Raw genomic sequence first — 56,070 nt, 5'->3', positions numbered from 1 at the left:
CGACGACGGCAGCTGCGCCGCCAACGCGGCCGGATGCTGCGGCGAGCTCGGCACCAGGTTGCCACCAGGAACGGCGGCGGTGAGCGGCTGCACGTTCGGTGTGGCCGGGCCGCTGCTGCCCGGCGGCGGCGTGAAGCCGGCCGGGTGCGCATTCGCCGGCACCGAGGGAGCGAATGACGGAGCCGCCGGTGCAGCCCCGGGCCAGTTCGCGAAGAGTTCCCCCGCCAGCTTCGCGATCGCTGCGGGGTCGAACGCGTCGATCGTGCTCATCACTTGTACGTGTCGGGATACTCGTGGAACTTGCCGATCTCGACATCCTCGAGCACGGCCAGCGCATCAGGCACCTGCACCGCGAGCGAGCAGTACAGCGAGATCAGGTACGACGAGATCGCGTTGCGGTTGATGCCCATGAAGCGCACCGACAGCCCCGGGCTCTGCTCGCCGGCGAGGCCCGGCTGGTACAGCCCGACGACGCCCTGGCGCTTCTCGCCGACGCGCAGCAGCAGGATCTTGCTCTTGCCGTCCGCCACCGGCACCTTGTCGGACGGGATCAGCGGGATGCCGCGCCAGGTGATGAACTGCGAGCCGAACAGGCTGACGGTCGGCGGCGGCACGCCGCGGCGGGTGCATTCGCGGCCGAACGCGGCGATGGCCAGCGGGTGCGTCAGGAAGAACGCCGGCTCCTTCCACACCTTGCTCAGCAACTCGTCCAGGTCGTCGGGCGTCGGCGCGCCGGTCAGCGGGAACACGCGCTGTTCGTCGGCGACGCTGGCGAGCAGCCCGTAGTCCGGGTTGTTGATCAGCTCGCTCTCCTGGCGCTCCTTGATGGTCTCGATCGTCAGGCGCAGCTGCTCCTTGATCTGGTCGTGCGGGCTGCTGTAGAGGTCGGAGATGCGGGTGTGCACGTCCAGCACGGTGCTGACCGCGTTCAGGAAGTACTCGCGCGGCTGCTCGTCGTAGTCGACGTAGGTGCTGGGCAGCTCGCCCTCGTCGCGCTGCGACGAGCAGGCCACCAGCACGTCCTGCGGGTTCTTGACCGTGTTCAGGCGGTAGATGCCGGCCTCGACCGGCACCCACTGCAACAGGTGCGTCAGCCAGCGCGGCGTCAGCGTCGCGAGGGTCGGTGCCGTCTTGGTCGCGTTGGCAAGTTGCCGGGCGGCGTTGTCGCCAAGGGCCAGCTGTTGCTGGGTGTCAGCCATGGAGGAACTCCTGAAACGAAAAACGAATGAAGTTATGCGGGGATCAGATAAGCGGGCGCAGTGTCGCCAGCGCCCGTGCGCCGATCAACCGGCTATCGCCATCAAAGGGTGACTCGCGTGTCATGTCATCAGGCGGGCGTCCCCAGTTCGAAGCGCGCGATCAGCGACGACAGGCTGATGCCCAGCGCCGCGGCGAGCTTGGCGGCGGTCTCGATCGACGGCATCACGGTGCCGCGCTCGATCTCGCCGAGGTAGGAGCGGTTCAGGTCGGCGCGGCCGGCGAGCTGCTCCTGCGACCAGCCGCGGTCCTCGCGGGTCACGCGCACGACCTGGCCGAAGCGTTGGCGCAAGGTATGGGTCATGGCCGGCGGTCCTGTCTTGTAGTCGCCTGTGTCACCTGGCTGCCCGGCGGCACGTCGTCGGTGACCCACACATTGCCGCCGATCGTCGAGCCGCGGCCGATCACGATGCGGCCCAGCAGCGTCGCGCCGGCGTAGATCACCACGTCGTCCTCCACCTGCGGGTGGCGTGCGAGACCCTTGCGGATCTTGCCGTCGTCGTCGGTCGGGAAGCGCTTCGCGCCCAGCGTCACCGCCTGGTAGACGCGCACCCGCTCGCCGATCACCGCGGTCTCGCCGATCACGACGCCGGTGCCGTGGTCGATGAAGAAGCCGGCGCCGATGGTCGCGCCCGGGTGGATGTCGATGCCGGTGCGGCCGTGCGCCAGCTCGGCGACGATGCGCGCCAGCAGCGGCACGCCCAGCTCGTACAGCCGGTGCGCGACGCGGTGGTGCACCATCGCGTCGATGCCGGGGTAGCACAGCAGCACCTCGTCGACGCTGCGTGCGGCCGGGTCGCCGTGGAAGGCGGCCAGCACGTCGCTGTCGAGCAGGCCGCGGATCGCGGGCAGCGACGCGGCGAAGCGGCGCACCAGGTCTTCGGCGTCGACCTCGTGCCGGCCGGCATGGCGCAGCTCGAGCTTCACCTGCGCGCACAGCGCATGCAGCAGCGTGTCGAGCGTGTGGCCGATGTACCAGTCCTCACTGTCCTGGCGCAGGTCGGGCGGGCCGAGCCGCATCGGGAACAGCACGCCGCGCAGCGATTCGACGATGCCTTGCAGCGCCTCGCGTGACGGCAGTTCGCGGCCGCCGGGTTCGCGCTGGCGCTGCTGCGACTCGCGCCAGCGGGTGCGGGCAGCGCGCAGGCCGGCGACGACCTCGGCCACGTCGAAGGCAGATGCCGACATGGTCAATCCTGGATCCACGGCAGGCCGTGGAAGCGCCAGCCGTCGGCGTGGCCGCGCTGGCCTTGCGCGTTCAGCTCGCCCTCGAAGCCTTCGCTGACGTTGAAGGCCTGCGCGAAGCCGGCCTTGGTCGCGGCCTCGGCCGCCGCCGCCGAGCGCTTGCCACTGCGGCACAGCAGCAGCACGACCGCCGGCTTGGCGACCTTGGCCTCCAGCTCGCGCACGAAGCGCGGGTTGCGCGTCAGGCTGGTGCCGGTGGCCCAGGGCACGTGCACGCTCTCGGYGACGTGGCCGACGAACTTGCGCTCTTCGGCGGTGCGCACGTCGACCAGCACGGCCTGGCCGCTGCGGGTCAGCGCCCAGGCATCGACCGGCGACAGGCTGCCGGCGAACGGCAGCTGGCCGTCACGGGCGCGCTGGCGGGCCTCTTCGAGCACGGTGGGACGGGGGAATTCTGCGAGCACGGCGGACATGGCGGTCTCCTTCAGCGATCAATGTCGAATGAAGGCTATCGCCACCAATTGCCGCGGCGAACGAAGAAAAGCGTGCTTCGATATTCGCCCGCCGCACAGCCGGCATGAGCACATCCGAAAAGCTTCGTTCGGATCGGCGGCGGCGCGCCGTACCGTGCAGGCCTTGCAGTCGCATCGACACCCGAGGAGGAGAACCATGACACACACCCGTCGCGCAGCCCGTCGTGCTTCCATCGTCCAGGCCCTGGCCATCGCGCTCGGCCTGTTCGCCACCGCGGGCTCGGCCGTTGCGCAAGCCCAGCCGGTGCGGATCGCGTACCAGACGGTCGTCGAGCCGGCCAAGGTCGCGCAGGCCGACGGCCTCTATGAGAAAGCCACCGGCCAGGCCATCGAATGGCGCAAGTTCGAGAGCGGTGCCGAAGTCATCACCGCCGTCGCGTCGGGTGACATCCAGATCGGCTACGTCGGCTCCAGCCCGCTGGCCGCTGCCGCGAGCCGGGAGCTGCCGATCGAGACCATCCTGGTCGCCGCCGAGATCGGCAGCGCCGAGGCGCTGGTCGTGCGCAACGGTTCGGGCATCGCGAAGCCGGCCGACCTGGTCGGCAAGAAGGTGGCGGTGCCGTTCGTGTCGACCACGCACTACAGCCTGCTGGCCGCGCTGAAGCACTGGGGCATCGATGCGAAGAAGGTCAACGTCATCAACCTGCGCCCGACCGAGATCACCGCGGCCTGGCAGCGCGGCGACATCGACGCCGCCTATGTGTGGGATCCGGCGCTCGGCAAGATCAAGGAGAGCGGCAAGCTGCTGACCAGCTCGGCCGACGTGGCGACCTGGGGTGCGCCGACCTTCGATGCGTGGATCGTGCGCCGTGACTTCGCGCAGAAGAACCCGGCGTTCGTCGCGCAGTTCGTGCGCATCACCGGCGAGGCGTATGCCGCCTACCGCAAGGATACGAAGGCCTTCGTCGCGAACCAGGCCAACGTCGACAAGATCGTCAAGCTGACCGGCGCCACCGCCGCCGACGTGCCCGAGCTGCTGGCCGGCTCGAAGTTCCCGACGCTCGCGGAGCAGGCCTCGCCGGCCTTGCTGGGCGGGGGCACCGTCAAGGCGCTGACCGACACCGCGAAGTTCCTGAAGGAGCAAGGCAAGGTCGACCAGGTGCTGGCCGACTACGGCAGCTATGTGAGCGTGAAGCACGTGCAGGCCGCGGCCAAGGCCTCGGGCCAGGCCGTCGCGACCGCACGCTGAACACGCACCAACGAGACACGAAGGAGTTCACGCCGTGGTCGAACTGCAGGCGGTCACTGTAGGGTACCGGGGTGCTGCAGGGTCGACCACGGCTGTGAACACCCCCGTGCTGGATGCCATCGACTGGCAGGTGCCGCAAGGCGCGCTGGCGGTGCTGCTGGGGCCCTCGGGCTGCGGCAAGTCCAGCTTGTTGAATGTCATCGCCGGGTTCGTGACACCCAGCGGCGGGCGGGTGTCGGTGTCGGGCCGCCCGATCACCGGGCCCGGCGCGGACCGCGGCGTCGTGTTCCAGGACGACGCGCTGTTGCCCTGGCTCGACGTGCTGAACAATGTCGCCCTGCCCTTGCGCCTGCGCGGTGGGGGCCGCGCGGCGCGCGAGGACAGGGCGCGCGGGTTCCTCGCGCTGGTCGGGCTGGAGGGCTTCGAGACGCGGCCGGTGTGGGAGCTGTCGGGCGGCATGCGCCAGCGCGTCGGTATCGCCCGCGCGCTGGCCGCCGACCCCGAGGTGCTGCTGATGGACGAGCCGTTCGGCGCCCTCGATGCGCTGACGCGCGAGCGCATGCAGGAGCTGCTGCTGAAGGTCTGGCAGGCCACCGGCAAGACCATCGTGCTGGTGACGCACGGCGTCGAGGAGGCGGTGTTCCTCGCGACCGACCTGGTGGTGCTGTCGCGCCGGCCGGCGCGCATCGTGCAGCAACGTGCGCTGGACTTCGGCCGCCGCCATGCGCAGGGCGAGGCGGCGCGGGCGATCAAGTCGCTGCCCGAGTTCGTCGCGGTGCGTGAGCAGGTGCTGGGCGCGGTGTTCGCGCAGGACGAAGCGGTGCACTGAGCCGAAGCGATGGATGCGATCTCTCCGATGACCGTGCGTGTGCTCACGCAGCCTGCCGCGCTCGACGAATCCGTCAGGCCGAAGGCTGGGCCCGAGGCTGCCGCGCCGCTGTGGTCGCGCCCCGTCGTGATCAGCCTGCTGAGCGTGCTGGTGCTGCTGGCCGTGTGGCAGGCGGTGACGGCGGCGCGCTGGATCGAGCCGCTGTTCCTGCCGCCGCCCGCCGCGGTGTGGGAGAAGTTCCTGCGCGTGGCAGGCGAGGGCTACATGGACGCCACGCTGTGGCAGCACGCCGGCGCGAGCCTGGCGCGCGTGGCGCTCGCGCTCGGCATCGCGGTGCTGACCGCCATCCCGCTCGGGCTGTGGATGGGCCTGTCGCCCACCGCGCGCGGCGTGTTCGATCCGCTGATCGAGTTCTACCGGCCGGTGCCGCCGCTTGCCTACCTGCCGCTGATCGTGATCTGGTTCGGCATCGGCGAGCTGTCGAAGGTGCTGCTGATCACGCTCGCGATCTTCGCGCCGCTGGTGATCGCGACCGCCACCGGTGTGCGCCAGGTCGACGAGACGCGCCGCCGCGCCGCGCAGGCCTTCGGCGCGACGCGCTGGCAGCTGCTGCGCCACGTGGTGCTGCCGAGCGCGCTGCCGGAGATCCTGACCGGGCTGCGCGTCGGGCTGGGGGTCGGCTGGTCGACGCTGGTCGCCGCCGAGCTGGTCGCCGCGACGCGCGGCCTCGGCTTCATGGTGCAGTCGGCCGCGCAGTTCCTGAACACCGACATCGTGCTGCTTGGCATCTTCACGATCGCGCTGATCGCGTTCGGGCTGGAGCTGGGGCTGCGTGCGCTGCAGCGGCGGCTGGTGCCGTGGCAGGGGCGGGGCTGATGGCGGCGCGGCTGCTGCCGCCGTCGGGCGGCGACACACTGTGGGCGAGCGGCATCGCGGCCTTCGAGAGCTTGTCGGCACCACTGAAGCGTATGCTCGACGGCCTGACGGCCGAGCATGACATGGTGAAGTCCTTTCCCGCGCACCGCTTCGCCCGCACGCCCGACGAGCGCGTGCGCTGGGACGAGGCGCGTGCGAAGAACCCGCCGGTGATCCACCCGGTGATCCGCACGCACCCGGTCAGCGGGCTGCGCGGCCTGTTCGTCAACGAGGGCTTCACGACCCGCATCGTCGAGCTGGCCGCGAAGGAGAGCGACGCGCTGCTGCGGCTGCTGTTCGAGCATGTCGCGAAGCCGGAGCACACGGTGCGCTGGCGCTGGAAGCTGCACGACCTGGCCTTCTGGGACAACCGCCTGACGCAGCACTGCGCCACCGCCGACTACCTGCCGCACCGCCGCGTGATGCACCGCGCGACGGTGCTGGGCGACAAACCCTTCTGATGCGCTGATGGTGCTCTCGCTGCAGCAGCATGTGCCGGTGATCGACCTCGCGTCGCCGGAGCCGGAGGTCGCGCGGCGGATCGGCGAGGCGTGCCGCGCGCATGGCTTCTTCTACGTCGTCGGCCATGGTGTCGACGAGGCGTTGATGGACCGGCTGGAAGACCTGAGCCGCCGCTTCTTCGCGCTCGACGAGCCGACCAAGCTGCAGTGGCGCATGGCGCTGGGTGGGCGGGCGTGGCGTGGCTACTTTCCGCTGGGCGGCGAGCTGACCTCGGGTCGGCCCGACTGGAAGGAAGGGCTGTACCTCGGCGCGGAGCTCGGCGACGACGATCCGCGCGTGCGGGCGCGCACGCCGGTGCATGGGCGCAACCTGTTTCCGGAGCACGCCACGCTGGCCGGCTTCCGCGAGACACTGCTCGCGACGATGGCGGCGCTGACCGGCCTCGGCCACCGCGTGATGCGTGCCATCGCGCAGAGCCTGGCGCTGCCGCCTGGCTACTTCGCCGAACGCTGCACGGCCGACCCGCTGATCCTGTTCCGCCTGTTCAACTACCCGACGCGCCCGGTGCCGGCCGGCACCGATGCGCAGTGGGGCGTCGGCGAGCACACCGACTACGGCCTGCTGACGCTGCTGCGCCAGGACGATGTCGGCGGCCTGCAGGTCAGGACGCGTGAAGGCTGGATCGAGGCGCCGCCGCTGCCGCACAGCTTCGTCTGCAACATCGGCGACATGCTGGACCGGATGACCGGCGGGCTGTACCGCTCGACGCCGCACCGCGTGCGCCTGAACACGTCGGGCCGCGACCGGCTGTCGTTCCCGTTCTTCTTCGATCCGGCCTTCGATGCGCGCGTGCAGCCCATCGAAGGCTTGCCGCAGGCCGACGACGACAGCGCGACGCGCTGGGACCGGGCCAACCCGCATGCGTTCGACGGGACGTATGGGGACTACCTGCTGGGGAAGGTGGGGAAGGTGTTTCCGCAGCTGAGGGATCAGGTGTTGTGACGCGGCGTGCGCGCCGTGTTCTTGCGCACGGCTGATTTTTTGGCGTCCTGCGCCGTCGTCGGTGCACTCAAGGCGTAGAGCTCGTGCAGTTTCATCGCCAGCATCTGCTTGTCCGGCAACTGCGTCTGGTATTGCGCCACCAGCGCCGGGGAGAGCGTGCGGCTCAGCGCGTACTCCACCACCTCGTGGTCCTTGCTGGTGCACAGCAACAGCCCGATGGCCGGATTCTCGTGAGGCTTTCTCACATCACGGTCCAGCGCCTCCAGATAGAAGTTCAGCTTGCCCAGGTGCTCAGGCTCGAAAGCGGTGACCTTCAGTTCGATGGCCACCAGGCAGTTCAGGCCGCGGTGGAAGAAGAGCAGGTCCAGCATGAAGTCCTGCCCGCCGACCTGCATCGGGTATTCGCTGCCGATGTAGCAGAAGTCCCGACCCAGCTCCGTCAGGAAACGGCCCAGGTTCATCAGCAGGCTGCGATGCAGTTCTGATTCGGAGTGCGGATCTGGCAGGGCCAGGAAGTCGAGCAGGTAGGTGTCCTTGAAGTGCTGTTCAGCTTGAGGCTGCAGCTGTCTCAACGCAGTTGAGGCTTTTGGCGGATGGAGCACGGTCCGCTCGAACAGACCGCTGTCGATTTGCCGCGCCACTTCGCGCACCTGCCACCCTTGCTGGGCGGCCATGCGCATGTAGAACTCACGTTCTTCCTCGCGCTTGGTGCGGCTGAGGATGTGCAGATGCGAGGACCACGAAATCTCTCTCAGCAATGTTGAGAGTTTCGAGTCTTGAGGGTAGGCCCGGAAGAACTGCCGCATGCGCTAGAGGTTCTGGGCCGAAAAACCATTTCGGCCCGGCTCACGTTGGGCGATGTAGGCGGCGAGTTTTTCGACAGTTCCCTTGGACCAGCCATCGGCTTCGATGCGTTGATGCAAGTACTGACCGATGCGCCAGTACAGCTCAATGACTTCGGCATTGACTGCCCGGGTGGCACGTCCACGTGCGCCTCGAATCAGCGTGACCACTTCACCGAAGGCTGCCTCGGAGGTCGTTGCCGGAGGACTGGAGACCGGCTCGATGGTTTCGCTCATCGGACTGCTCTACTCAACTTGAATTTCATCCCCTTCTCCCAGCTGGATCATGTTGCGACCGCGCAGTCTCGCGAAGCGCCCCAGAGCGCGTCAGGTGAAAGATGTCCGGGTCACATCCCCGAGATAGCGGGTTCTCGAAAAGCGATGGCCGCCGGGCAGGCCTATGCGCCCAGCCAATAAGCAAAACCACTTTCATTCGTTGGCGTTAGACCGACCGGTCCCTATCGTGGCGGCTCGTCGTCACCACCGGGCACCACCCCGCCCGATCCGCCATGAAGATCGTCAGCATTTCCGGCAGTCCCTCGCTCCGATCGCGTTCGGGTTGGCTGCTCCAGCTCGCGCAGACGCGCCTGGAAGGCACGGGTGACACCAGCAGCCTGATCGCGGTGCGCGAGCTGCCCGCCGCGCCGCTGCTGCACGCCGATTCACACAACGCATCGATCCGCGCGGCGCTCGACGAAGTGCGCGATGCCGACCTGCTGCTGGTCGCCACCCCCATCTACAAGGCCGCGTACAGCGGCCTGCTGAAGCTGTTCCTCGACCTGCTGCCCACCGACGGCCTGCGCGGCAAGACCGTGCTGCCGCTGGCCACCGGCGGCAGCCTCGCGCACCTGCTCGCGCTCGACTACGCGTTGAAGCCGGTGCTGTCCGCACTCGGCGCACGCGACATCCTCGACGGCGTGTTCGCCACCGATGCGCAGCTGGTGCCGCACGAATCCGGCGGCTACGTCCCCGATGACGCCCTGGTCGAACGCCTCGACCGCGCGCTGCAACCCTTGTCTCCTCGCCCGCTTGCCATGAACGCCGGGTGATTCGGCACCCCGGCGCCGCAAGGGGCCGGGGTGTCTTTTTCCTTCTGTCCGTCCACCCCTGGAAGTACCACCGTGAACCTGCGGATCGACTCGCTGTTCTCGACGCACCGCCGCCTCGGCCTTGCACTGACGCTGGCCCTGGGCCTCGTTGCCGGTCCGGCCCTCGCGCAGACCCGCACCGAGCTGCGCATCGGCTACCAGAAGTACGGCACGCTGACGATCCTGAAGGCGCGCGGCGACCTCGAGAAGCGCCTCGCGCCGCAGGGCGTCGACGTCAAGTGGACCGAGTTCCCGGCCGGCCCGCAGCTGCTCGAAGGCCTGAACGTCGGCTCGATCGATTTCGGCACCGTCGGCGAAGCGCCGCCGATCTTCGCGCAGGCGGCCGGTGCCGACCTGGTCTACGTCGCGAACCAGCCGCCCGCACCCGCCGGCGAGGCGATCGTCGTCGCGAAGGATTCGCCGATCCGCTCGGTCGCTGAACTGAAGGGCAGGAAGGTCGCGCTGAACAAGGGCTCCAACGTCCATTACCTGCTGGTCAAGGCGCTGGAAAAAGCCGGCGTCAAGTACAGCGAGATCCAGACCGTGTTCCTCGCGCCGGCCGATGCGCGCGCCGCCTTTGAGCGCGGCAGCGTCGACGCCTGGGTCATCTGGGATCCGTTCCTCGCCGCGGCCGAAAAGCAGCTCGGCGCGCGCGTGCTCGCCGACGGCAAGGGGCTGGTCTCGAACCACCAGTTCTACCTCGCGTCGCGGCCCTATGCCGACAAGCAGCCGCAGGTGATCCGCGCGATCGTCGAAGAACTCGCCAGGCTCGACCGCTGGGCCGAGGGCAACAGCCGCGAGGTGGCTGCCTTCCTCGCGCCGCAGATCGGGCTCGATGTCGGCGTTGCCGAGGTCGCCGCCGGCCGCTTCGCGTACGGCATCGTGCCGATCACGCCGAACGTGGCCGCGCAGCAGCAGAAGATCGCCGACGCGTTCTTCGAGCTGAAGCTGATCCCGAAGGCGATCCGCATCTCCGATGCGCTGCCGACGGCGCTGAAGACCGCGAGCGCGCCATGAGAGGCACGCGACGCGAGCTGCTGCAGGTGACGCTCGGCGCGGCCGCGGCGTCGCTGGCCGGGTTCGCGCGCGCCGCAGAATCGGCGCCCGCCCAGTTGCGCATCGGCTTCCAGAAGGCCGCCGTCAACCTCGTCGTGCTGAAGCAGCAGGCCGCGCTGGAAAAGCGTTTCCCGGCCAGCACCGTCAAGTGGATCGAGTTCCCGGCCGGGCCGCAGCTGCTGGAGGCGCTGGCCGTCGGCAGCCTCGAGTTCGGCCTCACCGGCGACACGCCGCCGGTGTTCGCGCAGGCCGCCGGCAAGGACCTGCGCTACGTCGGCGCCGAGCCGCCGAAGCCGCTGTCGTCGGCCCTCCTCGTGAAGCCCGATGCGCCGCTTGCGACGCTGGCCGACCTGAAGGGCCGCAAGGTCGCGCTGCAGAAGGGGTCGAGCGCCCACTACCTGCTGGTGCGCGCGGTCGACCGCGCCGGGCTGCAGTGGTCCGACATCCAGCCGGTGTACCTCGCACCGTCCGACGCGCGCGCCGCGTTCGAGCGCGGCAGCGTCGACGCCTGGGCGATCTGGGACCCCTACTACGCGGCCGTCGAGCTCGACCTGAAACCGCGCGTGCTGGCCAACGGCCGCGACCTGTCGAGCAACAACTCGTTCTACCTCGCGTCGCGCGCGCTCACCGAGCAGCACCCGCAGGCCGTGCTCACGCTGCTCGCCGAGCTGAGCCGCGCCGATGCGTGGGTGCAGGCCAACCGCAAGGAGGCGGCGCAGCTGATTTCCGACTTCAGCGGATTGAGCCTCGCGACCACCCATTTGTTCATCTCGCGCCGCCCGGTCTCGCCGGCGGCACCGCTGACGCCGGCGATCGTCGCCGACCAGCAGCGCGTGGCCGATGCGTTCGCGCGGCTCGGCCTTCTCCCGCAGGCGGTGCGCGTCGCCGACATCGTCTGGTCTCCCACTTCGAAGTCCCTATGAAGATCCTCTGGTTCATCCCCACGCACGGCGATTCGCGCTACCTCGGCACCAGCAAGGGCGCGCGCGCCGCGACCTTCGACTATTTCAAGCAGGTCGCGATCGCGGCCGACAGCCTGGGCTACGAAGGCGTGCTGCTGCCGACCGGCCGCTCCTGCGAAGACTCGTGGGTGCTGGCCGCGAGCTTGATCGACGCGACGCGGCGCCTGAAATTCCTGGTCGCGCTGCGGCCGGGGCTGGTGCAGCCGGTGCAGTCGGCGCGCATGGCCGCGACCTTCGACCGCCTGTCGGGCGGCCGCCTGCTGGTGAACCTGGTGACCGGCGGCGATGCCGAAGAGCTGGAGGGCGACGGCCTGTTCCTGCCGCATGCGCAGCGCTATGAACTCTCGCGCGAGTTCCTGACGATCTGGCGCGACGTGCTCGCGAAGAGCCACGACAACGAAGCCGTCAGCCACGACGGCGAGCACCTGCGCGTGAAGGGCGGCAAGGTGCTGTACCCGCCGATCAACAAGCCCTACCCGCCGATCTTCTTCGGCGGTTCGTCGGAAGAAGCGCACGAGCTCGCCGCGCAGCAGCTGGACACCTACCTCACCTGGGGCGAGCCGCCGGCGGCCGTCGCGACCAAGGTGGCCGACATCCGCCAGCGCGCCGCCAAGTACGGCCGCACGCTGGAGTTCGGCATCCGCCTGCACGTGATCGTGCGCGAGACCGAGGATGAAGCCTGGCGCGCCGCGGCCGAACTGGTCTCGCACCTCGACGAAGAGACCGTCGCGCGTGCGCAGCAGAAGTTCGCGCAGATGGATTCRGTCGGCCAGCGCCGCATGGCCGAACTGAACAAGGGCAGATTCAACCCGAAGAACGTGCGCGAAGGGCTGGAGGTGTCGCCGAACCTGTGGGCCGGCGTCGGCCTGGTGCGCGGCGGGGCCGGCACCGCGCTGGTGGGCGATCCGCAGCAGGTGGCCGACCGCATCCAGGAGTACGCCGCCCTCGGGCTGGAGTACTTCATCCTCAGCGGCTACCCGCACCTGGAAGAGGCGCACCGCTTCGCCGAGCTGGTGTTCCCGCTGCTGCCGGTGAACCTGCGCGAACGGCTGGCCGGCCAGGTGCTCACCGGCCCGTTCGGCGAGATTGTCGCCAACACCTACGTGCCCAAGGTTTCGCAGAGCTGATCACCATGCCCGACTTCCGCAGCGTCGACCACGTGCAGTTGCCCATTCCCCTCGGCGGCGCCGTGCGGGCCCGCGCGTTCTACGAGGACGCGCTCGGCCTGCGCGAGGTGCGCGACCCGGAGCTCGACCGCCCCGGCACGCTGCGCTTCTCGCTCGGCTGGCAGCGGCTGGACCTGACCGAGGGCCACTACACCGGCGTCGCGCCGCAGGCCCACCTGGCGCTGCGCGTCGGCGACCTCGACACGATCGTGTTCCGCCTGCAGCGCGCCGGCGTCCGCGTCGACGAGGCGCCGCTGTTCGATGCCAGCCGTGCCTATGTCGAAGACCCGTTCGGCAACCGCCTCGAGTTGATCGAGCCCCACCACCCCGATGCGGAGACGCAGCACCATGTCACGGACATCCGGATCGCGGTTTGAAGCGGCGCGCCGGCGCCTGCTGCCCTGGCTGCTGCCGGTCGCGGTGCTGCTCGCGTGGGAGCTGTCGTCGCGCAGCGGCTGGCTGTCCACGCGCGTGCTGCCGGAGCCGCTGGCCGTCGTGAAGGCGTTCTGGTCGCTGCTGCTGTCCGGCGAGATGGCGCAGCACGTGGCCACCAGCACCGGGCGTGCGCTGGCGGGTTTCGCGATCGGCGGCGGGCTGGGCCTGCTGCTGGGGCTCGCGACCGGCTCGTGGCGCGCGGCCGAGACGCTGCTCGACTCGACGCTGCAGATGGTGCGCAACATCCCGACGCTGGCGCTGATCCCGCTCGTGATCCTGTGGTTCGGCATCGAGGAGTCGGCCAAGCTGTTCCTGGTGTCGCTGGGCGTGTTCTTCCCGGTCTACATCAACACCTTCCACGGCATCCGCTCGGTCGACAAGGGCCTGATCGAGATGGCGCGCAGCTACGGCCTGTCGGGCTGGGCGCTGTACCGGCACGTGATCCTGCCGGGCGCGCTGCCGTCGATCCTGGTCGGCGTGCGTTTCTCGCTCGGCTTCATGTGGGTGATCCTGATCGTCGCCGAGACGATCTCGGCGCAGGCCGGCATCGGCTACATGACGATGAACGCGCGCGAGTTCCTGCAGACCGACGTGGTGCTGGTCGGCATCCTGTTGTATGCGCTGCTCGGCAAGCTGGCCGATGTGCTGGCCAAGGGGTTGGAGCGCTGGTGGCTGCGCTGGAACCCCGCCTACCAGGTGGCGAAATGATGTTCAAGAGGATGGCGATGTTGCCTTCGCAGATCGAGTTCCAGGGACTGGCGTTTTTGGGTGAGTCGGCGGGTGAGTCGGCCGGCGATGCCGTCCTGCGCGAGGCGGATGTCGCCGTGCCGCGCCGCAGCGCGCCGGCCGGCATCGGCATGGGGCTGCAGCTGGACGGCTTGTCGAAGCGCTTCGGCGAACGCGAGGTGCTGTCGGGCATCGACCTGCGCGTCGACCCGGGCGAGTTCGTCGCGATCGTCGGGCGCAGCGGCTGCGGCAAGAGCACGCTGCTGCGGCTGGTGGCCGGGCTGGAAGAGGCGAGCGCCGGCGCGCTGGCGCTCGACGGGGCACCGCTTGCGCAGCACAGGAGCGACCTGCGCTTCATGTTCCAGGACGCGCGGTTGCTGCCGTGGAAGCGGGTGATCGACAACATCGCGCTCGGGTTGGATGCGGCCGACGGACGCGAGCGCGCGCTGGAGGCGCTGGCGCAGGTCGGCCTGGCCGATCGCGCGAACGACTGGCCGGCGGTGCTGTCGGGCGGGCAGCGGCAGCGCGTCGCATTGGCCCGCGCGCTGGTGCACGCACCGCGGCTGCTGCTGCTTGACGAGCCGCTCGGCGCGCTCGACGCGCTGACGCGCATCGAGATGCAGTCGCTGATCGAATCGCTGTGGAAGCGGCACGGCTTCACCGCGCTGCTGGTGACGCACGATGTGTCCGAGGCGGTCGCGCTGGCCGACCGGGTGCTGCTGATCGAGGACCACCGCGTGACGCTGGACGAGCGCATCGCGCTGCCGCGGCCGCGCTCGCGCGGCAATGCGGCGTTCGCGGCGCTGGAGGAGCGGGTGCTGCAGCGGGTGTTGCAGGTTCCGGGACGCGATGAGCCCGAACGCGTGAACTTGTCCCCGGCATCTGAATGGCGCTGGGCTGTGTAGATTGGCCCACCCCGGCGGTGGCAGGCAACTCGCGGCACACTTGGCGCCCATGTCCGCCTCCGAACCCCTGCTGATCGCCTGCCTCTGCGCCGCCTGGTGCGGCACCTGCCGCGACTACGAACCGCTGTTCGACAGCGTGCGCGCCGAGCACCCCGACGCGCAGTTCGCCTGGGTCGACATCGAGGACAACGACGAGGTGCTGGGCCCGATCGACGTCGAGAACTTCCCGACGCTGCTGATCGCCCGCGGCGACCGGCCGCTGTTCTTCGGCACCGTGCTGCCGCATGTGCAGACGTTGTCGCGCCTGGTGCAGAGCGCCGCGGAAGGCAACCTGCCCGGCGTCCGCGAGATGGGCCTCGAAGGCATGCCGGCGCGGATCCGCGCCCTCCAGTCTCATGACGTTTGAATCAGAAAGCGCATAAGAACGGAAGTTTTGATTCGTTTCCCGCGCAAGGCCGGCTGCCTACCATTCGCATCCTCCCCGCGGCTTCGTGCCGCCCACCAGGACGATTTCATGACGACGGCCCGCTTCATTCACCACTCGCTGCTCTCCCTCGCGCTCGCCGCCACGGCGGGCGTCGCTCTCGCCAAGGACATCACGCTGCTCAACGTGTCCTACGACCCGACGCGCGAGCTCTACCAGGAATACAACACCGCCTTCAGCAAGTACTGGAAGGCCAAGACCGGCGACAACGTGACGATCAAGGCCTCGCACGGCGGCTCGGGCAAGCAGGCCCGCTCGGTGATCGACGGCATCGACGCCGACGTGGTCACGCTGGCCCTCGCCTACGACATCGACGAGATCGCCGAACGCGCCAAGCTGCTGCCCACCGGCTGGCAGAAGCGCCTGCAGCACAACAGCACGCCGTACAGCTCCACCTACATCTTCCTGGTGCGCAAGGGCAACCCGAAGGGCATCAAGAACTGGGATGACCTGATCAAGCCGGGCGTCTCGGTGATCACCGCGAACCCGAAGACCTCGGGCGGCGCGCGCTGGGGCTACCTGGCCGCCTACGGCTTCGAGCTGAAGCGCAACGGCGGCAACGACGCGAAGGCCCGCGAGTTCATCTCGAAGGTCTACAAGAACGTGCCGGTGCTCGATTCGGGCGCGCGCGGTGCCACCGTGACCTTCGCCGAGCGCGGCATCGGCGACGTGCTGCTGGCCTGGGAGAACGAGGCCTACCTGTCGCTGAAGGAGTTCGGCGCCGACAAGTTCGACGTCGTCTACCCGCCGATCAGCATCCTGGCCGAGCCGCCGGTGTCGGTGGTCGACAAGGTGGTCGACAAGCGCGGCACCCGCGAGGTCGCCCAGGCTTACCTCGAGTACCTCTACACGCCGGAAGGCCAGGAGATCGCGGCGCACAACTTCTACCGCCCGATCGACCCGAAGGTCGCCGCCAAGTACGAGAAGCAGTTCCCGAAGCTGAACCTGTTCACCATCGACGACGTGTTCGGCGGCTGGACCAAGGCCCAGAAGAYGCATTTCGCCGACGGCGGTGTCTTCGACCAGATCTATTCGAAGTGATTTGAAGGAATAGAGCGCAAGTAAGCGCAGGCTTCAAGTGATCGCGGCGGGCGCTTCGGCGTCCCGCCGCGAACTCGCTTGTGCAAAAAACTCATAAGGATTCGCCGATTGAGTCGTTCGCTGTTGCGGTGTCCGTCCGTAACATCGCCGGTCCGATCTGCATGGGCTGCGTCGTTGGCGGCCGAAACACCATGTCCTCACGCCTGTCCCTCCTCCTGTCCTCGGTCGGTGCCGCCGCGCTGTTCGCCTTCGCGCCCGCCCACGCAGCCGGCCCGACGCTGCTGAACGTCAGCTACGACRTCGCCCGCGAGTTCTTCAAGGACATCAACCCGGCGTTCCAGAAGTCCTGGAAGGCCGCGACCGGCGAAGACGTGGCGATCAACCAGTCGCACGGCGGATCGAGCAAGCAGGCGCGTGCCGTGCTCGACGGGCTCGAGGCCGATGTGGTGACGATGAACCAGTCGAGCGACATCGACGTGCTGGCCACCCGCGGCAAGCTGCTGCCGGAAGACTGGGCCAGGCGCCTGCCGAACAATGCGGCGCCGACCACCTCGCTCACCGTGATCCTGGTGCGCAAGGGCAACCCGAAGGGCATCAAGGACTGGGGCGACTTGGCGAAGCCGGGCACCAGCGTCGTGATCCCGAACCCGAAGATCACCGGCAACGGCCGCTACAGCTACGTGGCCGCGTGGGGCTCGGTGATCAAGGCCGGCGGCACACCGGCCCAGGCCCGCGAGCTGGTGCAGAAGATCTTCGCCAACGTGCCGGTGTTCGACGGCGGCGGTCGCGCCGCGACGACGACCTTCGCGCAACGCAACATCGGCGATGCGCTCGCGACCTTCGAATCCGAAGTGAACCTGATCAAGTCGGAGTTCGGCGACAACTTCGAGGTGGTCTACCCGAAGTCGACGATCCTGGCCGAGAACCCGGTCGCGGTGGTCGAGAAGGTGGCCGACAAGAAGGGCACGCGCAAGCAGGCCGAGGCCTACCTCAAGTTCCTGTGGACCGACGAGGCGCAGGAGATCGCCGCCAAGCACCAGCTGCGCCCGCGCAGCGCGGCCATCCTCGCGAAGTACGCGACCGATTTCCCGAAGGTCAACACCTTCACGATCGATGAGGTCTTCGGCGGCTGGACCAAGGCGCAGAAGGAGCATTTCGACGACGGCGCGATCTACGACCAGATCCTCGCCGCCGCGAAGAAGTAAGCGCCTTCCGTGCTGTTCACCCGCACCCTGCTGAAGCGGCACAGCGTGCTGCCGGGCTTCGACCTGGCGCTCGGCTTCACGCTGCTGTACCTGAGCTTCATCGTGCTGCTGCCGCTGTCGGCGGCCTTCCTGAAGACGGCCACGATGACCTGGCCGGCGTTCTGGGACGCCGTCACCGCGCCGCGCGTGCTCGCGTCGTACCGGCTCACCTTCGGCGCATCGTTCGCCGCCGCGCTGATGAACTCGGTGTTCGGGCTCGTCGTCGCGTGGGTGCTGGTGCGCTACGAGTTCCCGTTCAAGCGGCTGATCGATGCGCTGGTCGACCTGCCGTTCGCGCTGCCGACCGCGGTGGCCGGCATCGCGCTGACGGCGCTGTACGCGCAGAACGGCTGGATCGGCCGCTACCTGCCGTTCAAGGTGAGCTTCACGCCGCTCGGCGTGTTCGTGGCCCTCACCTTCATCGGCCTGCCCTTCGTCGTGCGCACGCTGCAGCCGGTGCTCGAAGACCTGCACAAGGAGATCGAGGAGGCCGCGGCCACGCTCGGCGCCTCGCGGCTGCAGACCTTCACGAAGGTGATCTTCCCGATCATCTCGCCGGCGCTGCTCACCGGCTTCGCGCTCGCGTTCGCGCGGGCGCTCGGTGAATACGGCTCGGTGATCTTCATCGCCGGCAACATGCCGCTGATCAGCGAGATCACGCCGCTCTTGATCATCACGAAGCTGGAGCAGTACGACTACACCGGTGCCACCGCGATCGCGGTCGTGATGCTGGTCAGCGCGTTCGCGCTGCTGCTGGCGATCAACGCATTGCAGGCCTGGACGAGAGCGAGGCAGGGACGATGAGCACGGCCGCGATTCCCCGCGACGCCGCGAGCGCGGCCGAGGCCCCGCGCCATCTGCAATCCGCCACCACCGAGCCGGCGTGGGTCAAGTGGACGCTGATCGGCATCGCGCTCGCGTTCCTGACGCTGTTCCTGTTCGTGCCGCTCGCGATCGTGTTCGCCGAGGCGTTCAAGAAGGGCGTCGGCGTCTACTTCGCCGCCATCACCGACCCCGATGCGCTGTCGGCGATCAAGCTGACGCTGATTGCCGCCGGCATCTCGGTGCCGATGAACCTGGTGTTCGGCATCGCCGCCGCCTGGTGCATCGCGAAGTTCGAGTTCCGCGGCAAGAACGTGCTGCTCACGCTGATCGACCTGCCGTTCTCGGTCAGCCCGGTCATCTCGGGCCTGATCTACGTGTTGCTGTTCGGCCTGCAGGGCTGGTGGGGCGAGTGGCTGCGCGACCACGACCTGAAGGTCATCTTCGCGGTGCCGGGCATCGTGCTCGCGACCGTGTTCGTGACCTTCCCGTTCGTCGCGCGCGAACTGATCCCGCTGATGCAGGCGCAGGGCACCGAGCAGGAAGAGGCAGCGCGCGTGCTGGGGGCCAACGGCTGGCAGATCTTCCGGCGCATCACGCTGCCGAACGTCAAGTGGGCGCTGCTGTACGGCGTGATCCTGTGCAATGCGCGCGCGATGGGCGAGTTCGGCGCGGTCAGCGTCGTGTCGGGCCACATCCGCGGGCAGACCAACACGATGCCGCTGCACATCGAGATCCTCTACAACGAGTACCAGTTCGCCGCGGCGTTCGCGGTCGCGTCGCTGCTGGCCGGCCTGGCGCTGGTGACGCTGGTGTTGAAGTACCTGGTCGAGCGCCGTGTGCGCGAGCAGAAGAAGGCGGCCGAGGGCCGCTCGGAATGAGGTTTCCAGAATGAGCATCGAAGTCCGCAACCTGAAGAAGAGCTTCGGCAAGACCGTCGTCTGCGACAACCTGAACCTGGACATCCCGGCCGGCGAACTGGTGGCGCTGCTCGGGCCCTCGGGCTCGGGCAAGACCTCGCTGCTGCGCATCATCGCGGGGCTCGAGGTGCCCGACAGCGGCACCGTGCTGTTCCACGGCGAGGACGCGACGAACACCGACGTGCGCGAGCGCCAGGTCGGCTTCGTGTTCCAGCACTACGCCCTCTTCGGCCACATGACGATCTTCGAGAACGTCGCGTTCGGGCTGCGCGTGCGGCCGAAGGCGACGCGACCGAGCGATGCCGCGATCAAGGCCAAGGTGACCGACCTGCTGAAGCTGGTGCAGCTCGACTGGATCGCCGATCGCTACCCGCACCAGCTGTCGGGCGGCCAGCGCCAGCGCATCGCGCTCGCGCGCGCGCTGGCGGTGGAGCCGAAGGTGCTGCTGCTCGACGAGCCGTTCGGTGCGCTCGATGCCAAGGTGCGCAAGGAACTGCGCCGCTGGCTGCGCCGGCTGCACGACGAGATGCACGTGACGAGCGTGTTCGTCACGCACGACCAGGAAGAGGCGATGGAGGTGGCCGACCGCATCGTCGTGATGAACCAGGGCCGCATCGAGCAGGACGGCCCGCCGGACGAGGTGTACGACCACCCGGCCAGCCCGTTCGTGCTGCAGTTCCTCGGCGACGTGAACCTGTTCCACGGCCGCTTCGGGCGCAGCGGCGCGGGCACGGCGGCCGAGGACGTGAGCTACGTGCGGCCGCACGAGCTGCAGATCCTCGGCTCGGCAGAGGACGGCACGCTGGCGGTGACGCTGTCGCAGGCGCTGACGGTCGGGCCGAACACGCGGCTGGAGTTCAAGCGCGAGGACGACGGCAGCTATGTCGACGTGGAACTGCCGCGCTCGGAGTACCAGGGGCTGCGCGAGAAGCTGCAGCTGGCGACCGGCTCACGCGTGCATCTGAAGCCGCGGCGAGTGCAGCGGTTCGCGAATGACGAACTGCCCGACCCCGCGGCGATGATCTGAGCTCCCCGTTCGGACTGAGCCTGTCGAAGGCCAGCGCAGTCAACGAGCCCGACTATTCCTCGACCGCTTCCCCGTTCAACGACCGTTCCACCGTCTCCCGCGTCAGCGTCGGCGCGAACGCCTCGATGAACGAGTAGACATACCCGCGCAGCCACGTTCCGCGCCGCACCGCGAGCCGCGTCAGGTTCACCGCGAACAGATCCCGCGCGTCGATCGCACGCAGCTGGCGGTCGCGTTCCGGGTCGAACGCGATCGACGCGACGATGCCCACGCCCATGCCGAGCTCGGCATAGGTCTTGATCACGTCGGCATCCATCGCGGTCAGCACCACGCTCGGCTTCAAGCCCTCGGCGGCGAAGGCCTCGTCGATGTGGGTGCGGCCGGTGTAGCCGACGTCGTAGGTGATGATCGGGTAGCGCGCCAGGCGCTGCAGCGTCAGCGGCCCCTCCTGCTTCAGCAGGTCATGGCCGATCGGCACCACCACGCTGTGCGTCCAGCGGTAGCACGGCAGCGCCACCAGCTGCTCGTAGCCGGCCAGCGCCTCGGTCGCGATGCCGATGTCGGCCTCGCCGGACAGCAGCATCTCGGCCACCTGCTTCGGCGACCCCTGGTGCAGGTTCAGCGTGACCTGCGGATACAGCTGGCGGAAGTCGCGCACGACGGCCGGCAGTGCGTAGCGGGCCTGCGAATGGGTCGCGGCGATCGACAGCCGGCCGCTGGTCTGCGCGCTGAACTCGTCGCCGGCGCGGCGCAGGTTCTCGGCATCCAGCAGCAGCCGCTCGACGATCGGCAGCACCGCCTCGCCGGGCGGCGTGAGGCCGGTGAGCCGCTTGCCGGCGCGCACGAAGATCTCGATGCCGAGCTCGTCCTCGAGCTCGCGGATCTGCCGGCTGATGCCGGGCTGGGATGTGTGGAGCACCGCGGCAACCTCGGTCAGGTTGAAGCCGCAGCGCACGGTCTCGCGGACAGACCGCAGTTGCTGGAAATTCATTCGCGTGGGCGCGGCCGCGGGGGTGGCGCGGCGTGCGCATGAGTAGGTGCGTGATTCTGCTGAGCAGTCCTGCGGCCTACAACGAATGTTTGCTTATGACCATATTCGTGTGGGATCAGGACAGCAGCTGCTTGCGCGCCCGGTGCAGCCGCACGAACAGGTTGTCCTCGGTGATCGCCAGTGCCGCACACACCTGCTCGGTCGGCTGGTCGTGCAGCACGCGCAACCGCATCACGTCGCGCAGCCCGGTCGGCAGGGCCTCGATGCGCGCCAGCATCCGGTCGAGCTGCTGGCGCTGCTCGGCGACCTCGTCGGGGCGCGGCTGCGGGCATTCCACCGCGGCGGCGCCGACCGCCTCGCCGTCGTCGTCCAGCCACTGGGCGTCCAGGCTGTCGTGGCCGGCGCGCTGGCGCACCAGGTCGACGATCTTGTTCTTCAGCACCGCCGTCAGCCACGAGCGCAGCGCGGCCCGCCCGCCGAAGCTCGCACGGCCGGTGAGCACGGCCTCGAACACGTCGTGCACCACGTCCTCGGCCAGCATCGGGTCGTGCAGCTTGCGCTGCGCGAAGCGCACCAGGTAGCCGCGGTGCGCCACCACCTCGGGCCAGGACAGGGCTGCCGGCATGAAGGCGGTCGATGCGGAAGCGGCGGCGGTGGCTTGCATGGTGGGCTCCTGGGATCGGTGGTTGTCGATGGAGTGACTGTCGCCACCGCACCTCGCGCGCCCATCGCCGAACATCACAGGAAGATCACATTTGCCTCAGGACGCGGTGGTCCCGCCCTGTAAGAAGCTTCCCGGCCCGCACGACAATCCCCCCATGCCAGCCACCATCCTCGTCGCCGAAGACCAGACCGACATCCGCGATCTGATCGTGCTGAACCTCAGCAATTCGGGTTATGCGGTGACCGCGGTGGCCGACGGCGTCGCGGCGCTGGCCAGCCAGAACGAGCAGGCGAGCGACCTGCTGATCCTCGACCTGATGATGCCGGGCCTGGACGGCCTGGAGGTCTGCAAGGCGCTGCGTGCGCGCGGCCGCAGCACGCCGATCCTGATGCTCACCGCCAAGGCGACCGAGCTCGACCGGGTGCTCGGGCTGGAGCTGGGCGCCGACGACTACCTGACGAAGCCGTTCTCGCTGGCCGAGCTGCTGGCGCGCGTGAAGGCGCTGCTGCGCCGTGCCGACCTGCTGCGCGCCGCGCAGGCCGGCGCGCAGGCGCAGGCCAGCACGCTGCGCAACGGCGACCTGGAGATCCTGCCGACCAAGCGCCAGGTGCGCTACCGCGGCGACGAGATCGACTTCACCGCGCTCGAGTTCGACCTGCTGCTGCACTTCGCGAGCCACCCGGGGCATGTGTTCTCGCGCGGGCAGCTGCTGAATGCCGTGTGGGGCTACACGCACGACGGCTACGAGCACACCGTCACCACGCACATCAACCGGCTGCGCGCCAAACTCGAGGCCGATCCGATGCGCCCGCAGCTGATCCTCACGGTGCGCGGCGCCGGCTACAAGATGCGCGAGGCGCCGCGGTAAATGAGCGTTCGCCTCAAGATCGCGCTGACCATCCTCGCGACCGGCCTGGTCACCGCGCTCGCGGTGATCGCCACCGTCGCCTTCGCGTTCCAGCGCTTCGAGCACGAGACCACCTACCAGCGCGCGACGCTGTTCCTCGGCCGGGTCGTCGCGATGTACGACAACCTGTTCGAGATGCGCGAACTGCATCCACAGGACTTCGACGGCTTCCTGAAGAACCTGGTGCTGTTCGAGCCCGACACCCAGCTCTACCTGCTCGACGTGCAGGGCACCGTGCTCGCGAGCACCGGCTCGGCGAAGCTCGCGCCGGGCTTTCGCGTCGCGATCGATCCGGTGCGACAGGCGGTGTCGTCGCAGGCCTCGTCGTACGTGATGGGCGACGACCCCGAGCGCATGGACGCCGATGCGGTGATCGCCGCGCGGCCGATCCGCCGCCCGCTGATCCGCAGCGGCGACAACCTCGCCGGCTACCTGTACCTGGTGGCGCACAAGGCCGACCTGCCGGCCGACCGCTGGCAGGTGCTGAGCGCGAGCCTCGCGCGGCCGGCGCTCGGGCTGATCGCCGGCATCGTGATGGTGACGACGCTGCTCGCGGCGATGGTCATCGCCTCGGTGACGCGCCCGCTGCGGCGGCTGACCGATGCGGTCGCGATGCTGTCCGAGAAAGGCCTGCAGCACGGCGCGGCCGATGCGCAGCCGCTGCTGCCGCCGGCCACCGCCGACGAGTTCGGGCAGCTGACGCGTGCGTTCGGCGCGATGCTCGCGACACTGCAGCGGCAGTGGAACGCGTTGAGCCGGCTCGATCATTTCCGGCGCGAGGCGGTCAGCAACCTGTCGCACGACCTGCGCTCGCCGCTGACCGCGACCGATGCCTGCCTGGAGACGCTGGAGGCGCGCTGGGCCGGCGATGCGGCACGCACCGAAGACCGCCGGCTGGTGGAGGTGGCGCTGCGCAACACGCGCAATGCGTCGCGCCTGGTGAAGGCGCTCGGCGACCTCGCGACGCTCGACGAGCCGAGCTTCCAGCTGCGCGCCGAGCAGGTCGACCTGCGCGAGCTGCTCAACGACATCGAGATGCGCTTCGCCGAGCGCGCGGCGCAGTCGGGCGTCGAGCTGCGGGCCGAACTGGGCGAGGCGCCGGTGCCGGCCCAGGTCGACGTCGAGCTGTTCGAGCGCGCGATCGCGAACCTGGTCGACAACGCGCTGAAGTTCTGCGGCCGCGGCTGCCGCGTGACGCTCGCGGCCGCCCGCGCCGGCACGCAGGCCGAGGTCAGCATCAGCGACACCGGCCCGGGCATCCCGGCCACCGACCTGCCGCATCTGTTCGATCGCTTCTACCAGGCGCGCACCAATGTGGCACCCGCCACCGGCGAAGGCGGCAGGGGCCTCGGGCTCGCGATCGTGAAGCGCATCACGGAGCTGCATGGCGGCGACGTGGCCGTGGAGAGCCCTTCCGGGCAGGGCACGCGCGTGATCCTGCGCATCCCGTTGCTGCGGGACAGCGCTGCCCTGTAACGGTGCAGGAAAACACCTAGTGCGTGCGTGGGGGCCTGCTCCCAAAATCCGCCCACTCGCGGCCGACATCCCCGGATGACCGGCTGGGCGGGGGACTGAGGAGACAGACACAACGCATCCGAGGGTCGCGTCAAGAACGCGTTCAAGGCTGCGACACACCGACAGGCCGGCGCTCCAGAGAGCGACCGGACCGATGACAAAATGCGAAGGGCGCCAGGTGATCCTGGCGCCCTTTCCCATTCTGGATTCCCTGTCTTCCCCGTCCCTGCATGCTCGATCTCGTCACGGTCACCCTCGCCTCCCTGTTCGCGGGCTTCATCGATGCCATCGTCGGCGGCGGCGGGTTGATCCTGGTGCCGGCGCTGTTCAGCGTCTACCCGAGCGCCGCGCCGGCCACGCTGCTGGGCACCAACAAGGGTGCGGGCGTCTGGGGCACCGGCTGGGCGACCGCGCAGTTCGCGAAGCGCGTGCAGCTGCAGTGGAGCGCGCTGCTGCCGGCGGCGGGGGCGGCACTGATCGGCGGGCTGGGCGGTGCGTGGACCGTCACGCTGGTCAGCGCCGACGGCCTGCGCAAGGCGCTGCCGCTGATCCTGATCGGCGTGCTGGCGTACACGCTGGCGCGCAAGGACATGGGCCGCACGCACGCACCGCTGCACAGCGGGCGCACGCAGGCGCTGGTGGCCAGCGGCATCGGCCTGGTGATCGGCTTCTACGACGGCTTCTTCGGCCCCGGCACCGGCAGCTTCTTCGTGTTCCTGTTCGTGCGCTTGCTCGGCTACGACTTCCTGAACGCGAGCGCGAGCGCGAAGCTGCTGAACACCGCGACCAACCTGGCCGCGCTCGCGCTGTTCGCGATCAAGGGCCATGTGTGGTGGCACATCGCGCTGACGATGGCGGTGGCCAACGTGATCGGCAGCCTGCTCGGCACGCGGCTCGCGCTGAAGCACGGTGCGGGCTTCGTGCGCGGGGTGTTCATCGCGGTGGTGTCGGCGCTGATCCTCAAGACGGGGTGGGATGCGTTCCTGAAATAGGGACTGAAATCGAAAAGCGGGCGGATTTCCCACCCTGTTCGACGGATCGCCGCCGGGTCGGCTGCGTAGCATCGACCGTGAAGAACTGCTTTGACCCGGATTTCGCCATGCCCCCCATCGATCCCAAGCTGCGTTCGCTGAACATCGACGTGCCCGCCCAGCCGGAAGCGCTGGTGAAGTTGTCCCTGCTGCTCGCCGAGGACGACGTGAACCTGCAGGCGCTCGCCCGCCTGATCGAGAGCGACATGGCGCTCGCATCGGCCGTGCTGAAGGCGGTGAACTCGTCGCTGTACGGGCTGAAGGGGCGCGTGCAAAGCGTGCAGCAGGCCGTCACCTACCTCGGCACGCGCGAAGTCGCGGCCGTCACCTTCGAGATGGGCCTGCGCGCGGTGTTCCCGCCGGCGCCCGAACTGGAGCCGCTGTGGCAGCGCGCCAGCGTGCGCGGCCTGCTGATGGGTCGCATCGGCCAGGTGCTGAGCGTCGATCCGTGGGGCGCGCATTCGGCCGGGCTGTTCGAGGAATGCGGCAAGGCGGTGCTGTTCAAGCATTCGCAAGCCATCTACCAGCCGATGCTCGCGTCGGCCGCCGACGACACCGAGCTGATGTACCTGGAGCACCAGGCCTTCGGGGTCAGCCACGACCTGCTCGGCGCGGCGCTGTGCGAGAGCTGGGGCCTGGCTGCCGCGGCCGTCGCCAGCGTGCGCCATCATGTGACGGTGAACGCGACGCGCGAGCTGCCGCCGCAGGTGCCGCGGCGCTCGATCTGCGCGCTGTCGGCGCTGGCGAATGCGCTGATGACCGACCCGGATTCGCTCGAGGAAGTGGCGCGCGCGGTGGCGCCGCAGGCTTTGCTGGACGAGACGCTGGTGCTGCGCGGCGCCCGGAAAGTCAAACAGCAGATCGAGGACGCAGAAGCCCGCTAGAGGAATGACGACCCCTGGGTCGACGGGTACGTCGACCGATCCCCCAAGGGGATGCGGGCCGGCTTGGGGCGGCCCGGCGCTCGGCCCGCAGGCGCTCACACGCGCCGCGTCGTCTCCCGCACGATCAGCTCCAGCGGCGGCACCTGCACCTCTTCGGCGGTGTGGCCGAGCATGCCGAGCAGCGCGTGCGCGGCAAACAGACCCATCTCGTAGATCGGCTGGCGCACCGTCGTGATCGGTGGCGTCAGGTAGGCCGCGGCCGGCAGGTCGTCGACACCGACCAGCGACACGTCGTCCGGCACGCGGATGCCGCGGCGGTACAGCACCACCCGCGCGCCGAACGCCGACTGGTCGTTCGCGCAGAACACCGCGGTGAACGAGCGCCCGCCGTCGAGCAGCCGCGTCATCGCGAACAGGCCGCCCGGCTCGGTGAAGTCGCCCTGCACCACCAGCTCGGGATCGGGCGTCAGCCCCGCCTCTTCGTGCGCCTGCAGGTAGCCCTGGTAGCGGTCCTTCGCGTCGTCGTGGTCGCGCACGCCGGCGATGTGGGCGATGCGCCGGTGCCCGAGCGAGATCAGGTGGCGCGTGGCCAGGTAGCCGCCGCGCACCTGGTCGAGCTTGATCGCGATGATGTTGTGGCTGTCGAGGTGGCGGCCGGTCACGACGATCGGCTGGTGGCGCGCGAACTCGACGATCTGCGCGTCGTCCATGTGGCCGGTCAGGATCACGACGCCGTCGATGCGGCGCGTCATCAGCAGCCGCACCCGCTCGGCTTCTTCGCGCGCATCCCAGTGGCCGCTGACGATGATCGGCGCATAGCCGCTGCCCAGCAGCCCGGTCTCGATGCCCTTCATCGCCCGCGTGTAGAACGGGCTCTCGATGTCCTGCGCCAGGATGCCGATGGTCATCGTGGTGCCGGTCTTCAGGCTGCGCGCGAACAGGTTGGGCTTGAAATCGAGCTTGCTGATGGCGGTTTCAACCGCCTGCCGCTTGTCGGAGGTGACACGGGCAGTGCCGTTCAGGATGCGCGACACCGTGCTGGGCGAGACCCCGGCCTCGCGCGCCACGTCGAGCAGGGTCACGGCAGCCGGCACAGTCAGGGGCGAACGTACGATCGGACGGGTCACGGTGGGCTGTGGCGAGAGGGCGATTCGCGATTTTGCATGGGGTTTCAAGTATGGCAACGTTTTCAGAACCTTGCCCAAACCAGATGGCACCATGAGCGGGATCGATGGCCCGCCTCCGGGAGGCTCAAATGTGTGCTGGCGCAACGGACGATGGCCGAAGCGCCAGCTGCAAATGGCGCCAATGCTGGCTTGCAGCGCCATTGTGAAACCGGGAACACGGGCGCGGCACGGCGCGCCACCTCGGGGATTTCCCCAATCTCGAACGTCTTGACCGATGGTGTCGTGACGTTTCTAATTCGCTTCGATCTGAAATCGATTTCAGAAATGACGGCAGATTCAGGGGATCAGAACTGTCCGAATTCCCCACAGGGTGAGTCCGGAGAGGACTTTCCCTCATTGGTATGTCAGCCCGGGTTTTGTCGATTGACACCCAGGCGCGTCGCCGCTGAAATCGTTTGCAGAAGTGAAATCGATTTCAGCCGAGCCGATCTGGCCGAAGTTCGACCCCGTGTCAGGCACGAGCCTGTACAAAAGCCGACGGAGCAAAGGCAGCCCGCCCGGCGTCCACAAAGACCTTAGGAGACCCGACGTGACACGACTGATGAAACCCCTGCTGCTGTGCGCAGCGCTGGCGATGGCCGGAGCCGTTTCGGCGCAGACCACGACGACGCTGACGGTGGCGTCCTTCCCGAGCTTCGACCTGGCCGTCAAGGCCGCGATCCCGCTCTACAAGAAGCTGCACCCCGAGGTCGAGATCAAGCTGACCAGCCTGGCCTTCGGCGACCACCACACCGCGATGACGACGGCGCTGGCCACCGGCGCGAACGTGCCGGACGTGATGGCGGTGGAAGTCGGCTTCATCGGCAAGTTCGCCGAATCGGGCGGCCTGGAGGACCTGGGCAAGGCGCCGTACAACGGCCTGCAGTACCAGTCGAAGATCGCCAAGTTCACCGTGCCGCAGGGCATGAGCGGCAGCGGCGCGCTGGCCGCGATGCCGGCCGACATCGGCCCGGGCGCCCTCTTCTACCGCAAGGACCTGCTCGACAAGGCCGGCGTCAGCGAGGCTGACCTGACCAAGAGCTGGGAGTCGTACATCGAATCGGGCAAGAAGGTGAAGGCCGCGACCGGCGCCTACCTGCTCGCCAACGCGGTGGACATCAAGGACATCTACATCCGCTCCGGCCTGAAGGACGGCGAGGGCATCTTCTTCGACAAGAAGGGCACGCCGCTGATCAACACGCCGCGCTTCCAGAAGGGCTTCGAGCTCGCCAAGGCGGCCCGCACCGCCGGCATCGACGCCAAGATCGCCGCCTGGTCCAACGAGTGGAGCGAAGGCTTCAAGCGCGACAAGGTGGCCTCGCAGATGATGGGGGCCTGGCTGGCCGGCCACCTGTCGAACTGGCTGGCGCCGGAGTCCAAGGGCAAGTGGCGTTCGGCGCAGCTGCCCAACGGCGCGTTCGCCTCGTGGGGCGRCTCGTTCTACGCGATCCCGAAGAAGGCGGCGAACAAGGCCGCGGCCTGGGACTTCATCAAGTTCATGAGCCTGGACAAGGGCATGCAGATCGAGGCCTTCCGCAGCCTGGACGCGTTCCCGTCGCTGATCGAGGCGCAGAGCGATCCCTTCCTCGACCAGCCGATCGAGTACCTGGGCGGCCAGAAGGCGCGCCAGCTGTGGAAGGTGTCGGCCGACAAGATCAAGGCGATCGCCGTCGACAAGTACGACCCGGTGGCCAACGATGTCGTGAATGCCGAGCTGGACAAGGTGCTCGAGCAGAACAAGGACATCAAGACCGCCCTGGCGGACGCACAGGAGCAGGTCAAGAAGCGCGTGCGCCGCTGACCCGCTGCGTCTGACTCACGTCTGATCTTCCGCTGAACGACCGGGCACGGCGCGCGCCGCCCTGCCCGGTCTGCACCCGACACCATGCAGGCCATGCCCAAACCCACGGTCCCGGCGACCCCGGACCCGACGACGCCGCTCGCTGCGCAGCCCGGCACGCGCAAGCGCCGCCGCAGCTTCCGCGACATCGCGCCGTACGTGTTCATCAGCCCGTTCTTTATCCTGTTCCTGGTGTTCGGGCTGTTCCCGCTGCTGTTCTCGATCTTCATGTCGTTCCACCGCTGGGAGCCGGCGGCCGGGCTGGAGGCGATGCAGTGGGTGGGCCTGGAGAACTACATCTACGTCGTCACCAACGACGACTGGTTCCGCAAGTCGCTCTACAACACGGTGTGGATGGCGATCGTGTCGGGCGTGCCGCAGCACCTGGTGGCGCTGCCGCTGGCGTTCTTCCTGCACACCGCGTTCGGCCGCTGGCGCAACGCGGTGGTCGGCGCGTACTTCCTGCCGTTCATCACGTCGACGGTGGCGATCTCGCTGGTGTTCTCGTCGCTGTTCTCGCGCGACTACGGCGTGGTCAACGCGGCGCTGGGCGCGATGTCGCAGGTGCCGGTGATCGGCTGGCTGTTCCCGGCGCAGAACATCGACTGGGGGCAGCCGTACTACACGAAGTGGATGATCTCGTTCGTCGTGTGGTGGCGCTATGTCGGCTTCAACACCGTGCTGTACCTGTCGGCGATCCAGACGATCCCGAAGGACCTGTTCGAGGCCGCGACGATGGACGGCGCGAAGGCCTGGCAGCAGTTCCGCTACGTGACGCTGCCGATGCTCAAGCCGATGATCTTCTTCGCGGTCACGCTGACCATCATCGGCAACCTGCAGCTGTTCGAGGAGCCCTTCATCCTGACCGGCGGCACCGGCGGCCTGGACCAGGCCGGCAAGACGGCGGCGATGCACATGTACGCGACCGCCTTCATCGACAACGATTTCGGTACTGCGTCGAGCATCGCGTGGCTGCTGTTCATGGTGATCGCGGTCGTCACCTGGGCCAACAACCGCCTGCTGGGCGAGAAGAAGGCCTGACGCGATGAGCTCGACTTCCATCCGCTTCGCCAACCCGGCCACCGCTGCGAGCGCCTATGCCATCGTGCTCGGCGGTGCGCTGCTGATGCTGGCGCCGTTCTACTTCATGTTCGTGTTCGCGACGCATTCGAACCGCGAGATCCTGTCGGTGCCGCCGCCGCTGTGGTTCGGCGATGCCTTCATCGACAACCTGAAGCTGCTGCTCGACCGCCTGCCGTTCTTCTGGCGCAACCTCAGCTGGAGCCTGTACATCGCCGTCGCGGTCACTGCGCTGAACCTGCTGTTCTGCTCGCTGGCCGGCTTCGCGTTCGCGATGTACGACTTCAGGCACAAGGACCGGTTGTTCGCCTTCGTGATGGCGACGCTGCTGTTGCCGAGCTTCGTCGGGATGATCCCGACGGCGCTGACGATGAGCTGGCTGGGCTGGCTGAACCAGCCGAAGGCGCTGATCGTGCCGGCGGCCTGCGGGGCGCTGGGCATCTTCATGATGCGGCAGTACATCGGCTCGGCGATTCCGCGCGACCTGGTCGATGCCGCGCGCATCGACGGCTGCGGCGAGTTCGGCATCTACCTGCGCATCATCGTGCCGCTGATCGGCCCGGCGCTGGGCACGCTCGGCCTGGTCACCTTCATCGGTGCGTGGAACAACTTCCTCGGGCCGCTGATCGTGATGCGCGACATGGAGATGTTCACCGTGCCGCTCGCGCTGCGTTCGCTGCAGGGCACCGGCCAGACGCCGTGGGGCGCGATCTGCGCCGGCTCGTCGATCGCGGTGCTGCCGCTGCTCGTGATGTTCGTGTTGGCCTCGCGCCGGCTGATCGAAGGGCTGACCGCCGGTGCGGTCAAGGCCTGACCTGTTTCATCTCAAGGATTCCGACCCGTGACCGACCCGAAATTTCCCCGCGGCTTCGCGTGGGGCGTTGCCACCAGCGCCTACCAGATCGAAGGTGCGGCCCGTGAGGACGGCCGCGGCCCGTCGATCTGGGACACGTTCTCGCACACGCCGGGCAAGACCTTCGAGGGCCACACCGGCGACGTCGCCTGCGACCACTACCACCGCTGGTCCGACGACGTCGAGCTGATCGCCGGCCTGGGCGTCGACAGCTACCGCTTCTCGATCGCGTGGCCGCGCGTGCAGCCGCTCGGCCATGGCGCCTGGAACGACAAGGGCCTGGCGTTCTACGACCGGCTGGTCGACCGGCTGCTCGAGCGCGGCATCGCGCCGCACGCGACGCTGTACCACTGGGACCTGCCGCAGGGGCTGCAGGATCTAGGTGGCTGGGGCTCGCGCGACACCGCGTACCGCTTCGCCGAGTACGCCGAGGTGATGGGCCGCCGGCTGGGCGACCGGGTGGCGAGCATCGCCACGCACAACGAGCCGTGGTGCACCGCCTTCCTCGGCAACGGCAACGGCCAGTTCGCACCGGGCTTCAAGGACCCGCAGCTGACGGTGCAGGTCGCGCACCACCTGCTGCTGTCGCACGGCCTCGCGCTGCAGGCGATGCGCGCGGCCGGCGTGAAGGCGCCGCTGGGCATCGTGCTGAACCAGTCGCCGGCGACGCCCGCCACCGGCAGCGCGACCGACATCGCACTCGCCGAGCGCGAGTACGCGACCTTCGTGCGCTGGTACATGGACCCGATCTTCCTGAAGCGCTACCCGACGGCCCCCGGTGTGCACCTGTACCCGGTCACTCATGAAAACGATTTCGACGTGATCGCGCAGAAGCTCGATTTCCTCGGCGTCAACTACTACACGCGGATCTGGGCCTCGAGCGAGGACCCGCCGCGCCCGGCGCCGAAGCTGCGTGGCGAGAGCGACATGGGCTGGGAGAACTACCCGCAGGGGTTGACCGAGCTGCTGGTGAAGATCCACGGCGACTACCCGTTGCCGCCGGTGTGGATCACCGAGAACGGCACGGCCTGCGCGGACCGGCTGGTGGAAGGCAAGGTGGCCGACCCGCAGCGCATCGACTACCTGAGCAGCCACCTGGGGGCGGTGCGCGATGCGATCGCCCAGGGCGTGGACGTGCGCGGCTTCTTCTACTGGAGCCTGCTCGACAACTACGAGTGGAACTCCGGCTACGCGAAGCGCTTCGGGCTGGTGCACGTCGACTACGCGACGCAGCAGCGCACGCTGAAGGACAGCGCCCATTGGTACCGCGAGTTCATCGCGCGGTCTCGGAGTGGGGGGTGAGATGACGGCGTTCGATCTTTCGAGCGGCAAAGGCGCATGTGCGGAGACGACAGCGGACTTCGTCGAACACGCTCCGACCGGCGGCTGCGGCTGGGGGTATGGCCGGGAGGCGATTTCTGGGGCGACGAGAAGTGCGGCATTTGGCGGTGGCGTGCGCAGCACGCTTCGTGAACTGACTCATCGCCACTGTTTGACCACAGCGAACGAAGTGAGCGGAGGGAGTTTGGCGATGCACCGCCAAATGCCGCACTTCTCGTGGAGTCGGCCCGCCAGGGCCGACCGCCCCGGCATGAGCCTCCCGGCCATACCCCCAGCCGCAGCCGACGCGCACAGCAAGACCCAATCGGAGACCTGAAGAGATGTCCACCCTGACCCTGCGCGGCGTGCGCAAGAGCTACGAGAACAATGTCGAGGTGATCCGCGGCATCGACCTCGACATCGCCGATGGCGAATTCGCCGTCTTCGTCGGCCCGTCCGGTTGCGGCAAGTCCACGCTGCTGCGCATGATCGCCGGTCTCGAAGACATCGACCAGGGCGAGATCCGCATCGGCGGCGACCTCATCAACGAGGTGCCGCCCGCCGACCGCGGCGTCGCGATGGTGTTCCAGAGCTACGCGCTCTACCCGCACATGACCGTCGCCGAGAACATGGGCTTCGCGCTCAAGCTGGCCGGGCAGTCGAAGGACGACGTGAAGAAGGCCGTCGGCCGCGCCGCCGAGATCCTGCAGATCACGCACCTGCTCGAACGCAAGCCGAAGGCGCTCTCCGGTGGCCAGCGCCAGCGCGTCGCGATCGGCCGCGCCATCGTGCGCAAGCCGCGCGTCTTCCTGTTCGACGAGCCGCTGTCCAACCTCGACGCCTCGCTGCGCGTGCAGATGCGCATCGAGCTGTCGAAGCTGCACAAGGAAATCGGCAACACGATGATCTACGTGACGCACGACCAGGTCGAGGCGATGACGCTCGGCGACCGCATCGCCGTCTTCAACGCCGGCCGCATCGAGCAGGTCGGCACGCCGATGTCGCTGTACGAGCAGCCGGCCAACCAGTTCGTCGCCGGCTTCCTCGGTTCGCCGCGGATGAACTTCATTCCCTGCGTCGCCGCTGCCGCCGGCGGTGGTGCGGTGCAACTGCGCGTCGACCAGGCCGGCACGCTCAGCCTGCCCGGTGGCCTGCCCTCCGGCGCGTCGGCGCAACTCGTGCTCGGCATCCGCCCCGAACACCTCGGCATCGGCCGCGTCGAAAACGGCCTGGCCGCCCGCGTCGACCTGCTCGAACACCTCGGTGACTCGATCATCGTGCACGCCACGCTGCGCGGCACCGCCAACACCGTCTCGCTGCGCGTGCCCGCCGACCACGAAGGCCTCGGCGCCGGCCAGGACATCGGCCTCGTGCCGCAAGCCTCGCGCGCGCTGCTGTTCAGCGACAGCGGCGCCACCCTCGCCCTCCACTAGCGATCCCCCATGCACGCCCCGCTGCAAACGCCCTCCACCGCTGTCATGAAAACGATTTCGCAGCCGCTGCCGCGCACGTTTCCGACAGACCGCCCGGTGCCGGCTGCAGCGTCGCGTCCCCCGTTTTGGCCTGCCACTCCAAGGCCAAAAGCCGCCACTTCGGCGAACGACCTTTCTTCCACCCCAACAGGAGACCAGGAGACACCATGAACAAGAAACCTCTGTTCCTCGCGATGGCGCTTGCAGGCGCCGCCGGTTCGGCCGCCGCCGGTCCGGCCATCGATTTCTCGGGCTACATGCGCGCAGGCGTCGGCCTGAACACGCGCGGCGGCAACCAGGTGTGCTACCAGCTGGCCGGCGCCGACACCAAGTGGCGCCTCGGCAATGAATGCGACTACGTCGTCGAGCCGAACATCAACGCGAAGCTCGCCGAGTTCGAGGGATCCGACTGGCACGTGCACGTGATGCCGAGCGTCTACAAGGCCTGGGATGCCGGCCAGTCGCAGCCCGACGCGCTGACCACGCGCTTCGGCCAGATCTACACCTATGGCGACCACATCAGCCAGCTGGCCAACGGCAAGGTCTGGGCCGGCCGCCGCTTCTACAACCGCCTGCAGCTCGGCATCAACGACCAGTTCCTCGAGAACAACGACGGCAACGGCGCCGGCATCGAGGACATGGAGCTGGGCTTCGGCAAGCTCAGCGTCGCGTTCATGATGGACCCGAACTACGGCGTGCCCGGTGCCGTCAACGACACCTCGGTGAAGAACAACCGCTTCACGATCCCGGTGCGCCTGACCGGCATCAAGGACATCCCGAACGGCGACCTGTCGATCTACGTGACCGGTTCGATGCAGTCGAAGACCAGCGGCGCCAACGGCCAGGAAGCCGACAAGCAGCCGAAGGGCCTCGCGGTCGGCGCCTACCAGACCATCAACGGCACGCTCGGCGGATCGACCATCTTCGGCGCCAAGTTCGACAAGCTGGGCGAGACCAAGAACAGCCGCGTGGTGATCCAGCAGACCGGCAAGTTCGGCGAGGCCACCGGCTGGGATGCGATCGCCGAGTACCGCATCAACAAGCAGATCAACAACGCGGGCGCCGACGCCGGCAACAAGTGGTTCGCGCTCGGTGCCCGCGCCGACACCTACCTCGGCGGCCCGTTCCGCGCGCTGCTCGAAGTGGGCCACGACCAGGTCAAGCCGGATGCCGGCTCGAGCCTCGCGGCCAACGCCGGCAGCACCGGCAACCTGACGATGACGAAGATCACCGGCACGCTGGCCGCTTCGGCCGGCAAGGACCCGTGGTCGCGTCCGACCGTGCGCCTGTTCGTCACCCACGCGACGTGGAACGAGGCGGCACGCCTGAACCTGGGCGGCACCACGCAGGCCGTCTTCGGCGACAAGAAGGCCGGCACGTCCGTCGGGATCCAAGGCGAGACCTGGTGGTGATCGGCCCGGGCCGCCGCCGGACGGAGAGGTTTTGCCGCGGTTGGGGGATCGTGCTTGCCCGACTCCCCCGGTGTGCGGCCCGATCACGCGGGCTCGGCGCCTCGGCGCCGTGATCCGCGGGATCCCCACGGCGGTGGGGGTCCGAAGCGAGAGCGTTGGCCCGGCCCTGTGCCGGGCCTTTTTGCGTGCGGCCGGGCTTCAGCCGGCGAGCAGCCGGCCGTCGATCGCGATGCGCAGCGTGCGCACCGTCAGCACCGCCAGCACCGCCGTCAGGAACGCGAGCAGTGCGAGCGCGATCGCCTGCAGCGGCCAGCCACCGCGCACCGCGGCGTAGTGCAGCGCCGCGTTGCTCAGCGCCGCCAGCGGGAAGCCGATCGCCCACCACGCCGGCGCGAACGGCACGTCGCGGCGGAACACCTTGGGCGCCAGCACGAGGAAGATGAAGAGCGCGAAGTAGAAGAGCATCGACGCGAAGCGGTCGACCGCGCCGGTCATCGCGGTGTACGCGAGGAAGCCGACCGCGAACGGTCCGATCAGCACCAGCAGCGACGGCACCATCGCCCCCACCAGCGGCTCGTGATGCACCAGCCGCGACAGCACCAGCACCAGCAGCAGCAGCGCGATCACCGTGCCGAGCGCCATCGCCGCCCAGTTGAGCTCGGCCGCCCACGGCATCGGCATCTGCGCGCCGGTGACCGCGATGTCCAGCGTCGCGACGCCGGGGATCACCCAGGCCGGCACCGCGAGCTTCGCGTCGACGGCGCCGCGCAGCAGGCGCGACATCACCACCCCGCTCAGCGCGAAGGCGGCCGCGGCGCCCAGCGTCCACACCGCCACGGCCACCGCGCCGCTGTACGGCTGCAGCACCGCCGACAGCAGCAGCAACGCGATCACGATGGTGGCGAAGAAGTTGCCGGCCACCGGGTGGCGGAACTCCGCAGCGACCGCGTCCGGATGCCACGCGAGCTTGGCCAGGTACGCGAGGGCCAGCACGCCGAACACGATCAACGCGAAGGCACCGATCGCCTCGCCGATCACCGGCGGCGCACCGAACTGCCCGGCCGCCTGCCGCCACGCGAGCGCGAGGCCCGACAGGCCCATCACCGAGGCGAACAGGTTGACCGGCAGGTGGCGCACGCCGGGCGGATGCTTCAGAGGAAGAGCGGGCGGGATGGCGGAAGAGAGACGTGGCGTCGACGGGCTGGACATGCGAACTCCGATGGCTGGATTTGCCGGAGCGAGAAGTTTCAGCCACACTGGCCCGAGCCGTGCCGGCGATGCCCGCCGATTCCTGCCAAACATCCGAGAGCCTCTGCCATGCGTGTCGGAATCCTCGTCTTTCCGGGCGTCCAGCTGCTGGATGTCGCCGGCCCGTCCGATGTCTTCGTCGAGGCGGCGCGCCAGCTCGGCGATCTGCGGGCCTACGAGGTGCAGCTGATCGGCACCGAGGCCGGCCTGCTGCGCTGCGGCAGCGGCCCGCGCCTGCAGCCGGACGCGACCATCGCGACCCACCGCGGGCGCTTCGACACGTTGCTGGTGGCCGGCGGCCCGGCGGTCGAATCGATCACCGCGCGCGACGACGTGCGGCGCTGGCTGCAGCGCCACGCCAAGGCGGTGCGGCGCATCGGCTCGGTGTGCAGCGGCGCCTTCGTGCTGGCGGCGGCCGGGCTGCTGCAGGGGCGGCGCGTCGCGACGCACTGGAACTCGGTCGACCGCCTCGCCGCCGAGAACCCCGGCACCACCGTCGAGCCCGATGCGATCTACGTGAAGGACGGGCCGCTCTACACCTCGGCGGGTGTCACGGCCGGCATGGACCTGGCGCTCGCGATGGTCGAGGAGGACCACGGCCGCGAACTCGCGCTGCGCGTCGCGCGCGAGCTGGTGATGTTCCTGAAGCGGCCCGGTGGCCAGAGCCAGTTCAGCGCTCACCTGGCGGCGCAGACCGCCGAGAAATCAGGCATCCGCGCGCTGCAGGAGCACGTGCTCGCGAACCTGCGCGGCGACCTGTCGGTGCCGGCGCTGGCGGCGCGGGCCGGCATGAGCGAGCGCAACTTCGCGCGCATCTTCAAGGACGAAGCCGGCATGACGCCGGCCGAGTTCGTCGAGCTCGCGCGCATCGACGAGGCGCGCCGGCGCCTCGAGGCGAGCGACCTGCCGCTGAAGCGCCTGGCCGATGCGGTCGGCTACTCGAATGCCGACGCGCTGCGGCGCGCCTTCACGCGGCGCGTGGGTGTGGCGCCGCGCGACTACCGGCGGCAGTTCACTTGACGGGGCTGGCGCAGGCGGGATCCTGCGGCGGCACGATGGTCCAGAGGATGTCGTAGGTCGACGTGGTCGAGCCGCCGGGAATGAACGGCAGCATGTGCAGCGGCGGCGTGCCGGGCGGGGCCTCGTCGGCGCTGTGGAACAGCTGCACCGAGCCGGCGTCGCGCAGGGCCGCCAGGTCGACCCACGGCGACTTCAGCGGATCGCCCGACTCCAGCACGGGCGGGTTGCTGCCTGCATACACCGACACCATGCCGCCCTCGTAGGTCGGGCCGACCACGAAGCGCAGCGGGCACGACGTGGTCTGCCGCCATGCGGCCAGCACCGTGTCGGCGAGATGCTGCGCCGGGTAGAACTGGTCGGCCCGCCCGCGGCCGGCCACCGTCGACGGATCGACCACCGAGCGCGCATAGGCTGCCATCAACGCCAGGTGGATCGCGAGCGCCAGCAGGCACAGCCGCCGCAGCGTGGCCGCACCGACGCGCTTGCGCAGCAGCCAGGCAAACCACAGGCTGATGAACTGCACGCTCTGGAAGCCCCAGTGGTCCTGCAGGCGCACGCCGAACACCAGGCACATCACGACCAGCACCGCGAGCGGGAAGCCGAGCAGCCCGAACAGCCATGCGCGCCGCACGCGCGGCGGCACGACATCCGCAGGCGCTGCGGCGACCGGCGCGGCGCGCTGCCAGGCCACCAGCGCGAGCATCGCGACCCCCACCGGCACCAGCATCCGCAGGTGCACCGCGGTGAACGACAGCAGCTTGTGGATGCGGCCCGCGGCATCGAGCTGCAGCGCGGTCGTCGACGCATAGCGCAGCGTCGAGAACTGGTGGTGGAACACCCAGGCGATGTGCGGCGCGAACAGCGCCATCGAGATCAGCACGGCCAGCGCCAGCCCGAGCCGTGCGCGGGGGGTGGCCAGCATGCCGCTCAGGCCCAGCGCCAGGATCAGCCCGGCCAGCCCGACCGCCGACTGGTACTTGGACAGCAGCGCGAGCCCCGCCAGCACGCCCAGCGCGATCCACCAGCCAAAGCCGGTGCGGGGCTCGGCAGCGCGCAGTGCGACCCAGGCCGCGGCCGCCAGGCACAGCATCATCACCGTGTTGTGGTTGAACAGCTGGCCCTTCCAGCTGAACGCGAAGTGCAGCCCCCACAGCACGATGGCCACGCCGGCCAGCCGCTCGCCGAGCAGGCGCCGCGCGACCCCGAACGTGAACACCGCGGTGCCGGCGACGCACAGCGCGKCCAGCAGGTAGGGCCACAGCGGCGAGAAGCCGAACACGCGGATCACGGCGGCCAGCATCCAGGTCGGCAGCGGCGGGTGCTTGTGGTAGCCGCCCTCGAAGCTGTGCGACCAGGTGAACTGCTCGAAGTGGTCGCCCGGCTGGCCGGGATTCAGCAGCGCCCCGAACAGCGCCCAGCCGATGCCGAACAGCAGCGCGAACGCGAGTGCCGGCGGCAGGCGGGGAGCGGCCGGCGGCCGATCGGAGACAAGGGAGGACAAGGCCATGGGAAGAGGGGAGCCGGGCTGCCGACAGGGCGCCGCAGTTTAATCCCCGCCCCCCGTACTCACCCTCTAGGCGCCGGGGCCCTGCCGCTCCTATCGTCGGTGACCGGTGCCATCGCGCCGATGCCGGAGTTGCACGTGGCCGATCCCATCCTGCCGGAACACCTCGCGCTGCACCGCCTGTACCACTGGGAGCGCAGCGCGCCGGACCGCATCTGCTTCACGCAGCCGCAGGGCGGCGGGGTGCTGCGCGAGTTCACCTGGTCGCAGGTGATGGCCGAGGTGCGGCGCATCGCCGCCCACCTGCGCGAGCGTGGCGTGCGCGACGGCGCGAAGGTGGCGCTGCTGTCGAAGAACTGCGCGCACTGGCTGATGGCCGACTGGGCGATCTGGATGGCCGGCGGTGTCTCGGTGCCGCTGTACCCGACGCTGTCGGCCGCGACGATCCGGCAGATCCTGCTGCACAGCGAGGCGCAGCTGCTGTTCGTCGGCAAGCTCGACGGCTGGGAGGCGATGAAGTCCGGCATCCCGGACGAGCTGCCGTGCATCGGCATGCCGCTCGCGCCGCCGAACGACTACCCGCAATGGGATGCGCTCGTCGCGCGCACCGCGCCGCTGGCCGGCGAGCCGGTGCGCGACGCGGCCGAGCTCGCGACCCTCATCTACACCTCCGGCACCACCGGCGTGCCCAAGGGCGTGATGCAGAGCTTCGGTGCGTTCGCGTGGTCGATCCGCACCGGGCTGAAGCGGCTGGAGGCGATCGACCCCGACACCCGCATGCTGAGCTACCTGCCGCTGGCCCACGTCGCCGAGCGGGCGCTGGTCGAGCACGGGCAACTCGCGACCGGCATGCACCTGTTCTTCGCCGAGAGCCTGGAGACCTTCGCCGGCGACCTGCAGCGCGCGCGGCCCACGGTGTTCTTTTCGGTGCCGCGGCTGTGGGTCAAGTTCCAGCAGGGCGTGCACGCGAAGATGCCGCCGGCGAAGCTGCAGCGCCTGTTGCGGATCCCGCTGGTCGGCGCGCTGGTGCGGCGCAAGATCCTGCGCGCGCTCGGGCTCGACCAGTGCCGCGTCGCCGCCTGCGGCGCCGCGCCGCTGCCGCCGGAGTTGCGCGCCTGGTACGCGGGCCTGGGCTTGCCGATCCTCGATGCCTACGGCATGACCGAGAACTGCGGCGTGTCGCACGCGACGCTGCCCGGCCGCGCGAGCCCCGGCACGGTCGGCCCGCCGTACGACGGCGTCGAGTGCCGCATCGCGCCGGCCGACGGCGAGATCCAGATGCGCAGCCCCGGGTTGATGATGGGCTACTACAAGGCGCCGGGGCTGACGCGCGAGGCGATGACCGACGACGGCTGGCTGCACACCGGCGACAAGGGCGAGATCGACGCGCAGGGCAACCTGCGCATCACCGGCCGCGTGAAGGACCTGTTCAAGACGAGCAAGGGCAAGTACGTGTCGCCGGCACCGATCGAGGACCGGCTGGTGATGCACCCGGCGGTCGAGGCCTGCTGCGTGATCGGCGCGAACCTGGGCCAGCCGATGGGCATCCTGATGCTGTCGCCGGCGGCCGCGCAGGGTGCGGGAGACCCGCTGTCGCGGCAGGAGCTGGAGGCTTCGTTCGAAGCCCACCTGCGCCATGTCAACGAGCGGCTCGATCCGCACGAACAGCTCGACTGCCTGGTCACGGTGAGCGAGCCGTGGACCGTCGACAACGGCTTCATCACGCCGACCTTCAAGGTCAAGCGCAACCGGATCGAGGAGGCGTACGGGGCGTTGTTCGAGGGCTGGTCCGCGGCCCGGCGGCCGGTGGTGTGGCATCGCGCCTGAGCCGAGCCGCCGGAGCCCACGGATTTCCCCACTAGACTGCCACCCCATGACCAAACTCGCCCTCACCTGCCTCGCGCTCGCCCTCACCGCCTGCGCCTCCGACGCCCCCCGGCAGACGCTCACGCAGGCCGGCGAGGCGATGGTCACGCCGCTGAACGACCTGAACCTGATCCGCACCGACATCCCGGCGCCGCTGCAGGCCGCGCAGAAGGCGCCGTATGCGGTGCCGGCGCCGGCCGGCTGCACGGCGCTGGTCGCCGAGGTGCAGTCGCTCGACGCGGTGCTCGGCCCCGACCTCGACACGCCGCCGTCGGCCAGCAACCCGAGCCTGATCGAGCGCGGCGCCGGCACCGCCAGCGGCATGGCGGTCGGCAACCTGCGCAGCGCCGCCGAGGGCGTGGTGCCGTTCCGCGGCTGGATCCGCAAGCTCAGCGGTGCCGAACGCTACTCGCGCGATGTCGCCGCCGCCATCGCCGCCGGCACCGTGCGCCGTGCGTTCCTGAAGGGACTGGGCGCCGCCGCGTCGTGCGAGATCCCGGCCATGCCGCGCGCTGCCAGCTGACGAGGAGCTCGCATGAGACGGCGCCTGCTGCTCGCGGCCACCGTGGCCGCGCTGTGCCTGCCCTTCGTCCACGCGGCGCACGCGGCCGACGCGCCACCGGTCGGCTACTACGGCATCGGCATCTCGGTGAAGACCGACGGCGGCATGCCGTGGAACCCGAAGCTGCAGAGCGTGACGATCTCGCGCGTCGCCCCGGCGTCGCCGGCCGCGCAGAAGGGCATCGCGGTCGGCGACCTGGTGATCGCCGCCGACGGCCTGACGATCGCCGGGCGCAAGGCCCGCGAGCTGGAGCCGGTGATGCACAAGACGGTCGGCCAGTCCTTGCGCCTCGCGCTGAAGCGGCCGGACGGCAAGGCCTACGAGGTGACGCTGGTCGCGGTCGCGAAGCCCGCCCCGGCCGCACCGGCGCGATGACGACGCTGCAGGTCAAGGTCAAGCCGAACGCGCGCCTGCGCCAGCTCGAGGCCCAGCCGGACGGCAGCTGGCTCGCCCACCTCAAATCGCCGCCGATAGATGGCAAGGCCAATCAGGAGCTGATCGCGCTGATCGCCGAACATTTCGGTTTGCGCAAATCGCAGGTGCAGATCAGGAGCGGGGCGTCCGGCCGGATGAAGCTGGTGCAGCTGGACTGATCCGGGCCGGCGTTGTTGCGCACGCTTTCCTCGATGCCGCCATGCTGACGATCACCGCTGAAGACCCCGGTTCGCCCGATGCGCGGGCGCTGGTGGACGAACTCTCCGACACGCTCGCGGCCCTCACCGGCGACCCGGGCCGGTCCTCGTTCGATCCGGACGACGTGCGCCATCCGCGGGCGCGCTTCGCCGTTGCGCGCGACGCGCAGTCGCGGCCGGTCGGCTGCGGTGCACTGCGGCCGCTGCAACCGGGCGTCGCCGAACTGAAGCGCATGTACGCCCGGCCGGGCACCCGCGGCGTCGGCTCGGCGCTGCTCGCCTTCCTGGAAGCCGAGGCGACCACGCTCGGCTACCACGCGCTGTGGCTGTCGACCCGCGTCGTCAACGAGCGGGCCGTCGGCTTCTACGAATCGCGCGGCTATGCGCGCATTCCCAACTTCGGCCACTACGCCGGACGCACGCAATCGGTGTGCCTCGCGAAGGTGCTCGATGCTTCCCAGAACAGATCCGAGACAAACCCATGACCCATCCCTACCAAGACCCGGCCCGCCCGGTCCCCGAACGCGTGGCCGACCTGCTCGCACGCATGACGCTCGACGAGAAGATCGCGCAGCTGCACGCCTTCTGGCTGGTGCTGTCCGAGGACGGCGATCACCGCCCGCGCATGGACAGCTTCACCGGCGGCAGCGACGCCGACACGGTGCGGCACGGCCTGCGCCATGGCCTGGGCCAGATCTCGCGCCCGCTCGGCAGCCACAGCGTCGACCCGGCCAGCGGCGTGCGTGCGCTGAACCGGCTGCAGAAATTCCTCGTCGAGCAGACCCGGCTCGGCATCCCGGCGCTGTCGCACGAGGAGTGCCTGGTCGGGCTGATGGGCCGCGGCGCCACGCTGTTCCCGTCGGCGCTGTCGTACGGCGCGACCTGGAACCCCGAGCTGGTCGAGCAGGTGGCGCAGGCGATCGGCCGCGAGGCGCGCAGCGTCGGCTGCCACCAGGGCCTGGCGCCGGTGCTCGACGTCTCGCGCGACGTGCGCTGGGGCCGCACCGAAGAGACCTTCGGCGAGGATCCGTACCTGGTCGGCGTGCTCGCCACGCGCTACGTGCGCGGGCTGCAGGGGCCGAAGCGCGACCTGCTCGCCACGCTGAAGCACTATGCCGGCCATTCGGCCAGCGAGGGTGCACGCAACCACGCGCCGGTGAGCCTCGGCTGGCGGGAGCTGAACGACGTGTTCCTGCTGCCGTTCGAGATGGCGGTGAAGCAGGCGAACGCCGGCTCGGTGATGCCGGCGTACCACGACATCGACGGCGAGCCGGCGCATGCCTCGCAGCACCTGCTGACCGAGGTGCTGCGCCGCCAGTGGGGCTTCGACGGGCTGGTCGTCGCCGACTACGTCGGCATCAGCCTGCTGTACCAGCACCATGGCGTGGCCGCCGACCGGGCCGAGGCGGCCGCGCAGGCGTTCAACGCCGGGCTCGACATCGAGCTGCCGGGCGACGACTGCGCGCCGCAGCTGCGCGAAGCATTGGAGCGTGGTCTCATCACGATGCAGAAGGTCGACGAGATCGTCGCCCGCGTGCTGACCGAGAAATTCCGGATCGGCCTGTTCGAGCGGCCGTATACCGAGGTGGCGGGCATCGCGCTGCAGCAGCCCGAGACCGTCGCGCTCGCGCGCGAGGTGGCGCGGCAATCGGTCGTCGTGCTGCACAACGACGGCGTGCTGCCGCTGGATGCGCGCGCCGGCCGGTGCATCGCGGTGATCGGCCCGACGGCCGACGACCCGCTGGCGCTGCTCGGCGGCTACAGCTTCCCGGTGCACCTGATCCTCAACGACCAGGCCGAAGGCGCGTCGCAGGTCGTCACGCCGCTCGCGGCCCTGAAGGCGGTGTTCGGCGACGCGAACGTGCGCTATGCCCAGGGCTGCCCGATCCTCGAGGAGCGCAGCGCCGGTGCGCCGGTGTTCCCCGGTGACGTGGCCGAGGCGGTGAACGGCGAGCGGGTCTCGCGCGTCTCGCAGCGCCGCGACGGCATCGCGGGGGCGGTGGCCTGCGCGAAGGCTGCCGATGTCGCGATCGTCTGCGTCGGCGATCTGGCGGGCCTGTTCCAGACCGGCACCGTCGGCGAGGGCTCGGACGCCGATTCGCTCGCGCTGCCCGGCGTGCAGCAGGCGCTGCTCGATGCGGTGCTCGACAGCGGCACGCCGACCGTGGTCGTGCTGACCGGCGGGCGGCCCTACACGCTCGGTGGGCGCGAGCACGAACTGGCCGCGCTGGTGATGGCCTTTGCCGGCGGCCAGGAAGGCGGCACCGCGATCGCCGAGGTGCTGAGCGGCGCGGTCGAACCGTCGGGCCGGCTGACGCTGTCGGTGCCGAAGAGCGCCGGCGCGATGCCGTACTTCTACAACCACAAGCTGAAGAGCGCCGGCACGCCGATCGCGCTGCATTTCGGCAGCCGCCATCCGTTCGGCCACGGGCTGTCGTACACGGCGTTCGCCTACGACGAGCTGCAGCTCGCGCAGCCGCAGGTCGACATCGAGCGCGGCGAGATCGAGCTGTCGTGCCGCATCACCAACACCGGCGCGCGCGCCGGCGTCGAGGTGCCGCAGCTGTACGTGCGCGATGTGCTGGCGTCGGCGGTGCGGCCGGTCAAGGAGCTGAAGGGCTTCGCCCGCGTGGCGCTCGCGCCGGGCCAGTCGGCGCGCGTGCGCTTCCACCTGCCGGTGGACATGCTGAACTTCACCGGTGCGGCCGGCGCCCGCATCGTCGAGCCCGGCGAGTTCGAGCTGCAGGTCGGTGCGTCGAGTGCCGACATCCGGCTGCGCGCGAGCGTGCAGGTCACCGGCGCGGTGCGCACGCTCGGGCGCGACTGGCGCATGGAGAGCCGTGTCACTTGTCAGATGCAAGGGTGAAGCGGACGTAGACTCGGCGGACCGTTGTTCCAGGTCTGCCATGTCCGACCCGTCGAGTCATTTCCCCGTCCTCGAGACGCAGCGGCTGCTGCTGCGCGAGACCTCGCTGGCCGATGCGCCGGTGCTGTTCGCGATCCATTCGGATGCCGATGCGATGCGCTGGTTCGGCACCGAGCCGCTGCCCGACGAGCAGGCGGCGCAGAAGGTGATCGAGGGCTGGGCGACGGCGCGCACGCTGGCCAACCCCGGCATCCGCTGGGGGATCGAGCGGCGTGACGACGGCCGGCTGATCGGCACCTGCGGGCTGTTCCGTTGGAACCGCCAGTGGYGCGCCTGCATGGTCGGCTACGAACTGGCGCGCGAGGCCTGGGGCCAGGGCTACATGCGCGAGACGCTGCTCGCGGTGCTGGGTTTCGGCTTCGCGCAGATGCAGCTCAACCGGGTCGAGGCGCAGGTGCATCCGGACAACATCGCGTCGCTGAAGCTGGTGGAGCGGCTCGGCTTCGTGCGCGAAGGCCTGCTGCGCGAGGCCGGCTGGTGGGGCGGGCAGGCGCAGGACCTGGTGCAGTTCTCGCTGCTGCGGCGCGAGCAGCGGGTGGTGGTGCTGGATCCGTAGGGCCAGGTCTGCCGTCAGGCGGGCCGAGCGCCGGCCCGCCCCAAGCCGGCCCGCGTTCCCTCGGGGGACAGCCCGGTGTACCCATCGGGCGAGGGGCTCCATGTCACCCCCTGGTGCACGCTCAGGAACAACTCCCCCTTGAACCACTGCTGCCAGCCACCCGCCCGCAGCCCGTCCATCACCGGCCCCTTCACCTCCGACAGGTCCAGCCGCATGCCGCGCGCGGCCAGCATGTCCTGCAGTGCGCGCAGCGCCTCCAGGCCGCTCAGGTCGATGCGGTTCACCGGCGCCATCTGCAGCAGCACGCGGCGCGTGTCCGGGTGGGTCGCCAGGTGCTGCGCGACCACGTCCTCCAGCTGGCGGGCGTTGGTGAACAGCAGGCTCTCGTCGATGCGCAACGCGAGCACGCCCGGCGTCAGCTCCACCTGGTAGCGGTCGATGTTGCGGTAGTGCTCGGTGCCCGGCACGCGGCCGATCAGCGCCACGTGCGGCCGCGCGGTGCGCTGCAGCAGCAGCGCGATCGATGCCGCCACGCCCAGGCCGAGCGACCAGCCGGCGCCGAACAGCAGCATCAGCGCGGCCACCGCGACCATCACCACCCACTCGCTGCGCGCGTAGTGCCAGGCCTCGCGGAACGGCCCGAGCGCCAGGCCCGACAGCACCGCCACCAGGATGGTCGCGGCCAGCACCGGCGTCGGCAGCCAGGCGAGCGGCTGCGCCAGCAGCAGCATCGCCAGCACCATCAGGATCGCGGTGAACACGCCGGCCATGCGCGTGCGGCTGCCCGCTTCCAGGCTGACGATGCTGCGCGAGAAGCTCGCGCTGACCGGCATGCCCCCCGTCAGCGCCGCCGCCATGTTGGCCGCGCCCAGGCCCGCCAGCTCGCGCCGCGGATCCACCCGCTGGCCGAGCCGGCGCGCCAGCGATTCGGCGACGACCAGGCTGCTGACGTAGGTGACCAGCGCGATCAGCAGCGCCTGCGGCAGCAGTGCCCACCACAGCGTGGCGTCGAGCAGCGGCAGCGCGAAGTTCGGCGACAGCGCCGGCAGCGCGCCGACCAGCGTCACGCCGTGCCGGTCGGCGCCGGTCAGCATCGCGGTCGCCATCGCGCCGACCAGCACCGCCAGCGGCACCAGCCGGCCGACCAGCACCGCGTGCGGCCGGCCGAAGCGCTTGGCGAGCCATGGTTGCGCATGGCGGCGCGTGAACCACAGCAGCGCGACAGCACCCAGGCCGTACGCGGCCGTCATCGGCGCCCACGGCCGCACCGCCTGCCACCAGCTGTGCAGCACCTGCACCGCATCGGCACCGCGTGCCGACGCGCCGAGCAGCACCGGCAGCTGGCTGAGCGCGATCGACAGCGTCGCGCCGGTCTCGAAGCCGTGCAGCACCGGCACGCTGAGCAGCGCGGCCAGCGCATCGAGCCGCAGCCAGGCCGCCGCCAGCAGCAGCAGCCCGACCTCGGCCGCCAGCACCAGCGCGACCGCCGGCGCCTCGACGCCGGCCGGCGCCTGGCCGATCGCCTGCGCGATCATCAGCGCGAGCACCGCGGCCGGCCCGACGCCCAGCACCGGGCTGGAGCCGAGCGCCGCGTACGCCACCAGTGGCAGCAGGCTCGCATACAGGCCGACCTGCGCCGGCAGCCCGGCGAGCAGCGCATAGGCCAGGCTTTGGGGGATCAGCAGCACGCTGATGACGAAGGCGGCGACCAGGTCGTCGCGCAGGGCCTCGCGACGGTAGGCGCGCCAATCCAGGCGCCAGGGGGTGAAACGCATGTGGCGATTGTCCGTCGAGTGCAATCCCCAAGGCAGCTGATTGCCTTCGGCGGATACCAGCCCAACACTTGCCGGGCAAGGCTGCGACCGCGGCCAGGGAGGCGACGACCATGTGGTGGCTCAACTTCAACCCGCAGTTCAACTGGCCGTTCAGCGGCTCGGTCGTGCAGGACATCCACCCCTCGCTGCTGGCCCGTGCCGGCAACGACGAGACCGAGCTGCGCGTGCTGCGCGAGGTGGCGTCGTACGGCAGGCAGATCGGCGTGCTCAGCGACCTGGTGCTGGGCCTCGCGAAGCGGCTGCCGGCCGGTGAGCTCGACGACGACGCCCGCCATGCGCTCGCACAGCTGGAGGAGATGGGCGCGCGGATCGCGCGCATCAAGCAGGGCCAACGCTGAGCTTCCCGGCGTAAAGTCGCGGGCTGCTCCAGGTGAACAGCCCCGTCCATGCGCTCCACAGTTGCCAACCCCGTCGCCACCCGACCCACCCGCCCCGCCATCAGCTGCGTGATGCCGGCCTACAACGAGGCCGCCAACCTGCCGGTGCTGCTGCCGCAACTGAGCGCGCACCTGGCCGGGCTGACCGACCGCTGGGAGGTCGTCATCGTCGACGACGGCAGCACCGACGGCACCGCGCTCGCGGTCGCGCCCTTCCTCACGACGCCCGGCGTGCGCTACGTGCGGCTGTCGCGCAACTTCGGCAAGGAGCAGGCGCTGACCGCCGGCATCGACCTGGCGCGCGGCGAGGTCGTCGTGCTGATGGATTCCGACCTGCAGCACCCGGTCGACCTGATCGACCGCATGGTGCAGGCCTGGGTCGGCGGGGCCGACATGGTGTGCGCCGCGCGCGCCTCGCGCGCCGACGAGACCTGGGCCAAGCGGCTGGGCACCTGGGCCTTCTACCGGCTCGTCAACACCAAGCACTCGGTGCACATCCCGGTCGATGCCGGCGATTTCCGGCTGATGGACCGGCGCGTGGTCGATGCGCTGAAGGCGCTGCCCGAGCGCAACCGCTTCATGAAGGGGCTGTACGCGTGGGTCGGCTTCCGCACCGAGATCATCGACTACACGCCGGCCGAGCGGCATGCCGGCACCAGCAGCTTCTCGATGCGCAGCCTGGTGCGGCTCGCGCTGACCGGCGTCACCGCGTTCTCGAACGTGCCGCTGCGGCTGTGGAGCGCGCTCGGCGCGCTGATCGCGTTCGGCGGCATGGGCTTCGGGCTGCTCGTGATCGCGCAGCACTTCATCTATGGCCATGATGTGCCGGGCTGGGCCACGCTGGTGTGCAGCCTGATGTTCTTCAGCGGCGTGCAGCTGCTGTCGATCGGCATCCTCGGCGAATACGTCGGCCGCATCTTCGACGAGGTCAAGCGCCGCCCGATCTACCTGGTGGCGAGCGAGGCCGGCCAGGGCCTGGCGGAGCCGGAATCCCGATGACGGGCGCGCCGCGCACCCTCGGCCTGTGTGCCGATGACTTCGGGCTGTGGCCGTCGGTCTCGCGCGGCATCGCGCGGCTGGCGCATGCGCAGCGCCTGACCGTGGTGTCGTGCATCACGACCGGCGATGCGTGGCGGGCCAGCGCGCCGTTGCTGGCCGACCTGCCCGACAGCGTCGAGTGCGGCCTGCACTTCAACCTGACCGAGGGGCTGCCGCTGAGCGCCGAGCTGGCGCGCGTGTGGCCGGTGCTGCCGCCGCTGCCGACGCTGATCGCACAGGCCCACCTGCGCCGGCTGCCGGTCGACGCGCTGCGGGCCGAATGGCAGGCGCAACTGGCCGCGTTCACCGAAGCGACCGGCCGCGTGCCGCAGACCATCGACGGCCACCAGCATGTGCACCATCTGCCGCAGGTGCGAGAGGTGCTGCTGCACGGCATCGGGCAGCTGCTGCCGGCACCGGCGGTGCGCGACACCGGCGTGCTGCCCGGGCCGGGCTTCGGCCTGAAGCGCCAGCTGATCGCCGGTACCGGCGGGCGCTGGCTGCACCGCGAGCTGCTGCGCCGCGGCTGGCTGCACAACCCGGCGCTGCTCGGCGTCTACGACTTCGTCGACACCGATTACCGCGGGTGGATGCAGCGCTGGCTGCGCGCGTTGCCTGCGTCGGGCGGGCTGGTGTTCTGCCACCCGGGCGAGATCGATGCGCAGTCGGCCGGCGATGCGATCGCCGCGGCGCGGCAGCGCGAGCTGGCCTACCTGGAAAGCGGGGCGTTCGCCGACGACCTGGCGGCGGCGAACGTCAAGCTCGGGCGGGTGTGGCAGCGCGGCGCTACGAAAACGTCCAGCGCCGGTTGATCAGGAAGGTCAGCACCAGGCCGGTCAGGGTCGCGACGACCTGCGCCAGCAGGTAGTGCCAGCCGAGCGCGACGCCGCCCGCGACGATCGCCATGCCGACCAATGCACCGATCAGGGCCGTGCCCTGGAACTTGAGCCAGGCCGGGCCGAGCGGCCCGCGGTGGTCGAAGGTGAAGCGCCGGTTGCCGAAGAACGCGACCTGCGCGCCGAGCGCCGCGCCGAGGCCCGAGGCGATCCAGGCCGGCACCTGCACGCCCTCGACCAGCGCAGCCAGCAGCGCATAGTGCGCCGCGGTCGCGAGCACGCCCACCAGGCCGTAGCGAAAGAAGCGGTGCAGCAGATCGGTCAGCGAGGCGGCCATGGCCGCGCATTAAACCCCACCCCCGACCTCAGTCGACTTTCGCGCCCGACACCTTCACCACCTGCGCCCACTTCTTCGTCTCGGCCGCGATGTAGGCCGCGAACTCCGCCGGCGGCATGCCGCTCGGGATCGCGCCCTGCGCCAGCAGCCGCTCCTTCAGCGCCGGCGTGCCGAGCGCCTTGGCACTTTCCTGCTGCACCCGGTTGACGATCTCCGCCGGCGTGCCGGCCGGCGCCAGCAGCCCGAACCACGAGCTCGCATCGAAGCCTTTCACCGGCCCGGCCTCGGCGACCGTCGGCACGTCGGGCAAGGCGGCGCTGCGCTGCGCGCTGGTGACGGCCAGCGCCTTCAGCTTGCCGGCCTTGATCTGCGGCATCGCCGACGGCAGGTTGTCGAACATCAGGTCCATCGTGCCGCCGATCAGGTCGAGCAGCGCCGGCCCCGAGCCGCGGTACGGGAAGTGCAGCATGAAGGTGCCGGTCATGCTCTTGAACAGCTCGCCGCTCAGGTGGATCGAGGTGCCGTTGCCGCTGGACGCCATGTTCAGCTTGCCCGGGTGGGCCTTCGCATAGCGGATCAGGTCGGCCACGCTGTTGATCCCCGCGGCCTCGGCCTTGGCCGGATTCACCACCAGCACGTTCGGCACGCCGGCCACCAGCGTGACCGGTGCGAAATCCTTGATCGGGTCGAACGGCAGCTTCGGGTACAGCGACTGGTTGATGCCGTGCGTGCCGACCGTGCCCATCAGCAGCGTGTAGCCGTCCGGCGGCGACTTCGCCACCTGCTCGGCGCCGACGTTGCCGCCGGCCCCCGGCTTGTTGTCGACGATGAACTGCTGGCCGAACGCCCGGCTCAGCTCGGGCGCGAGCGCACGCGCCAGGATGTCGGTGGTGCCGCCCGGCGCGAACGGCACGACGATGCGCACCGGCTTGGTGGGCCAGGCGCCCTGGGCGCGCAGGGGGGAGGCAAGGACTGCGGTGGCGGCCGCCGCTGCGGTGGCGAGCACCTGGCGGCGTGTCGGACAGGTCATGGGAACTCCGGTCTTCTCGAGGGATGGGCCCAGTGTGCGGCAGCGCAACGCCGCCCCGTACCCGCGCTCGCCCTACTTCTCACCACCCGGGCGCTGTGCCACGATCCACCTGCCTGCAGCACGCTCTCGTGCCCACCGGAACCCGACGACCGTGCCCCCACCGTTCCCGCCTGCCGACGACCTCGGCGCGATCATCGCCCGGGTCCAGTCCCGCTACATCCGCGCCGCGCCGCCGCGCGAGATGCTGGCGCCGCTGCTGACCGACCTGCTCGAGAGCACCGCCTGCGAGTACGGCTTCATCGCCGAGGTGCTGCACGACGGCGACGGCGCGCCCTACCTGCGCTTCTACGTGCTGACCGACATCTCGTGGGACGACGCGACGCGCGCGCTGTACGAGCGCCACATGCACGGCGGCCCGGAGCACACGATCGAGTTCCACAACATGCGCACGCTGTTCGGCGCCGCCGTGCTGAGCGGTGCGCCGGTCATCAGCAACGACCCCGAGGTCGACCCGCGGCGCGGCGGCCTGCCGCCCGGCCATCCGGCGATGCGCTCGTTCCTCGGCGTGCCGCTGTTCCACGGCGGCGAGATGCTCGGCATGGTCGGCCTCGCGAACCGGCCGGGCGGCTTCGACCAGGCCCTGGTCGACCGGCTGCAACCGCTCTTCACCAGCGTCGGTGCGATCCTCGGCGCGGTCCGCAACGACCGCGAGCGGCGCGAGGCCGAGAATGCGCTGCGCGCGAGCGAGACCCAGCTGCGCGCGGTGCTCGAGATGGCCGGCTCCGGCATCGTGCAGATCGGGCTCGACGGCTTCCCGCTGTTCCTGAACCAGCAGCTGTGCGACATGCTCGGGCGCAGCCGCGCCGAGCTGCTCGCGCTCAGCACCGAGGACGTGACCCACCCCGACGACCTGGCGGGCGAGCGGCGCCGGCGGCGCCAGCTGCTGGCCGGCGAGATCCCGCGCTACCGCGCCGACAAGCGCTACCTGCATGCCGACGGCCGCATCGTCTGGGCCACCATCAACGTCACGCTGGTGCGCAAGCCCGACGGCCATCCCGACTACCTGATCGCGGTGGTGCAGGACATCACCGAGCGCAAGCAGGCCGAGTCCGAGCTGCGGGCGAGCCGCCAGCGCTTCGTCGACCTGCTGAACTCGGTCGACGGCATCTTCTGGGAGGGCGACCCGCGCACCGAGAACTTCACCTTCGTCAGCGACAAGGCCAAGCAGCTGCTCGGCTACCCGCAGGCCGACTGGATGCAGCCGCGCTTCTGGATCCTGCACGTGCACCCTGACGATCGCGAGCGCGCGCTGCGCGAGGTCGCCGATTCGCAGCTCACCGGCTCGGTCAGCGCGATCGAGTACCGCTTCTACGCGGCCGACCGCAGCGTGCGCTGGATGAGCAGCTGGGTCACGGTGTTCCGCCCCGAGGGCGGCCAGCGGCTGCTGCGCGGGCTGATGATCGACATCACCGAGCGCAAGCGCATCGAGGAGGCGGTGCTCGCGGCCGAATCGGCGCAGCGCGCGAACGCCGCGAAGACCGAGTTCCTGTCGCGCATGAGCCACGAGCTGCGCACGCCGCTGAACGCGGTGCTCGGCTTCGCGCAGCTGCTGGAGCTGGACAGCCAGCAGCCGCTGAACGCGGCGCAGCAGATGCGGGTGCAGCACATCACGCAGGCCGGCACCCACCTGCTCGCGATGATCAACGATGTGCTCGACCTGTCGCGCATCGAGAGCGGTGGCGTCGCGCTGGTGTCGGGCAGCGTCGCGCTGCGGCGCGTCGTTGACGAGGCGCTCGCGATGGTCGCGCCGGCTGCGGCCGAGGCCGGCGTGCAGCTGCTGATCGAGCGTGCATCGCCGCAGGCGGCCGACCCGCGCATCTGCGTGCAGGCCGACCACCTGCGGCTGCGCCAGGTGCTGGTGAACCTGCTGAGCAATGCGATCAAGTACAACCGCCGCGGCGGCCAGGTGCTGCTGAGCTGGCCGGTCGACGCGGGCGTGGGGTTGGTGCACCTGCAGGTGCGCGACACCGGCGAGGGGCTGACGGCGGCGCAGATCGCGCACCTGTTCGAGCCGTTCAACCGGCTCGGCGCCGAGCGCAGCGGTGTCGAAGGCACCGGCATCGGCCTGGTGATCACGCAGCGCCTGGTACAGCTGATGAACGGCCGGCTGTCGGTCGAGAGCGAGCCGGGCGTCGGCAGCGTCTTCACCGCGAGCCTGCCGTGGGTGCCGATGGCGGCGTCGGACCCGGGCTTCGCGCCCACCGAGGTGTCCGTCGACATTCCGGCGGCGCCCTGGACGGTGCTGTACGCCGAGGACAACCCGATGAACGTCGAGCTGGTGCGCCAGGTGATGAAGATGCGGCCCGACTGGCGGCTGCTGGTGGCGGCCAACGGGCGCCAGGCGGTCGAGATGGCGCTGCAGCAGCGCCCCGACCTGCTGCTGCTCGACATGCACCTGGGCGACATGAGTGGCGTCGAGGTGTCGCGCGCGCTGGAGGCGGCGCTCGGCTGCCCGCGCATCGCGCTGTCGGCCGACGCGACGCCGGAGCAGTCGCAGGTGGCGCGCGCGGCGGGCTTCGCGGCCTACCTGACCAAGCCGGTGAACGTGGCGCAGCTGCTGCGCTGCCTGGACGAGCAGCAAGCGGGGCGGGCGCCATAAGGTTTGCGCATTGATGTTTGCGCAAAGGCGCGTGGGGGAGACCGTGGCGCGCCGGCCGGTTCGGTCATCGCCCCAGGGGGCGATGACTTCCCTCCGCTGACTGGTTTTGCGGCCCGTCGCCCAAACTCCCGCCACTCACTTCGTTCGTTGTGGTCAAACAGTGGGCGACAGTCAGTTCACGAAGCGTGCTGCGCACGCGGGCCGCAAAACCAGCCAGCTCCGGCGACCCGTCCTGATTGGCGCTCCACGGTCTCCCCCACGCGCCTTTGTGCCACCGCCCTGCTCCTTCGGCTGTGACAAGCGAACAAATGGGGTTTGATGCCCGGGCTGTCGCCCGGGCCCGGTTCCGCATCTGCGATCAATCGTCCCTCCATGCCGACACCCTCACCCGCTGCGTCTGGCGGCACTTTTCAAGCGGCACTCGTTGCCCGGGTGACAACCCGGACTCAACCTTCATTTGTTCGCTTGTCACCTCCCGAAGGGGGACGGTGCTGCCACAAAGGCATGTGGGGGAGGCTGTGGAGCGCCAATAGGGACGGGGCGCCGGAGCTGGCTGGTTTCATGGCCCGCGTGCGCAGCACGCTTCGTGCACTGACTGTCGTCGACTGTTTGACCACAACGAACGAAGTGAGTGGAGGGAGTTTSGRCGACGGGCCATGAAACCAGTCAGCGGCGGGGAGTCATTGCCCCCAGGGCAATGACCGCACCGGCCGGCGAGCCACAGCCTCCCCCACATGCCTTTGCCGCGCCAATGCAAAAACTACGAGAACAGATCCGGCTGAGGCCCCGCCTGCTCATGCAGCCGCACCCTGCCGTCGCGCCAGGCGCTGTCGAAGTCGTTCTCGATCGCCTTCAGCTCGTCCGGCGAGCGCAGCTGCGCGCCCACCACGCCGATCGCGCGGTTGCGGCCCTGGCCCTTCGCGGTGTAGAGCGCCATGTCGGCCAGGTTGACCGCCTGTTCCCACGGCACCGGCAGCTCGTCGGGCGGCAGCGGAAAGCGCACGTAGCCGATCGATGCGGTGACGCGCAGCACGTCGTCGGGGCCGCCGTCCGTGCCGCTGGCGATCGGCTCGCGCCCGATCTGCTCCAGCACGCGCGCCGCGAGCTGCTCGGCCTGCTCGGCACTGACCTCGGGCGCGAGGATCAGGAACTCCTCGCCGCCCCAGCGCACCACCAGGTCGCGCTCGCGCACGCAGCCGGCCAGCCGCCGCCCCACCTCCACCAGCACGGCGTCGCCCACCGAATGCCCGTGGCCGTCGTTCACATGCTTGAAGTGATCGATGTCGACCAGCAGCAGCGCGCCTTCGATGCCCTGCGTGCCGTTGCGCGCCATCGCGGCCTGGAACTGGCGGCGGTTGGCCAGGCCCGTCAGCGGGTCGCGTTCGCTCTGCAGCCGCAGGTTGGCATGGCTCGCCTGCAGCCGGCGGTTGATCTCGCGCACCCGCAGGTACAGCAGCGCGGCGACACCTACCGACAGCGCCAGCACCGCCGCCATCAGCGCCCACACCCGCTGCTGCAGCTCCCGGTTCGCGAGTGCCGCGGTCTTCAGCGCGTTGTCGCGACTCACCAGTTCGATCTCGCGCTGCTTGCTCTCGGTGTCGTAGCGCTGCTGCACATCCTTCAGCGCCGCGGCGCGGTTGGCCTTCATCACCTCGGCACTCAGCTTGCGCTCGCGGTGGAACAGCTCCAGCGCGCCGCGCGCATCGCCGGCCGCCGCCAGCGCCTCGCCGAACTCGCGCAGCGACTGCGCCTCGCTGCCCGGCGCGCCGTTGCGCTGCCACAGCTCCACCAGCCGGGCGAGGTCGAGCCGGCCTTCGTTGAGGCGGCCGAGGCCGATCTTCGCGAGCCCGGCGTTGTTGATCAGCACCCGCTCGGCACGCAGATCGCCATGGCGGCGCACCACCGGCAGCGCGGCCTCGGCCGCACGCAGCGCATCGGCCGGGCGGTCCTGGCGCGCATACAGGTCGCTGAGGTTCGCGTTGACCAGCGACTCCAGCCGCGGCGAATCGGCCCGCGCGGCGATCGGCAACGCCTCCTCGGCCAGCCGCAGCGACTGCTGGTGCTCGCCGCGCAGGTCGGCCAGGCGCGCCTCGTGCAGCCGCAGCCGCACATCGACGTCGGGGTCGTCGAGCGGCGCCGCCACGCGCTGCGCCTGCTGCAGCGTGCGCACCGCGCCGGGCATGTCGCCCTGGCGCGCGATGTCGAGCGCGAGCAGCCCCAGCACCAGCGCCTGGCGGTAGCCGTCGTGCTGCGCCTCGGCCAGCTGCGCGGCGGTGCGCAGGTGGCGCGCGCCCTCGGCCCACAGCGCGCGGCTCTGCGCATGGCGCTCCAGCACCTGCAGCGCGCGCCACGCGGCGCGGTAGTCGCAGCCGGGCGCGGTGGCCGCCGGCGCACCATCGGGCCCCGGGCAGCCCTGCTG

At 69.8% G+C, this 56,070-nt stretch carries 55 protein-coding genes and 1 pseudogene (1 of these 56 only partly in view); 40 read left to right on the top strand and 16 right to left on the bottom strand.

All coding sequences use genetic code 11. The annotated features are described in order from the left end of the window. From AC1D15_RS00620 to AC1D15_RS00600, 5 genes are all read right to left on the bottom strand, one after another. Positions 1-270, bottom strand: partial view of a family 2A encapsulin nanocompartment cargo protein cysteine desulfurase gene (locus AC1D15_RS00620; RefSeq protein ID WP_477824515.1) — the 5' end (the start) only. Its footprint begins 1,407 nt before the window's first position; the window shows 270 of its 1,677 coding nt (coding positions 1-270); the start codon lies at positions 268-270; its stop codon lies off the left edge, out of view. Next, positions 270-1,199 (bottom strand): family 2A encapsulin nanocompartment shell protein, encoded by a 930-nt coding sequence (locus AC1D15_RS00615; RefSeq protein WP_047503923.1) that lies wholly within the window; start codon positions 1,197-1,199, stop codon positions 270-272. Before AC1D15_RS00615 ends, AC1D15_RS00620 begins: the two co-directional genes overlap by 1 nt. A gap of 128 nt (positions 1,200-1,327) precedes the next feature. After that, entirely contained in the window at positions 1,328-1,561 is a 234-nt protein-coding gene (locus AC1D15_RS00610; RefSeq protein WP_047503926.1) for a helix-turn-helix domain-containing protein, read from the bottom strand. Further along, positions 1,558-2,445 carry a serine O-acetyltransferase EpsC gene (gene epsC / locus AC1D15_RS00605; RefSeq protein WP_465110156.1) on the bottom strand — a complete coding sequence of 296 codons (888 nt, stop codon included), beginning with the start codon at positions 2,443-2,445 and terminating at the stop codon, positions 1,558-1,560. The genes AC1D15_RS00610 and epsC overlap by 4 nt, the downstream gene beginning before the upstream one ends. 2 nt (positions 2,446-2,447) lie before the next feature. Beyond that, positions 2,448-2,915: a rhodanese-like domain-containing protein gene (locus AC1D15_RS00600; RefSeq protein WP_477824514.1), complete on the bottom strand. Its 468-nt coding sequence runs from the start codon at positions 2,913-2,915 to the stop codon at positions 2,448-2,450. Between the two features lie 196 nt (positions 2,916-3,111). On the opposite strand from AC1D15_RS00600, the gene tauA reads away from it, so the two are divergent. From tauA to AC1D15_RS00575, 5 genes are read left to right on the top strand one after another with little or no spacing between them, the layout of a single operon-like run. Then, complete coding sequence (tauA, locus tag AC1D15_RS00595) at positions 3,112-4,164, top strand: taurine ABC transporter substrate-binding protein (protein ID WP_477824513.1); 1,053 nt, start codon at positions 3,112-3,114, stop codon at positions 4,162-4,164. Positions 4,165-4,198: 34 nt separating this feature from the next. Then, positions 4,199-4,993: a taurine ABC transporter ATP-binding subunit gene (tauB, locus tag AC1D15_RS00590; protein ID WP_477824512.1), complete on the top strand. Its 795-nt coding sequence runs from the start codon at positions 4,199-4,201 to the stop codon at positions 4,991-4,993. A gap of 9 nt (positions 4,994-5,002) precedes the next feature. After that, positions 5,003-5,869 (top strand): taurine ABC transporter permease TauC, encoded by an 867-nt coding sequence (tauC, locus tag AC1D15_RS00585; RefSeq protein WP_477824511.1) that lies wholly within the window; start codon positions 5,003-5,005, stop codon positions 5,867-5,869. Next, positions 5,851-6,369 carry a TauD/TfdA family dioxygenase gene (locus AC1D15_RS00580; protein ID WP_477824510.1) on the top strand — a complete coding sequence of 173 codons (519 nt, stop codon included), beginning with the start codon at positions 5,851-5,853 and terminating at the stop codon, positions 6,367-6,369. The genes tauC and AC1D15_RS00580 overlap by 19 nt, the downstream gene beginning before the upstream one ends. Before the next feature lie 7 nt (positions 6,370-6,376). Beyond that, positions 6,377-7,372, top strand: coding sequence for an isopenicillin N synthase family dioxygenase (locus AC1D15_RS00575; RefSeq protein WP_477824509.1), 996 nt, complete (start codon positions 6,377-6,379; stop codon positions 7,370-7,372). Here AC1D15_RS00575 and AC1D15_RS00570 read toward each other — a convergent pair. Both AC1D15_RS00570 and AC1D15_RS00565 read right to left on the bottom strand, forming a co-directional pair. Next, the gene (locus AC1D15_RS00570) at positions 7,360-7,974 is read right to left on the bottom strand and encodes a PDDEXK nuclease domain-containing protein (protein ID WP_477824521.1); all 615 of its coding nucleotides are present in this window, start codon (positions 7,972-7,974) and stop codon (positions 7,360-7,362) included. The genes AC1D15_RS00575 and AC1D15_RS00570 overlap by 13 nt on opposite strands. A 15-nt stretch (positions 7,975-7,989) precedes the next feature. Further along, positions 7,990-8,451, bottom strand: a pseudogene (locus AC1D15_RS00565) (DUF1016 N-terminal domain-containing protein); the annotation flags it as partial. Between the two features lie 272 nt (positions 8,452-8,723). Between AC1D15_RS00565 and ssuE the strand changes: the two are divergent. The 13 genes from ssuE (at position 8,724) to AC1D15_RS00500 (ending at position 20,090) form a co-directional block, all read left to right on the top strand. Continuing rightward, positions 8,724-9,263: an NADPH-dependent FMN reductase gene (gene ssuE, locus AC1D15_RS00560; protein ID WP_477824508.1), complete on the top strand. Its 540-nt coding sequence runs from the start codon at positions 8,724-8,726 to the stop codon at positions 9,261-9,263. 72 nt (positions 9,264-9,335) lie between these two features. After that, positions 9,336-10,319, top strand: coding sequence for a sulfonate ABC transporter substrate-binding protein (locus tag AC1D15_RS00555; RefSeq protein ID WP_477824507.1), 984 nt, complete (start codon positions 9,336-9,338; stop codon positions 10,317-10,319). Next, complete coding sequence (locus AC1D15_RS00550) at positions 10,316-11,281, top strand: sulfonate ABC transporter substrate-binding protein (protein WP_477824506.1); 966 nt, start codon at positions 10,316-10,318, stop codon at positions 11,279-11,281. The genes AC1D15_RS00555 and AC1D15_RS00550 overlap by 4 nt, the downstream gene beginning before the upstream one ends. After that, a complete protein-coding gene (ssuD, locus tag AC1D15_RS00545; protein ID WP_477824505.1) occupies positions 11,278-12,447 on the top strand; it encodes an FMNH2-dependent alkanesulfonate monooxygenase in 1,170 nt (389 codons plus the stop codon). The genes AC1D15_RS00550 and ssuD overlap by 4 nt, the downstream gene beginning before the upstream one ends. 5 nt (positions 12,448-12,452) lie before the next feature. Beyond that, positions 12,453-12,863: a VOC family protein gene (locus AC1D15_RS00540; protein WP_052204129.1), complete on the top strand. Its 411-nt coding sequence runs from the start codon at positions 12,453-12,455 to the stop codon at positions 12,861-12,863. Then, entirely contained in the window at positions 12,835-13,629 is a 795-nt protein-coding gene (ssuC, locus tag AC1D15_RS00535) for an aliphatic sulfonate ABC transporter permease SsuC (RefSeq protein WP_047503953.1), read from the top strand. Before AC1D15_RS00540 ends, ssuC begins: the two co-directional genes overlap by 29 nt. A gap of 17 nt (positions 13,630-13,646) precedes the next feature. After that, positions 13,647-14,552 (top strand): ATP-binding cassette domain-containing protein, encoded by a 906-nt coding sequence (locus tag AC1D15_RS00530; RefSeq protein ID WP_477824504.1) that lies wholly within the window; start codon positions 13,647-13,649, stop codon positions 14,550-14,552. Between the two features lie 49 nt (positions 14,553-14,601). Then, positions 14,602-14,958 carry a thioredoxin family protein gene (locus AC1D15_RS00525; protein WP_465110169.1) on the top strand — a complete coding sequence of 119 codons (357 nt, stop codon included), beginning with the start codon at positions 14,602-14,604 and terminating at the stop codon, positions 14,956-14,958. Between the two features lie 108 nt (positions 14,959-15,066). Continuing rightward, the gene (locus tag AC1D15_RS00520) at positions 15,067-16,077 is read left to right on the top strand and encodes a sulfate ABC transporter substrate-binding protein (RefSeq protein ID WP_477824503.1); all 1,011 of its coding nucleotides are present in this window, start codon (positions 15,067-15,069) and stop codon (positions 16,075-16,077) included. Between the two features lie 191 nt (positions 16,078-16,268). Further along, positions 16,269-17,282, top strand: a complete 1,014-nt coding sequence (locus AC1D15_RS00515) for a sulfate ABC transporter substrate-binding protein (protein WP_477824502.1) — start codon at positions 16,269-16,271, stop codon at positions 17,280-17,282. Between the two features lie 9 nt (positions 17,283-17,291). Beyond that, complete coding sequence (cysT, locus tag AC1D15_RS00510; protein WP_477824501.1) at positions 17,292-18,125, top strand: sulfate ABC transporter permease subunit CysT; 834 nt, start codon at positions 17,292-17,294, stop codon at positions 18,123-18,125. Continuing rightward, positions 18,122-19,024: a sulfate ABC transporter permease subunit CysW gene (cysW, locus tag AC1D15_RS00505; protein ID WP_477824500.1), complete on the top strand. Its 903-nt coding sequence runs from the start codon at positions 18,122-18,124 to the stop codon at positions 19,022-19,024. The genes cysT and cysW overlap by 4 nt, the downstream gene beginning before the upstream one ends. A gap of 10 nt (positions 19,025-19,034) precedes the next feature. Then, on the top strand, positions 19,035-20,090 hold the full coding sequence (locus AC1D15_RS00500) for a sulfate/molybdate ABC transporter ATP-binding protein (RefSeq protein ID WP_047503969.1): 1,056 nt from the start codon (positions 19,035-19,037) through the stop codon (positions 20,088-20,090). A 52-nt stretch (positions 20,091-20,142) separates the two neighbouring features. Here the strand turns inward: AC1D15_RS00500 and AC1D15_RS00495 are convergent, their stop codons facing one another. Together AC1D15_RS00495 and AC1D15_RS00490 are read right to left on the bottom strand one after the other, a co-directional pair. Further along, a complete protein-coding gene (locus AC1D15_RS00495; protein WP_047503972.1) occupies positions 20,143-21,081 on the bottom strand; it encodes a CysB family HTH-type transcriptional regulator in 939 nt (312 codons plus the stop codon). Between the two features lie 115 nt (positions 21,082-21,196). Then, the gene (locus tag AC1D15_RS00490; protein ID WP_477824499.1) at positions 21,197-21,745 is read right to left on the bottom strand and encodes an RNA polymerase sigma factor; all 549 of its coding nucleotides are present in this window, start codon (positions 21,743-21,745) and stop codon (positions 21,197-21,199) included. Positions 21,746-21,899: 154 nt separating this feature from the next. Here AC1D15_RS00490 and AC1D15_RS00485 point away from each other — a divergent pair, with 154 nt between their 5' ends. The 4 genes from AC1D15_RS00485 to AC1D15_RS00470 all read left to right on the top strand — a co-directional run bounded on the left by AC1D15_RS00485 (position 21,900) and on the right by AC1D15_RS00470 (position 26,082). Beyond that, positions 21,900-22,613 (top strand): response regulator, encoded by a 714-nt coding sequence (locus AC1D15_RS00485; RefSeq protein ID WP_047503978.1) that lies wholly within the window; start codon positions 21,900-21,902, stop codon positions 22,611-22,613. Next, positions 22,614-24,128, top strand: coding sequence for a sensor histidine kinase (locus AC1D15_RS00480; RefSeq protein ID WP_477824498.1), 1,515 nt, complete (start codon positions 22,614-22,616; stop codon positions 24,126-24,128). A gap of 269 nt (positions 24,129-24,397) precedes the next feature. Continuing rightward, complete coding sequence (locus AC1D15_RS00475) at positions 24,398-25,159, top strand: TSUP family transporter (RefSeq protein ID WP_477824497.1); 762 nt, start codon at positions 24,398-24,400, stop codon at positions 25,157-25,159. A 107-nt stretch (positions 25,160-25,266) separates the two neighbouring features. Then, positions 25,267-26,082 (top strand): HDOD domain-containing protein, encoded by an 816-nt coding sequence (locus AC1D15_RS00470; RefSeq protein ID WP_047503988.1) that lies wholly within the window; start codon positions 25,267-25,269, stop codon positions 26,080-26,082. 95 nt (positions 26,083-26,177) lie between these two features. Here the strand turns inward: AC1D15_RS00470 and AC1D15_RS00465 are convergent, their stop codons facing one another. After that, on the bottom strand, positions 26,178-27,164 hold the full coding sequence (locus tag AC1D15_RS00465) for a LacI family DNA-binding transcriptional regulator (RefSeq protein ID WP_465110177.1): 987 nt from the start codon (positions 27,162-27,164) through the stop codon (positions 26,178-26,180). Positions 27,165-27,798: 634 nt separating this feature from the next. Between AC1D15_RS00465 and AC1D15_RS00460 the strand changes: the two genes are divergently transcribed. The 6 genes from AC1D15_RS00460 (at position 27,799) to AC1D15_RS00435 (ending at position 35,225) form a co-directional block, all read left to right on the top strand. Further along, complete coding sequence (locus tag AC1D15_RS00460; RefSeq protein WP_477824496.1) at positions 27,799-29,049, top strand: ABC transporter substrate-binding protein; 1,251 nt, start codon at positions 27,799-27,801, stop codon at positions 29,047-29,049. Between the two features lie 93 nt (positions 29,050-29,142). Continuing rightward, the gene (locus tag AC1D15_RS00455) at positions 29,143-30,129 is read left to right on the top strand and encodes a carbohydrate ABC transporter permease (RefSeq protein WP_047504196.1); all 987 of its coding nucleotides are present in this window, start codon (positions 29,143-29,145) and stop codon (positions 30,127-30,129) included. Positions 30,130-30,133: 4 nt separating this feature from the next. After that, positions 30,134-30,982 (top strand): carbohydrate ABC transporter permease, encoded by an 849-nt coding sequence (locus tag AC1D15_RS00450; protein ID WP_465110180.1) that lies wholly within the window; start codon positions 30,134-30,136, stop codon positions 30,980-30,982. Positions 30,983-31,009: 27 nt separating this feature from the next. Further along, the gene (locus AC1D15_RS00445; protein ID WP_477824495.1) at positions 31,010-32,323 is read left to right on the top strand and encodes a GH1 family beta-glucosidase; all 1,314 of its coding nucleotides are present in this window, start codon (positions 31,010-31,012) and stop codon (positions 32,321-32,323) included. Positions 32,324-32,682: 359 nt separating this feature from the next. Next, the gene (locus AC1D15_RS00440) at positions 32,683-33,774 is read left to right on the top strand and encodes an ABC transporter ATP-binding protein (protein ID WP_477824494.1); all 1,092 of its coding nucleotides are present in this window, start codon (positions 32,683-32,685) and stop codon (positions 33,772-33,774) included. 206 nt (positions 33,775-33,980) lie between these two features. Further along, on the top strand, positions 33,981-35,225 hold the full coding sequence (locus AC1D15_RS00435; RefSeq protein WP_477824493.1) for a carbohydrate porin: 1,245 nt from the start codon (positions 33,981-33,983) through the stop codon (positions 35,223-35,225). A gap of 198 nt (positions 35,226-35,423) precedes the next feature. On the opposite strand, the gene AC1D15_RS00430 is transcribed toward AC1D15_RS00435, so the two are convergent. Next, entirely contained in the window at positions 35,424-36,434 is a 1,011-nt protein-coding gene (locus AC1D15_RS00430; RefSeq protein ID WP_477824492.1) for an SLAC1 anion channel family protein, read from the bottom strand. 108 nt (positions 36,435-36,542) lie between these two features. Here AC1D15_RS00430 and AC1D15_RS00425 point away from each other — a divergent pair, with 108 nt between their 5' ends. Further along, positions 36,543-37,493: a GlxA family transcriptional regulator gene (locus AC1D15_RS00425; protein WP_477824491.1), complete on the top strand. Its 951-nt coding sequence runs from the start codon at positions 36,543-36,545 to the stop codon at positions 37,491-37,493. Here the strand turns inward: AC1D15_RS00425 and AC1D15_RS00420 are convergent. Then, positions 37,486-39,000 carry a glycosyltransferase family 39 protein gene (locus AC1D15_RS00420; protein WP_477824490.1) on the bottom strand — a complete coding sequence of 505 codons (1,515 nt, stop codon included), beginning with the start codon at positions 38,998-39,000 and terminating at the stop codon, positions 37,486-37,488. The genes AC1D15_RS00425 and AC1D15_RS00420 overlap by 8 nt on opposite strands. A gap of 120 nt (positions 39,001-39,120) precedes the next feature. On the opposite strand from AC1D15_RS00420, the gene AC1D15_RS00415 reads away from it, so the two are divergent. From AC1D15_RS00415 to AC1D15_RS00385, 7 genes are read left to right on the top strand one after another with little or no spacing between them, the layout of a single operon-like run. After that, positions 39,121-40,824 (top strand): AMP-binding protein, encoded by a 1,704-nt coding sequence (locus AC1D15_RS00415; protein WP_477824520.1) that lies wholly within the window; start codon positions 39,121-39,123, stop codon positions 40,822-40,824. 46 nt (positions 40,825-40,870) lie between these two features. Then, positions 40,871-41,386: a hypothetical protein gene (locus AC1D15_RS00410; RefSeq protein WP_477824489.1), complete on the top strand. Its 516-nt coding sequence runs from the start codon at positions 40,871-40,873 to the stop codon at positions 41,384-41,386. Between the two features lie 12 nt (positions 41,387-41,398). After that, positions 41,399-41,800 (top strand): PDZ domain-containing protein, encoded by a 402-nt coding sequence (locus AC1D15_RS00405; protein ID WP_477824488.1) that lies wholly within the window; start codon positions 41,399-41,401, stop codon positions 41,798-41,800. Beyond that, positions 41,797-42,018, top strand: a complete 222-nt coding sequence (locus AC1D15_RS00400; RefSeq protein WP_047504012.1) for a DUF167 domain-containing protein — start codon at positions 41,797-41,799, stop codon at positions 42,016-42,018. Before AC1D15_RS00405 ends, AC1D15_RS00400 begins: the two co-directional genes overlap by 4 nt. Positions 42,019-42,059: 41 nt before the next feature. Continuing rightward, on the top strand, positions 42,060-42,542 hold the full coding sequence (locus AC1D15_RS00395; RefSeq protein ID WP_465110186.1) for a GNAT family N-acetyltransferase: 483 nt from the start codon (positions 42,060-42,062) through the stop codon (positions 42,540-42,542). Further along, positions 42,539-44,923, top strand: a complete 2,385-nt coding sequence (locus tag AC1D15_RS00390) for a glycoside hydrolase family 3 N-terminal domain-containing protein (protein ID WP_477824487.1) — start codon at positions 42,539-42,541, stop codon at positions 44,921-44,923. Before AC1D15_RS00395 ends, AC1D15_RS00390 begins: the two co-directional genes overlap by 4 nt. 40 nt (positions 44,924-44,963) lie before the next feature. Beyond that, complete coding sequence (locus AC1D15_RS00385) at positions 44,964-45,539, top strand: GNAT family N-acetyltransferase (protein WP_477824486.1); 576 nt, start codon at positions 44,964-44,966, stop codon at positions 45,537-45,539. 14 nt (positions 45,540-45,553) lie between these two features. Here the strand turns inward: AC1D15_RS00385 and AC1D15_RS00380 are convergent, their stop codons facing one another. Further along, positions 45,554-47,314: a SulP family inorganic anion transporter gene (locus AC1D15_RS00380; RefSeq protein ID WP_477824485.1), complete on the bottom strand. Its 1,761-nt coding sequence runs from the start codon at positions 47,312-47,314 to the stop codon at positions 45,554-45,556. Positions 47,315-47,424: 110 nt separating this feature from the next. Here AC1D15_RS00380 and AC1D15_RS00375 point away from each other — a divergent pair, with 110 nt between their 5' ends. Genes AC1D15_RS00375 through AC1D15_RS00365 form a run of 3 tightly spaced genes read left to right on the top strand, consistent with a single transcriptional unit; the run spans position 47,425 to position 49,601 of the window. Beyond that, positions 47,425-47,712, top strand: coding sequence for a hypothetical protein (locus tag AC1D15_RS00375; RefSeq protein ID WP_156154786.1), 288 nt, complete (start codon positions 47,425-47,427; stop codon positions 47,710-47,712). 48 nt (positions 47,713-47,760) lie between these two features. Then, on the top strand, positions 47,761-48,750 hold the full coding sequence (locus tag AC1D15_RS00370; protein ID WP_477824484.1) for a glycosyltransferase family 2 protein: 990 nt from the start codon (positions 47,761-47,763) through the stop codon (positions 48,748-48,750). After that, on the top strand, positions 48,747-49,601 hold the full coding sequence (locus AC1D15_RS00365) for a ChbG/HpnK family deacetylase (RefSeq protein ID WP_465110192.1): 855 nt from the start codon (positions 48,747-48,749) through the stop codon (positions 49,599-49,601). Before AC1D15_RS00370 ends, AC1D15_RS00365 begins: the two co-directional genes overlap by 4 nt. Here the strand turns inward: AC1D15_RS00365 and AC1D15_RS00360 are convergent. Then, positions 49,576-49,962: a GtrA family protein gene (locus AC1D15_RS00360; RefSeq protein WP_477824483.1), complete on the bottom strand. Its 387-nt coding sequence runs from the start codon at positions 49,960-49,962 to the stop codon at positions 49,576-49,578. The two genes, AC1D15_RS00365 and AC1D15_RS00360, sit on opposite strands and share 26 nt — an antisense overlap. 28 nt (positions 49,963-49,990) lie before the next feature. Then, complete coding sequence (locus AC1D15_RS00355) at positions 49,991-50,992, bottom strand: Bug family tripartite tricarboxylate transporter substrate binding protein (protein WP_047504034.1); 1,002 nt, start codon at positions 50,990-50,992, stop codon at positions 49,991-49,993. A gap of 151 nt (positions 50,993-51,143) precedes the next feature. Between AC1D15_RS00355 and AC1D15_RS00350 the strand changes: the two genes are divergently transcribed. Beyond that, positions 51,144-53,651 (top strand): PAS domain S-box protein, encoded by a 2,508-nt coding sequence (locus tag AC1D15_RS00350; RefSeq protein ID WP_477824482.1) that lies wholly within the window; start codon positions 51,144-51,146, stop codon positions 53,649-53,651. 760 nt (positions 53,652-54,411) lie between these two features. Here AC1D15_RS00350 and AC1D15_RS00345 read toward each other — a convergent pair. After that, the coding region (locus tag AC1D15_RS00345) for a GGDEF domain-containing protein (RefSeq protein WP_477824481.1) at positions 54,412-56,070 on the bottom strand (1,659 nt) is incomplete at its 5' end.

The sequence above is a fragment of the Rhizobacter sp. P2_H2 genome (assembly GCF_056403375.1).
The sequence above is the reverse complement of the archived record's forward strand: the minus strand, read 5'-3'. Positions and strand labels throughout refer to the sequence as shown.

Coding starts and splice junctions, on each gene's coding strand:
- AC1D15_RS00615 (WP_047503923.1), bottom strand. CDS start 1,199: ATGGCTGACACCCAGCAACAGCTGGCCCTTGGCGACAACGCCGCCCGG.
- AC1D15_RS00610 (WP_047503926.1), bottom strand. CDS start 1,561: ATGACCCATACCTTGCGCCAACGCTTCGGCCAGGTCGTGCGCGTGACC.
- epsC (WP_465110156.1), bottom strand. CDS start 2,445: ATGTCGGCATCTGCCTTCGACGTGGCCGAGGTCGTCGCCGGCCTGCGC.
- tauA (WP_477824513.1), top strand. CDS start 3,112: ATGACACACACCCGTCGCGCAGCCCGTCGTGCTTCCATCGTCCAGGCC.
- tauC (WP_477824511.1), top strand. CDS start 5,003: ATGGATGCGATCTCTCCGATGACCGTGCGTGTGCTCACGCAGCCTGCC.
- AC1D15_RS00575 (WP_477824509.1), top strand. CDS start 6,377: ATGGTGCTCTCGCTGCAGCAGCATGTGCCGGTGATCGACCTCGCGTCG.
- ssuE (WP_477824508.1), top strand. CDS start 8,724: ATGAAGATCGTCAGCATTTCCGGCAGTCCCTCGCTCCGATCGCGTTCG.
- AC1D15_RS00550 (WP_477824506.1), top strand. CDS start 10,316: ATGAGAGGCACGCGACGCGAGCTGCTGCAGGTGACGCTCGGCGCGGCC.
- AC1D15_RS00540 (WP_052204129.1), top strand. CDS start 12,453: ATGCCCGACTTCCGCAGCGTCGACCACGTGCAGTTGCCCATTCCCCTC.
- ssuC (WP_047503953.1), top strand. CDS start 12,835: ATGTCACGGACATCCGGATCGCGGTTTGAAGCGGCGCGCCGGCGCCTG.
- AC1D15_RS00530 (WP_477824504.1), top strand. CDS start 13,647: ATGTTGCCTTCGCAGATCGAGTTCCAGGGACTGGCGTTTTTGGGTGAG.
- AC1D15_RS00525 (WP_465110169.1), top strand. CDS start 14,602: ATGTCCGCCTCCGAACCCCTGCTGATCGCCTGCCTCTGCGCCGCCTGG.
- cysW (WP_477824500.1), top strand. CDS start 18,122: ATGAGCACGGCCGCGATTCCCCGCGACGCCGCGAGCGCGGCCGAGGCC.
- AC1D15_RS00500 (WP_047503969.1), top strand. CDS start 19,035: ATGAGCATCGAAGTCCGCAACCTGAAGAAGAGCTTCGGCAAGACCGTC.
- AC1D15_RS00495 (WP_047503972.1), bottom strand. CDS start 21,081: ATGAATTTCCAGCAACTGCGGTCTGTCCGCGAGACCGTGCGCTGCGGC.
- AC1D15_RS00490 (WP_477824499.1), bottom strand. CDS start 21,745: ATGCAAGCCACCGCCGCCGCTTCCGCATCGACCGCCTTCATGCCGGCA.
- AC1D15_RS00485 (WP_047503978.1), top strand. CDS start 21,900: ATGCCAGCCACCATCCTCGTCGCCGAAGACCAGACCGACATCCGCGAT.
- AC1D15_RS00480 (WP_477824498.1), top strand. CDS start 22,614: ATGAGCGTTCGCCTCAAGATCGCGCTGACCATCCTCGCGACCGGCCTG.
- AC1D15_RS00475 (WP_477824497.1), top strand. CDS start 24,398: ATGCTCGATCTCGTCACGGTCACCCTCGCCTCCCTGTTCGCGGGCTTC.
- AC1D15_RS00470 (WP_047503988.1), top strand. CDS start 25,267: ATGCCCCCCATCGATCCCAAGCTGCGTTCGCTGAACATCGACGTGCCC.
- AC1D15_RS00455 (WP_047504196.1), top strand. CDS start 29,143: ATGCCCAAACCCACGGTCCCGGCGACCCCGGACCCGACGACGCCGCTC.
- AC1D15_RS00450 (WP_465110180.1), top strand. CDS start 30,134: ATGAGCTCGACTTCCATCCGCTTCGCCAACCCGGCCACCGCTGCGAGC.
- AC1D15_RS00440 (WP_477824494.1), top strand. CDS start 32,683: ATGTCCACCCTGACCCTGCGCGGCGTGCGCAAGAGCTACGAGAACAAT.
- AC1D15_RS00435 (WP_477824493.1), top strand. CDS start 33,981: ATGAACAAGAAACCTCTGTTCCTCGCGATGGCGCTTGCAGGCGCCGCC.
- AC1D15_RS00430 (WP_477824492.1), bottom strand. CDS start 36,434: ATGTCCAGCCCGTCGACGCCACGTCTCTCTTCCGCCATCCCGCCCGCT.
- AC1D15_RS00425 (WP_477824491.1), top strand. CDS start 36,543: ATGCGTGTCGGAATCCTCGTCTTTCCGGGCGTCCAGCTGCTGGATGTC.
- AC1D15_RS00415 (WP_477824520.1), top strand. CDS start 39,121: ATGCCGGAGTTGCACGTGGCCGATCCCATCCTGCCGGAACACCTCGCG.
- AC1D15_RS00410 (WP_477824489.1), top strand. CDS start 40,871: ATGACCAAACTCGCCCTCACCTGCCTCGCGCTCGCCCTCACCGCCTGC.
- AC1D15_RS00405 (WP_477824488.1), top strand. CDS start 41,399: ATGAGACGGCGCCTGCTGCTCGCGGCCACCGTGGCCGCGCTGTGCCTG.
- AC1D15_RS00400 (WP_047504012.1), top strand. CDS start 41,797: ATGACGACGCTGCAGGTCAAGGTCAAGCCGAACGCGCGCCTGCGCCAG.
- AC1D15_RS00395 (WP_465110186.1), top strand. CDS start 42,060: ATGCTGACGATCACCGCTGAAGACCCCGGTTCGCCCGATGCGCGGGCG.
- AC1D15_RS00390 (WP_477824487.1), top strand. CDS start 42,539: ATGACCCATCCCTACCAAGACCCGGCCCGCCCGGTCCCCGAACGCGTG.
- AC1D15_RS00380 (WP_477824485.1), bottom strand. CDS start 47,314: ATGCGTTTCACCCCCTGGCGCCTGGATTGGCGCGCCTACCGTCGCGAG.
- AC1D15_RS00375 (WP_156154786.1), top strand. CDS start 47,425: ATGTGGTGGCTCAACTTCAACCCGCAGTTCAACTGGCCGTTCAGCGGC.
- AC1D15_RS00370 (WP_477824484.1), top strand. CDS start 47,761: ATGCGCTCCACAGTTGCCAACCCCGTCGCCACCCGACCCACCCGCCCC.
- AC1D15_RS00365 (WP_465110192.1), top strand. CDS start 48,747: ATGACGGGCGCGCCGCGCACCCTCGGCCTGTGTGCCGATGACTTCGGG.
- AC1D15_RS00360 (WP_477824483.1), bottom strand. CDS start 49,962: ATGGCCGCCTCGCTGACCGATCTGCTGCACCGCTTCTTTCGCTACGGC.
- AC1D15_RS00355 (WP_047504034.1), bottom strand. CDS start 50,992: ATGACCTGTCCGACACGCCGCCAGGTGCTCGCCACCGCAGCGGCGGCC.